General features: G+C 59.8%; 57 protein-coding genes (1 of these 57 cut by a window edge). 39 read left to right on the top strand and 18 right to left on the bottom strand.

The features are described 5' to 3' along the window. Positions 1-277 carry the 3' portion of a hypothetical protein gene (locus BFQ04_RS10960; RefSeq protein WP_065950833.1) on the top strand. The gene continues 68 nt to the left of window position 1, outside the view, so only the last 277 of its 345 coding nucleotides appear in the window; its start codon lies off the left edge, out of view; its stop codon occupies positions 275-277. Between the two features lie 22 nt (positions 278-299). On the opposite strand, the gene BFQ04_RS10955 is transcribed toward BFQ04_RS10960, so the two are convergent. Beyond that, the gene (locus tag BFQ04_RS10955; protein WP_139111917.1) at positions 300-548 is read right to left on the bottom strand and encodes a hypothetical protein; all 249 of its coding nucleotides are present in this window, start codon (positions 546-548) and stop codon (positions 300-302) included. A gap of 153 nt (positions 549-701) precedes the next feature. Between BFQ04_RS10955 and BFQ04_RS10950 the strand changes: the two genes are divergently transcribed. The 28 genes from BFQ04_RS10950 to BFQ04_RS30220 all read left to right on the top strand — a co-directional run bounded on the left by BFQ04_RS10950 (position 702) and on the right by BFQ04_RS30220 (position 25,190). Next, positions 702-1,136, top strand: a complete 435-nt coding sequence (locus BFQ04_RS10950) for a proteasome subunit beta (RefSeq protein WP_065950831.1) — start codon at positions 702-704, stop codon at positions 1,134-1,136. Between the two features lie 71 nt (positions 1,137-1,207). Then, positions 1,208-1,765 carry an HGGxSTG domain-containing protein gene (locus BFQ04_RS10945; RefSeq protein ID WP_065950830.1) on the top strand — a complete coding sequence of 186 codons (558 nt, stop codon included), beginning with the start codon at positions 1,208-1,210 and terminating at the stop codon, positions 1,763-1,765. Beyond that, on the top strand, positions 1,752-3,053 hold the full coding sequence (locus tag BFQ04_RS10940) for a terminase large subunit domain-containing protein (RefSeq protein WP_065950829.1): 1,302 nt from the start codon (positions 1,752-1,754) through the stop codon (positions 3,051-3,053). The genes BFQ04_RS10945 and BFQ04_RS10940 overlap by 14 nt, the downstream gene beginning before the upstream one ends. Continuing rightward, entirely contained in the window at positions 3,050-4,468 is a 1,419-nt protein-coding gene (locus BFQ04_RS10935; RefSeq protein WP_065950828.1) for a DUF4055 domain-containing protein, read from the top strand. Before BFQ04_RS10940 ends, BFQ04_RS10935 begins: the two co-directional genes overlap by 4 nt. Continuing rightward, complete coding sequence (locus tag BFQ04_RS10930) at positions 4,443-5,528, top strand: minor capsid protein (RefSeq protein WP_065950827.1); 1,086 nt, start codon at positions 4,443-4,445, stop codon at positions 5,526-5,528. Before BFQ04_RS10935 ends, BFQ04_RS10930 begins: the two co-directional genes overlap by 26 nt. Positions 5,529-5,609: 81 nt before the next feature. Further along, entirely contained in the window at positions 5,610-6,338 is a 729-nt protein-coding gene (locus BFQ04_RS10925; RefSeq protein ID WP_065950826.1) for a hypothetical protein, read from the top strand. 12 nt (positions 6,339-6,350) lie between these two features. Further along, entirely contained in the window at positions 6,351-7,313 is a 963-nt protein-coding gene (locus BFQ04_RS10920; RefSeq protein ID WP_065950825.1) for a major capsid protein, read from the top strand. A 46-nt stretch (positions 7,314-7,359) separates the two neighbouring features. After that, positions 7,360-7,809, top strand: a complete 450-nt coding sequence (locus BFQ04_RS10915) for a CTP synthase (protein ID WP_256544576.1) — start codon at positions 7,360-7,362, stop codon at positions 7,807-7,809. Further along, entirely contained in the window at positions 7,809-8,312 is a 504-nt protein-coding gene (locus tag BFQ04_RS10910) for a DnaT-like ssDNA-binding protein (protein ID WP_065950823.1), read from the top strand. Before BFQ04_RS10915 ends, BFQ04_RS10910 begins: the two co-directional genes overlap by 1 nt. 17 nt (positions 8,313-8,329) lie before the next feature. Further along, positions 8,330-8,701: a hypothetical protein gene (locus tag BFQ04_RS10905; protein WP_065950822.1), complete on the top strand. Its 372-nt coding sequence runs from the start codon at positions 8,330-8,332 to the stop codon at positions 8,699-8,701. Beyond that, positions 8,698-9,294 (top strand): hypothetical protein, encoded by a 597-nt coding sequence (locus BFQ04_RS10900; protein ID WP_065950821.1) that lies wholly within the window; start codon positions 8,698-8,700, stop codon positions 9,292-9,294. The genes BFQ04_RS10905 and BFQ04_RS10900 overlap by 4 nt, the downstream gene beginning before the upstream one ends. Further along, complete coding sequence (locus BFQ04_RS10895) at positions 9,291-9,707, top strand: phage tail terminator-like protein (protein ID WP_065950820.1); 417 nt, start codon at positions 9,291-9,293, stop codon at positions 9,705-9,707. The genes BFQ04_RS10900 and BFQ04_RS10895 overlap by 4 nt, the downstream gene beginning before the upstream one ends. A 72-nt stretch (positions 9,708-9,779) precedes the next feature. Further along, a complete protein-coding gene (locus tag BFQ04_RS10890; protein ID WP_065950819.1) occupies positions 9,780-10,436 on the top strand; it encodes a phage tail protein in 657 nt (218 codons plus the stop codon). 3 nt (positions 10,437-10,439) lie between these two features. Then, on the top strand, positions 10,440-10,820 hold the full coding sequence (locus tag BFQ04_RS10885; RefSeq protein ID WP_065950818.1) for a phage tail assembly chaperone: 381 nt from the start codon (positions 10,440-10,442) through the stop codon (positions 10,818-10,820). Positions 10,821-10,837: 17 nt separating this feature from the next. Next, positions 10,838-11,140: a DUF1799 domain-containing protein gene (locus tag BFQ04_RS10880; RefSeq protein ID WP_012724063.1), complete on the top strand. Its 303-nt coding sequence runs from the start codon at positions 10,838-10,840 to the stop codon at positions 11,138-11,140. A 27-nt stretch (positions 11,141-11,167) separates the two neighbouring features. Further along, complete coding sequence (locus BFQ04_RS10875) at positions 11,168-14,242, top strand: phage tail tape measure protein (RefSeq protein WP_065950817.1); 3,075 nt, start codon at positions 11,168-11,170, stop codon at positions 14,240-14,242. After that, positions 14,242-14,580, top strand: a complete 339-nt coding sequence (locus BFQ04_RS10870) for a phage tail protein (RefSeq protein WP_065950816.1) — start codon at positions 14,242-14,244, stop codon at positions 14,578-14,580. Before BFQ04_RS10875 ends, BFQ04_RS10870 begins: the two co-directional genes overlap by 1 nt. Before the next feature lie 11 nt (positions 14,581-14,591). Next, positions 14,592-15,344 (top strand): phage minor tail protein L, encoded by a 753-nt coding sequence (locus tag BFQ04_RS10865; RefSeq protein WP_065950815.1) that lies wholly within the window; start codon positions 14,592-14,594, stop codon positions 15,342-15,344. Between the two features lie 2 nt (positions 15,345-15,346). Then, the gene (locus BFQ04_RS10860; protein ID WP_065950814.1) at positions 15,347-16,120 is read left to right on the top strand and encodes a C40 family peptidase; all 774 of its coding nucleotides are present in this window, start codon (positions 15,347-15,349) and stop codon (positions 16,118-16,120) included. 348 nt (positions 16,121-16,468) lie between these two features. Further along, positions 16,469-16,636 carry a hypothetical protein gene (locus BFQ04_RS29650; RefSeq protein ID WP_175413276.1) on the top strand — a complete coding sequence of 56 codons (168 nt, stop codon included), beginning with the start codon at positions 16,469-16,471 and terminating at the stop codon, positions 16,634-16,636. A 194-nt stretch (positions 16,637-16,830) separates the two neighbouring features. Further along, positions 16,831-17,187: a VOC family protein gene (locus BFQ04_RS10850; RefSeq protein WP_065950812.1), complete on the top strand. Its 357-nt coding sequence runs from the start codon at positions 16,831-16,833 to the stop codon at positions 17,185-17,187. A 106-nt stretch (positions 17,188-17,293) separates the two neighbouring features. Continuing rightward, the gene (locus BFQ04_RS10845) at positions 17,294-17,635 is read left to right on the top strand and encodes a hypothetical protein (protein WP_256544575.1); all 342 of its coding nucleotides are present in this window, start codon (positions 17,294-17,296) and stop codon (positions 17,633-17,635) included. A gap of 64 nt (positions 17,636-17,699) precedes the next feature. Then, on the top strand, positions 17,700-18,122 hold the full coding sequence (locus BFQ04_RS10840) for a hypothetical protein (RefSeq protein WP_065950811.1): 423 nt from the start codon (positions 17,700-17,702) through the stop codon (positions 18,120-18,122). Positions 18,123-18,177: 55 nt separating this feature from the next. Further along, positions 18,178-18,771, top strand: coding sequence for a tail assembly protein (locus BFQ04_RS10835; protein WP_065950810.1), 594 nt, complete (start codon positions 18,178-18,180; stop codon positions 18,769-18,771). A gap of 59 nt (positions 18,772-18,830) precedes the next feature. After that, positions 18,831-22,793 (top strand): phage tail protein, encoded by a 3,963-nt coding sequence (locus tag BFQ04_RS10830; RefSeq protein WP_065950809.1) that lies wholly within the window; start codon positions 18,831-18,833, stop codon positions 22,791-22,793. A gap of 340 nt (positions 22,794-23,133) precedes the next feature. After that, positions 23,134-23,814 carry a hypothetical protein gene (locus BFQ04_RS10820; RefSeq protein WP_065950807.1) on the top strand — a complete coding sequence of 227 codons (681 nt, stop codon included), beginning with the start codon at positions 23,134-23,136 and terminating at the stop codon, positions 23,812-23,814. Between the two features lie 48 nt (positions 23,815-23,862). Further along, a complete protein-coding gene (locus BFQ04_RS29645; protein WP_175413275.1) occupies positions 23,863-24,636 on the top strand; it encodes a hypothetical protein in 774 nt (257 codons plus the stop codon). A 2-nt stretch (positions 24,637-24,638) separates the two neighbouring features. Further along, positions 24,639-25,190, top strand: coding sequence for a tail fiber assembly protein (locus BFQ04_RS30220; RefSeq protein ID WP_065950806.1), 552 nt, complete (start codon positions 24,639-24,641; stop codon positions 25,188-25,190). A 66-nt stretch (positions 25,191-25,256) separates the two neighbouring features. On the opposite strand, the gene BFQ04_RS29245 is transcribed toward BFQ04_RS30220, so the two are convergent. Further along, on the bottom strand, positions 25,257-25,454 hold the full coding sequence (locus BFQ04_RS29245) for a hypothetical protein (protein WP_139111915.1): 198 nt from the start codon (positions 25,452-25,454) through the stop codon (positions 25,257-25,259). A gap of 69 nt (positions 25,455-25,523) precedes the next feature. Between BFQ04_RS29245 and BFQ04_RS10805 the strand changes: the two genes are divergently transcribed. Next, the gene (locus tag BFQ04_RS10805; RefSeq protein WP_065950805.1) at positions 25,524-26,057 is read left to right on the top strand and encodes a glycoside hydrolase family 19 protein; all 534 of its coding nucleotides are present in this window, start codon (positions 25,524-25,526) and stop codon (positions 26,055-26,057) included. After that, positions 26,054-26,584, top strand: a complete 531-nt coding sequence (locus BFQ04_RS10800) for a lysis system i-spanin subunit Rz (protein WP_065950804.1) — start codon at positions 26,054-26,056, stop codon at positions 26,582-26,584. The genes BFQ04_RS10805 and BFQ04_RS10800 overlap by 4 nt, the downstream gene beginning before the upstream one ends. A 153-nt stretch (positions 26,585-26,737) precedes the next feature. On the opposite strand, the gene BFQ04_RS10795 is transcribed toward BFQ04_RS10800, so the two are convergent. Continuing rightward, the gene (locus BFQ04_RS10795) at positions 26,738-27,418 is read right to left on the bottom strand and encodes an SOS response-associated peptidase family protein (RefSeq protein WP_065950803.1); all 681 of its coding nucleotides are present in this window, start codon (positions 27,416-27,418) and stop codon (positions 26,738-26,740) included. 101 nt (positions 27,419-27,519) lie between these two features. Between BFQ04_RS10795 and BFQ04_RS10790 the strand changes: the two genes are divergently transcribed. Both BFQ04_RS10790 and umuC read left to right on the top strand, forming a co-directional pair. After that, positions 27,520-27,945: a LexA family protein gene (locus BFQ04_RS10790; RefSeq protein ID WP_065936683.1), complete on the top strand. Its 426-nt coding sequence runs from the start codon at positions 27,520-27,522 to the stop codon at positions 27,943-27,945. Next, positions 27,938-29,212, top strand: a complete 1,275-nt coding sequence (gene umuC, locus BFQ04_RS10785) for a translesion error-prone DNA polymerase V subunit UmuC (RefSeq protein WP_065950802.1) — start codon at positions 27,938-27,940, stop codon at positions 29,210-29,212. The genes BFQ04_RS10790 and umuC overlap by 8 nt, the downstream gene beginning before the upstream one ends. A gap of 3 nt (positions 29,213-29,215) precedes the next feature. On the opposite strand, the gene BFQ04_RS10780 is transcribed toward umuC, so the two are convergent. From BFQ04_RS10780 to BFQ04_RS10770, 3 genes are all read right to left on the bottom strand, one after another. Next, positions 29,216-29,425, bottom strand: coding sequence for a hypothetical protein (locus BFQ04_RS10780; RefSeq protein ID WP_065887146.1), 210 nt, complete (start codon positions 29,423-29,425; stop codon positions 29,216-29,218). 401 nt (positions 29,426-29,826) lie between these two features. Next, positions 29,827-31,065 (bottom strand): MFS transporter, encoded by a 1,239-nt coding sequence (locus BFQ04_RS10775; protein ID WP_065950801.1) that lies wholly within the window; start codon positions 31,063-31,065, stop codon positions 29,827-29,829. Between the two features lie 221 nt (positions 31,066-31,286). Continuing rightward, positions 31,287-31,673 carry a TIGR03067 domain-containing protein gene (locus BFQ04_RS10770; RefSeq protein WP_065950800.1) on the bottom strand — a complete coding sequence of 129 codons (387 nt, stop codon included), beginning with the start codon at positions 31,671-31,673 and terminating at the stop codon, positions 31,287-31,289. Positions 31,674-32,056: 383 nt separating this feature from the next. Here BFQ04_RS10770 and BFQ04_RS10765 point away from each other — a divergent pair, with 383 nt between their 5' ends. Then, complete coding sequence (locus tag BFQ04_RS10765) at positions 32,057-33,349, top strand: Wzz/FepE/Etk N-terminal domain-containing protein (protein ID WP_101220470.1); 1,293 nt, start codon at positions 32,057-32,059, stop codon at positions 33,347-33,349. 265 nt (positions 33,350-33,614) lie between these two features. Continuing rightward, positions 33,615-34,514, top strand: a complete 900-nt coding sequence (lpxO, locus tag BFQ04_RS10760) for a lipid A hydroxylase LpxO (protein WP_065950798.1) — start codon at positions 33,615-33,617, stop codon at positions 34,512-34,514. A 16-nt stretch (positions 34,515-34,530) separates the two neighbouring features. Here the strand turns inward: lpxO and ligD are convergent, their stop codons facing one another. Continuing rightward, positions 34,531-37,056, bottom strand: a complete 2,526-nt coding sequence (ligD, locus tag BFQ04_RS10755; RefSeq protein WP_065950797.1) for a DNA ligase D — start codon at positions 37,054-37,056, stop codon at positions 34,531-34,533. A 24-nt stretch (positions 37,057-37,080) separates the two neighbouring features. After that, a complete protein-coding gene (locus BFQ04_RS10750) occupies positions 37,081-37,920 on the bottom strand; it encodes a non-homologous end joining protein Ku (protein ID WP_065950796.1) in 840 nt (279 codons plus the stop codon). 204 nt (positions 37,921-38,124) lie between these two features. Between BFQ04_RS10750 and BFQ04_RS10745 the strand changes: the two genes are divergently transcribed. Together BFQ04_RS10745 and BFQ04_RS10740 are read left to right on the top strand one after the other, a co-directional pair. Then, on the top strand, positions 38,125-38,439 hold the full coding sequence (locus BFQ04_RS10745; protein ID WP_065950795.1) for a hypothetical protein: 315 nt from the start codon (positions 38,125-38,127) through the stop codon (positions 38,437-38,439). An 11-nt stretch (positions 38,440-38,450) separates the two neighbouring features. Continuing rightward, entirely contained in the window at positions 38,451-39,608 is a 1,158-nt protein-coding gene (locus BFQ04_RS10740; protein ID WP_065950794.1) for a PQQ-dependent sugar dehydrogenase, read from the top strand. A 135-nt stretch (positions 39,609-39,743) separates the two neighbouring features. Here the strand turns inward: BFQ04_RS10740 and BFQ04_RS10735 are convergent, their stop codons facing one another. Continuing rightward, positions 39,744-40,223 carry a nuclear transport factor 2 family protein gene (locus BFQ04_RS10735; RefSeq protein ID WP_065950793.1) on the bottom strand — a complete coding sequence of 160 codons (480 nt, stop codon included), beginning with the start codon at positions 40,221-40,223 and terminating at the stop codon, positions 39,744-39,746. Between the two features lie 54 nt (positions 40,224-40,277). Next, positions 40,278-40,841 carry a TetR/AcrR family transcriptional regulator gene (locus tag BFQ04_RS10730; RefSeq protein WP_065950792.1) on the bottom strand — a complete coding sequence of 188 codons (564 nt, stop codon included), beginning with the start codon at positions 40,839-40,841 and terminating at the stop codon, positions 40,278-40,280. A 124-nt stretch (positions 40,842-40,965) separates the two neighbouring features. On the opposite strand from BFQ04_RS10730, the gene pssA reads away from it, so the two are divergent. Further along, positions 40,966-42,309 (top strand): CDP-diacylglycerol--serine O-phosphatidyltransferase, encoded by a 1,344-nt coding sequence (pssA, locus tag BFQ04_RS10725; protein WP_065950791.1) that lies wholly within the window; start codon positions 40,966-40,968, stop codon positions 42,307-42,309. 82 nt (positions 42,310-42,391) lie between these two features. Here the strand turns inward: pssA and efeO (BFQ04_RS10720) are convergent, their stop codons facing one another. From efeO (BFQ04_RS10720) to efeU, 4 genes are read right to left on the bottom strand one after another with little or no spacing between them, the layout of a single operon-like run. Beyond that, the gene (gene efeO / locus BFQ04_RS10720; protein ID WP_065950790.1) at positions 42,392-43,210 is read right to left on the bottom strand and encodes an iron uptake system protein EfeO; all 819 of its coding nucleotides are present in this window, start codon (positions 43,208-43,210) and stop codon (positions 42,392-42,394) included. A 26-nt stretch (positions 43,211-43,236) separates the two neighbouring features. After that, positions 43,237-44,541 (bottom strand): iron uptake transporter deferrochelatase/peroxidase subunit, encoded by a 1,305-nt coding sequence (gene efeB / locus BFQ04_RS10715; protein WP_065950789.1) that lies wholly within the window; start codon positions 44,539-44,541, stop codon positions 43,237-43,239. 13 nt (positions 44,542-44,554) lie between these two features. After that, positions 44,555-45,757, bottom strand: a complete 1,203-nt coding sequence (efeO, locus tag BFQ04_RS10710) for an iron uptake system protein EfeO (protein ID WP_065950788.1) — start codon at positions 45,755-45,757, stop codon at positions 44,555-44,557. A 10-nt stretch (positions 45,758-45,767) separates the two neighbouring features. Beyond that, positions 45,768-46,613 carry an iron uptake transporter permease EfeU gene (gene efeU, locus BFQ04_RS10705; protein WP_065950787.1) on the bottom strand — a complete coding sequence of 282 codons (846 nt, stop codon included), beginning with the start codon at positions 46,611-46,613 and terminating at the stop codon, positions 45,768-45,770. 168 nt (positions 46,614-46,781) lie between these two features. On the opposite strand from efeU, the gene BFQ04_RS10700 reads away from it, so the two are divergent. Next, positions 46,782-47,795: an AraC family transcriptional regulator gene (locus BFQ04_RS10700; protein ID WP_065950786.1), complete on the top strand. Its 1,014-nt coding sequence runs from the start codon at positions 46,782-46,784 to the stop codon at positions 47,793-47,795. A gap of 81 nt (positions 47,796-47,876) precedes the next feature. On the opposite strand, the gene BFQ04_RS10695 is transcribed toward BFQ04_RS10700, so the two are convergent. From BFQ04_RS10695 to BFQ04_RS28515, 4 genes are all read right to left on the bottom strand, one after another. Next, positions 47,877-49,292, bottom strand: a complete 1,416-nt coding sequence (locus BFQ04_RS10695; protein WP_065950785.1) for an efflux transporter outer membrane subunit — start codon at positions 49,290-49,292, stop codon at positions 47,877-47,879. Further along, the gene (locus tag BFQ04_RS10690) at positions 49,289-52,468 is read right to left on the bottom strand and encodes an efflux RND transporter permease subunit (protein ID WP_065950784.1); all 3,180 of its coding nucleotides are present in this window, start codon (positions 52,466-52,468) and stop codon (positions 49,289-49,291) included. The genes BFQ04_RS10695 and BFQ04_RS10690 overlap by 4 nt, the downstream gene beginning before the upstream one ends. Before the next feature lie 15 nt (positions 52,469-52,483). After that, complete coding sequence (gene mexE, locus BFQ04_RS10685; protein WP_065950882.1) at positions 52,484-53,725, bottom strand: multidrug efflux RND transporter periplasmic adaptor subunit MexE; 1,242 nt, start codon at positions 53,723-53,725, stop codon at positions 52,484-52,486. Positions 53,726-53,989: 264 nt separating this feature from the next. After that, a protein-coding gene (locus BFQ04_RS28515; RefSeq protein ID WP_371914492.1) for an IS3 family transposase occupies positions 53,990-55,209 on the bottom strand; the annotation gives its coding sequence in 2 pieces (ribosomal slippage) (positions 53,990-54,864 and positions 54,864-55,209; 1,221 coding nt in all). Positions 55,210-55,279: the final 70 nt, after the last annotated feature.

Genomic DNA, 55,279 nt, shown 5'->3' with positions numbered 1-55,279 from the left:
GAGCGGTAAGGTGAGAGACGGAATCCTCGGGAAGCTGATCTATTCGGCCATCGCCATCAGCGGCTTCGTAGTAATGACCCGCAGCCAGAACATCTTCTTCGGGCCGACCACTGCTGGCCTGACATTCCACTTTGCTCTCTGCATGGCCGGGGTGCGCCACATGTTCATGGTCATGTACTGGAGGACGGTGAAGGCCTGGCTGTGCCGGACGTTGAACTGCGAGCACTGCTTGCACTGTGACAAGGCGCCCCGTGATGTTGAGCGCCGGAGCAAATAGTCCTTTTCAAGGTTCGTTCAGGCTATCGCTTTACCAATTTGAGTGCTGGCCGCGTGCGTATCTGGTCAGAATTGGTCTTCCTAGACAAGTTGTTGAGCAAGCCAATTTGTTTGCTGAGCGCTTTCATAGCATTGGATAGACCTTCAAGCTCAGCTGTTACGGCTGGGTGTTCAGCTAAAACAGAATTTTTCAGGGTCAAGAATACATTCGCCAGCTTGATGAAGTGTTCAGATGCTTGGAGTAGCTCTTTTTTGATTTGTTGCGTATGCACTTTTGGTCCCTGCGCTTCTGTAGTTAGTACAAGAGTGTCGGCGAACATCCTCGCAAGATTAGCCCCAGCGACGAACGGTCATAAATTAAATGACCGATCCTCGCCACGTTTTCGAATGCGCCAAATCGTGGCGCGCAATCACGAGGGATGCAGATGACGACCATCGCCTACAAAGACGGCATGATCGCCTATGACTCCCAGATCACTTGTGGCAGCACTGTCACCTATGACGACTACGAAAAGTGCCACGAGGTGAAAGGCGTCAAGTTTTTCATGTGCGGCAAGACCTGTGATTACACGGCGTTGCAGGACGCCTTCTTTGGCGCAGCCGTTACCAGGGAAGTCGATGCCTCTGCAATCGTCGCTGATGGAGAGGGCCTTTGGTGCGTGGGTGCCGGAGTTGAGGATGGTTTCTGGAAGAGTCCAATCCCGGCTAGCGCGATTTACGCAATCGGCTCAGGTGCAGATCACGCGATCACCGCCATGGATATGGGCGCCACTGCGTACCAGGCGGTTCAGATGGCGGCCAAGCGCGATACCGGCACCGGCGGGATGATCCGAACCGCGAGCATCAAGACTATCGAATAACCATTGAATGACGTTCGAACGACGTTGAATGACCATTCATTCGCGAAACACCCCATGAATGAGGCTTAGCCATGGCCCTATGCGGCGCAAAGAAGCGCAGCAACGGGGAACCATGCAAGCGACATGCTGTTCCGGGTTCCTCTCGCTGCAAGCTACACGGCGGGGCTGCCACCAAGGCCAACAAAGGCAATCAGCACGCCCGCAAGCACGGAATCTATTCGGACACTCTGACCGCTGATGAGCATGGCCTCTGGGATGACATCGGCATCGGGACGCTCGACGACGACATCAAGATCGCCAAGCTCCAGTTGCGTCGGGCGCTGATGGCCCAAGCCAAGGCTGAAGCGGGTGACGGGCTTGTTCTGGATATGGAGAGCATCCACACCCAGGCGACCGAACCGGTTGAAGAGGGCCAAGAGCCGAAAGAGCCAGGCCGTCCATCAATGACAACGCAGCGTCGACGCCAGGGCTATGAGGACATCATCAACCGCCTGCTGGGCCGTATTGGTGACCTTGAGTCCAAGCGCGCCGACATGATCAAGAAACTCGACCCTGAAGACGAAGGGCCATTGCCTCAGCGCATCGAAGTAGTGGTGACTGACGCGAGACGCCCGAATGCCGAGCCTTAACGTACCTCAAGCCCAGTTCCTGGCGCTGCCTCACAAGTTCCGCGCCTTCGTGGCCGGGTTTGGCTCTGGCAAGACCTGGGTAGGTTGCTCGGCGCTTGGGAAACACTTTTGGGAGTGGCCGCGCATCAATGCCGGCTACTTCGCTCCGACATACGCCCAGATCCGCGACATCTTCTACCCGACAATGGAGGAAGTTGCGCACGACTGGGGGCTTCGAACTGAGATCAATCAGTCGAACCATGAGGTGCACGTCTACAGTGGCCGGCAATACCGCGGCACCGTGATATGCCGATCCATGGAGAAGCCTCAGACAATCGTCGGTTTCAAGATTGGTCACGCGCTGGTCGATGAGCTCGACGTGATGAGCTTGGTCAAGGCGCAGCAGGCCTGGCGAAAGATCATCGCCCGGATGCGCTACAACGCCCCAGGCTTGCGCAACGGCGTGGACGTAACGACGACGCCTGAGGGCTACAAGTTCGTCTATCAGCAATTCCTGAAGCAGGTGCGCGACAAGCCTTCTCTTGGTGATATGTATGGCCTGGTGCAGGCCAGCACGTTCGACAACGAATTGAACCTGCCACCTGACTACATCCAGTCGCTGATGGAGTCGTACCCGCCGCAGTTGATCCTGGCCTATCTCAACGGCCAGTTCGTCAACCTGACGTCCGGTTCGATTTATCACTCGTACGACCGCAAGAACAATCAGTGCTTCGACACTGTGCAGCCTGGCGAGCCCCTGTTTATCGGCATGGACTTCAACGTTGGCAAGATGGCAGCGATAACCCACGTCAAACGCGACCAGGGCTTGCCCAGGGCCGTGGATGAATTGATCGACGGCTACGACACGCCCGACATGATCCGCCGCATCAAAGAGCGGTACTGGCAGCACGACGGCAACGACTTCAAAAAGACCTGCGAAATCAGGATTTACCCTGACGCCTCGGGTGACTCACGCAAGTCCGTGAACGCCAGCATCACCGACCTCGCCATGCTCAAGCAGGCCGGGTTCACGGTCATCGCCCCAGCGGCTAACCCGCCGGTGAAGGACCGTATCAACGCAATGAACGCCGTCTTCTGCAATGCGCAGGGCGAGCGCCGCTACCTGGTCAACCCATTCACCTGCCCAACCTATGCCGATGGCCTGGAGCAGCAGGTGTGGGGCGCGAACGGGGAGCCAGATAAAACCGCCGGCATCGATCACGCGAACGACGCCGGCGGCTACTTCATCCACCGCGAGTACCCGATCATCAAACCGGTCACCGCTATCAAAATGGGATACGCCCGATGAGCAACGACGTCTCCTTCAAGCGAGCGGAATACACGGCAGTGCTGGACCGCTGGGCGACCGTTCGCGACGTCTGCGCGGGCCAGCACCGGGTTGTCGATCGGCTCCCGTACATCAACGCGCACGACAAGTCGCCGGAGAACGAAGACCGGAACCGGGCTTACCGCGAGCGGGCGGTGTTCAAGAACGCCACCGGGCACACTCGAAACGGGCTGCTAGGCCTGGCCTTCCACAAGGATCCGACGCTGACGGTCCCTAAAAAGCTGGAATACCTGCAGGACAATGCCAACGGCTCCGGGGTGAGCATTTACCAGCATTCACAAGGCACGCTTGAGAAGGTGCTTGAGGCTGGCCGCCACGGCCTGTACGTCGACTATCACCAAGACGAGGGCATCGGCGGGCACTCGGTGATCCTGTCGTACTGCGCCGAGGACATCATCAATTGGCGTACGGGTATGGTGAACGGCCATAGCGTGTTGACGCTGGTGGTGCTGCGCGAGTCGCCGGAGATCCCGGAAGGGTTCGGCTACAAGACAGCTGAGCAGTACCGGGAACTTGCGTTGGAGGACGATGGCTTTGTGTGCCGTGTTTGGCGCCGGTCCGGTCCGAAAGGCGGCGGGCCACTGGCAGTCATTGACGAGTTCAAGCCCGAAGGCGTAACCGGTCGCCTCAAGGAGATACCGTTCACCTTCGTCGGGGCGCAGAACAACGACCCAAGTATCGACGAGTCACCGCTATACGACATCGCGATGATCAACCTGGGCCATTACCGGAACAGTGCCGATTACGAAGATAGCGTCTTCTGGTGTGGCCAGGCTCAGCCGTGGATCTCTGGCTTGGACGAGCAGTGGCGCGACTGGATGGAGAAAAACGGCGTCTATGTCGGCTCCAGGGCGCCAATGATGCTGCCGGCCGGCGGCCAATTCGGTTACGCGCAGCCCTTGCCCAACACGCTGGTCAAAGAGGCGATGGCCGACAAGAACCAGATGATGATCGAACTGGGCGCCCGGATGGTGGTTGCATCTCTGTCGTCCAAGACGGCGACCGAGGCCCGCGGCGACCAATCGGCGTCCACTTCGGTGCTTGCCGGCTGCGTGGCGAACGTCAGCGAGGCATACACCCGGGCGATCATGTGGTGCTGCGCCTACGTGGGAATCGCTGACAAGAAGGTCGCCTACCAAGTGAATCAAGAGTTCGTCGAACTGACGGCTGATCCGCAGATGATCACGGCCTTGGTGGGCTTGTGGCAGAACGGAGGCTTCGCGAAAGCTGACCTTCGAGCATATCTGCGCAAGCTTGGGCTGATCGCACCAGAGCGTACCGACCAACAAATCGACGGCGAACTGGAAGAGCAGGGCGACGGTCTGGGCCTGGACGACGAGGAAAAACCAAATGGCGGTAAATCCGGCAGTACTTGATGCCACGATCCGGCACGCGGTCTTTCTCGAGAAGCTGAAGGCAGGGGAGGTCGGTAAGTTCGCCCCTTTCCTCAAGGAGATTGATCGATCGATCCGGGATCGGCTCACCCAGTCGGACCTGACCGAGTACAACGTCAAGCGCCTGGAAGCGCTGCTGAAGGAGGTGGATAGCCTACTGCTGGGCATCTTCGACCGCTACAGCGTGCAACTGAACCTGGACCTGGTGGACATCGCCAACTACGAGGCCGAATTTGAGGCGACCAACATTGCCAGGTCGGCGCCGGTTGGCGTGTCGCTCGATGTGGTAGCACCAACGGCTGCTGCGATCCGTTCGGCAGTGCTGACGAATCCGCTCAGTGTGCGCGGCACAGGCGGCGGGAAGCTGCTGAAGGCCTTCATCAAGGGTTGGACCGGTGCAGAGCGTGAACGGGTTACCGGCACCATCCGGCAGGGCTTCTTCGAAGGGCAGACGAACTTCCAGATCATCCGCAACATTCGCGGTACCAAGGCGGCAGGATACAAAGACGGCATCCTGGCCACCACCAACCGCAATGCCAGCACGGTCGTTCACACCGCCATTCAGCATGTGTCGTCCCAGGCGCGGATGGAGGTGGCCAAGGCCAACACGGATATCGTGGAAGAGATCCAGATGGTCGCCACGCTGGATAGCAAGACCAGCCAGCAGTGCCGCTCAATGGACAAGCGTAAGTTTCCAGTGGATTCCGGGCCAAGGCCTCCGTTTCACCCGAACTGCCGTACGACGTTCGTTTTGCTCACCAAAATCAGCGCCATGTTCGCCAAAGGAGCTACGCGGGCTTCAGTGGGTGCTGACGGCGGGCAGCAGGTAAGTGCTGATCTCGATTACTACCACTGGCTCCAGCAGCAGCCAGCCTCGTTCCAGGATGTCGCCATAGGTCCCGTGCGGGCAAAGCTGTTCCGGGAGGGCGGGCTGACCGTCGAGCGCTTCACTGAGCTGCAGCTTGATCGCAACTTTGCGCCGCTGACCCTGGTGCAGATGAAGGGGCTGGAGCCGCTGGCCTTCGAGCGAGCAGGGATCTAACCGAACAAATTCAATCAGCCGCCTCCGGGCGGTTTTTTATTGCCTGCAAAGCGGGCGAACAAACCCAAGGGGTGCATCAACGTGGCAGAAGAAAACGAAATCGACCTGGAAAACCCGGCAATCAAGGCCGCTATCGCGACTGCCGTTGAAGCATCTGTATCTGGTCTCAAAATCAAGAACTCGGAGCTTCTGGGCAAGCTGAAGGAAACCTCCGGCAAGCTGACCCAGTTCGAAACCCAGTTTGAAGGCATCGATATTGACGCCGTCAAAGGCCTGCTCAGCCGCGCCGGGCAGGATGAAGAAACCAAGCTGCTGACCGAGGGTAAGGTGGACGAGGTGTTCAATAAGCGCACCGAGCGTCTGCGTGGCGAGCACGACAAGCAACTGAAGACGCTCGCCGGTCGCGCTGAGAAGGCTGAAGCCTTCGCCGCGAAGTTCCAGGGCAAAGTCTTGGGCGACTCGGTACGCAGTGCAGCACTGAAAGCCGGCGCATTGCCGGAAGCAACCGACGACATCATCTTGCGCGCCAAAGGCGTGTTCTCACTGAACGAAGAGGGCGAAGCGGTTGCTGTTGACGAGAATGGCCAGACCATCCTCGGCAAAGACGGCAAGACCCCTCTGACCCCGCTCGAATGGGCGGAATCCCTGCGTGAAAGCGCACCTCACCTGTGGCCAAGGGCTTCAGGGACACAAGCCCCGGGCGGGGGTGGCGGCCAGGCTGCATTCAAGCGCTCCGAAATGACCTCCGAGCAAAAGCGCGACTACCAGCGCAAGCACGGCCAAACCGCATATCTGCAATTGCCCAAGTAAGGGGAAACACCCATGGCGACAACCGTCAACAGCGACCTGATCATCTACAACGATGAGGCGCAAACCGCATACCTGGAGCGCGTCCAGGACAACCTGGATGTGTTCAACGCATCCTCCAACGGCGCCATCGTCCTCGACAACGAAATGATCGAAGGCGATTTCCGCAAGCGCGCTTTCTACAAACTCGGCGGCGGCCTGGATCACCGCGACGTCAACTCCGAAGCCAAAGTGGTTTCGAAGAAGATCGGCGCCGGCGAAGCTGTAGGTGTGAAGGCACCGTGGAAATACGGCCCATACCAGACCACCGAAGAAGCGTTCAAGCGTCGCGGCCGCCCGGTAGATGAGTTCTCCCAGATCATCGGCGTTGATGTGGCTGACGCTACCCTGGAAGGCTTCATCCACTACGCCACCGCAGCTCTGCGTGCCGCGATCGGCTCCAACGCTGGCATGGTTGTCTCGGCCAACATCGAAACCGACGGCAAGAAGACCCTGACCCGCGGCATGCGCAAATTTGGCGACAAGTTCGGCCGCATTGCCCTGTGGGTCATGCACTCGTCGGCCTATTTCGACATCGTGGACGAGGCGATCGCGAACAAGGTCTACGAGGAAGCCGGCGTAGTCATCTACGGCGGTCTGCCTGGCACGCTGGGCAAGCCAGTGCTGGTGACCGACACCGCACCGGCTGACGTGATTTTCGGCCTGCTGCCGAATGCCGTTGTGATCACCGAGTCGCAGGCGCCAGGCTTCCGGTCCTACGAGGTGAACGATGAAGAGAACCTCGGCATCGGCTACCGCGCAGAAGGCACCGTAAACATCGACGTGCTGGGCTACAGCTGGAAGGAAACCACTGGCGGTGCCAACCCAACCCTGGCCGCTGTTGGTTCGGCCGCCAACTGGGTCAAGCACTCGGACAGCAACAAGGTCACTGCTGGCGTGATGATCACCCTGACCACCACGCCGCCTGCCGCCGGCTGATACCTACCACAAGACGCGGCCAGCAATGGCCGCCATGGAGAGAATCATGGAACTCGTTTATAGCAACCAGCTGGGTGACTTCGACCCGAACAAGCGCTACCGCAATCCCGATCTATTCCGCGCGGTGGAGCGTGGCGTGACCAAGGTCGTTATCGTGGGCGATTACCCTGAGATCAAGGCCGCCTACGATGCCGCCGAGATCGAGGTGGAGGTACAGACCCGCAAAACTCCGGTTACCTCCGCTGCTGGCAAGGCAAGGACTGCCAAGGACAAGGTACCTGCCGGGAAAGAGAGGACGGGCAACAAAGTGCTGACCGGTAGCACCAACGGCACCATCAAGGACGGCACCGAAGACGAGCCGGTCTATATTCCGAAGCTGGAATCGAACGACCAGTGGATCATCATCACCCGCGACGGTGTACGATTCGGCGAGTTCGTCGGCACTGCCGATGAAGCGAAGGCCGAGGCTGATCGCCTGAACGAAGTCAAGGAGTAATCATGCTCATCATCGAGGACGGCACTGGCAAGCCTGACGCCGAAAGCTATGCGAGCGCCGAGGATCTGGCCCTGTATGCCGTGAAATTCGGCGCGGTCATCCCTGCGGGCGCTCCGGCGCAAGAGGCGTTGCTTCGCCGGGCCGCCTTGGTGATGGATGGCATGACCTGGAAGGGCCGCAAGTCGAATAGCGAGCAGGCTTTATCCTGGCCGCGCCGGGAAATACTGCTGGATCACGAGATCAAGCCGAACAACTACCTCCCGGCGCGCATCCAGTACGGCCAGATGGCCCTGGCTGCCGAGATCCATCAGGACGACATCGACCCGGTGGAGAAGCGCAAGGGCGCTGTGCTGCTGGATCGTGTTGAGGGCGCGGTGACGCGGCAATATGCGGCTATCCCGTCCACCAGCAACCGGCTGTTGCCGGCGGCACCTGATCGGCCGAGCGCAACGCAGTTCGCCGACTACCTACAAAAGCGCGGGCTGTTCGCAATCCGCGCATAGCAGCAACGGAGACCACCATGGCCACCTTCTACGACGAAATGGCCGTGATGGCTCTGGAGATGATCACAGAGTTCGGCCAGCCCGTGACCATCAGCAAGACGGAGCCGGGCGAGTATGACCCAGAGACGGGCGGGCAAGCGCCGGGGGCACCAGTCGAGCAAACCGCCCAGGGCATCCTGCTCGACTTCACCGGCCTCGAATTCCAGAACAACAGCCTCATCAGGCAGGGCGACAAGAAGCTCAAGATCGCCGCGCAGGGTTTGACCTGGGTGCCGGGTCTGCTCGACAGGGTGGTCGCCCAGGGCCGAAACTGGTTAATCGTGCCGCCGCTGAAAGAGATTAACCCGGCCGGCACGCCGATCTTGTATGAGCTGCAGGTGCGATCGTGAGCCGGGCAGGTGCCGGACAATCTGGCAGCTTCGCCCTGAGCCTGGCTGAGTTCGCCGCGCAGACCAGTGAAGCCATCGACGCCAGTGTGCGCGAGATCATCATCGAGGTCGGCAGCAGCCTGATCCGCATGTCTCCCGTGGGTAACCCGGAGATTTGGGCGGTGAACGCAGTGGCGACCCAGTACAACAAGGCCGTCGACGACCACAACAGCGCGCTGCGCAGTGACCCGGACAACCTCACGAAGGGTGGCAGGCTCAAGAAGGGCCGCAAGCTCAATGACGGCATGGACATCAAGGCGCCCGAAGGCTACGTCGGCGGCCGGTTCCGTGCGAACTGGCACATCTCGCTCGGCGTGGTCGAGAATGTCACCTTTGACGATGTAGACCCGAGCGGCGCCGAAACCACTGCAGCGCTGGTGGCCGCAATGAGCGACTTCACCGCCGGCCAGATGGCCTACATCATCAACAACTTGCCCTACGCGATCCCGCTGGAGTTTGGCCATTCCACCCAGGCCCCCGGCGGCATGGTCCGGGTAACCGTGGCTCGCTTTCAGCAAATCGTGCTGGAGGCCATCAGGAACAACCAGGTATGAGTCACGCAATCATCACCTCGATCTACGAGGCCAAGCTGATCGCTTGGAGCGCTGGCAGGGCGGACAAGCTCAAGATCGTGTTCGAGAACACGGCCTACGCGCCGGCAGACGGCGAGACCTACCTACGAGCCTTCACCATTCCCGGGGATACCGCCAGTAACACGCTCGGCGGAGATCACCGGCTGTTCAAGGGAGTGTTCCAGGTGAGCATCATCGCGCCGGCCGGCACCGGCAAGACCAAGACGAATCCAATCGCAGCAGAACTGACCGACCTGTTTCCTATTTACGCGCGGGACACGAAGGGTGCGGTCACCGTGGTGACCATGTCGCCAGTTGACCCGGGGCCAGGCATCACCGGCGATTCGACCTACACCGTCCCGGTCTCGTTCTTGTACCGGGCCGACACCAACTGATCCCGCCCATTGGGCAAACCCTAAGACCCGCCATCGAGCGGGTTTTTTCACATCTGCAAAGAGGAAATACCCATGGGCTACAAAATTCCCGACGGCGGCACCTTTCAGCACGGTGCCACTTATGGCCCTGATATCCCGTTTTCGGCGCTGAGCAATGCGGCAGAAGCCGTGGCTACAGTCACAGGCGGCACCCTGTCGGCTGGCGACATCGTGATTGTCACCTCCGGGTGGACCCGCCTGGGGAATCGCGTTGTGCGCGTCAAAGCTGCGACAGCTACTGCAATCACACTCGAAGGTATCGACACCAACGACCTGCAGGTTTACCCGGCAGGCTCCGGCATCGGCTCGCTCAAGAAGGTGCTGACCTGGGTGCAAATTCCACAAATCACCGACGTCAATTTCGCTGGCGGAACCCAGAATTATCTCGATGTGGCGTTTCTGGAAGACAAGCAGGGACGCCAGATACCGACTGACAAGGCTGCCGCGAGCCTGGCGCTGACCATCGCGGATGACCCGGCCCAAGCATTCAACGCCATTCTGCGCGCAGCGGATGCCAGTCAGACCATTCAGGCTGCGCGCTTGAACCTGCCTGGCAACGACACGCTTTTCTACGGCGCTTTCACCTCGTTCTCCAACCAGCCGACCGTGTCCCGTAGCAACCTGCTGACCCGGACTGTGAACCTGGCGCTGCAGGGCGAGCCAACCCGTTACCTGACTTCGGTGGCTTAATCCATGGCAAAGATCAGAATTGCCCAGAACCCGACGTTCAAGACCCTCGTGTCGATCCCGATCGTAGGGGGTGAGCCCGAGAAAATCGAGTTCACCTTCAAGTACCGGGATCGAGCCGAGCTTGCCGCTCTTTTCGATGAATGGAACGACAAGCGCAAGAAGGCACAGGCTGCGCTGGGCGATAAGCCGTCATGGTCGGAAATTGTTGCTGTGGATACTGAGCAGCAAACTCAGCAGATCAAGGACTTGGTGGTTGGCTGGGGCTTCGATGACGAATACAACGACGACAACATCGTCGCATTCGTGAAGTCCTGCCAGGGCGCTGCCGAGGCTGTCGTCAAGGCTCACGAGGGTGCATACAGTCAGGCCCGCCTGGGAAACTGACCGACGCTGCCCGCGCCATGTACTCGCCAAGCGTGCCCGACGCAATTATCGGCATGTTCGGCCTTGCCCCTGGCGATCTGGTTGAAGAAGTGGAGGTCTGGCCATGCAACTGGCCGGCCTTCCTCCTGTTCAACCGCATGTCCACCCAGTGGCGAGCAGGCGCAGGCGGCGCGATCGGTCTCGACTACAGCTGCATCCGCGACGTGGCCGGTTTCCTCGGCATCAAGAAAAAGAAACTCGCTGAAATCTTCCCTGACCTTCAGGTTCTGGAAGGCGAAGCCCTGCGCGTTATGGCGGAGGAAAGGGAAAACAGCCCGTGACCACGGGCACTTATTCAAGGTGAGTCGATGAACATTGCAGAACTCGGCGTCAAGATCGACTCGGCCGATGCAATCCAGGCTAAAACGAGCCTGGATGAGATGGCGAAGGCCGGCGGCCGGGCCGAGCAGTCCGCCGTTTCGCTGATGAATGAAATGCAGGCGCTGGAAAAGTCGCTGTCCACCAGCGCCAAAACTACCCAGGACCTGGCAAAGCAGCGCGACGCGCTCGCCAAGCTGACCAAGACCGGCGCCTACGGCGAGGCCGAAGCGGCGAAGATATCCGCGCAGCTCGACAAGCAGCAGGTGGCGCTGGCCAAGTCCGCTATGGACGAGCAGAAGGCGCTGAACAGCCTGCTGGGAGCCATTGACCCGGCCCGCGCGGCGCTGGCAAAGCTGGACAACCAAGTCGAGCAGTTGGGCAAGCACCTCGACGAGGGCCGGATCAGCCAGGACCAGTACAACAGCGCCCTGAGCAAGATCGACAAGGATTACGGAAAGCTCGAAAAGACCGCCACCGGTTTCGACAAACTTCGTCTAGGCACCCGCCAGGCGCAGGAAAACGTCGTGCAGTTGGGTAACGCGCTGTCGTCGGGCGACTGGGGTAGCGGCGTTCGCGCCGTCGCTCAGTTGGGCGCCGGTGCTGGCGCTGGTGCGGCCGGTCTGCTCGCCATCCTGGCCCCGCTGGCGTTGGCCACCGCTGCTGTGGGCGGCCTTGCATATGCCTATTACAGGGGCAGCGAGGAACAAGACAGTTACAACAAATCGCTGATCCTCACCGGCAATTATGCTGGTACGACATCCTCGGCCCTTGGGGCAATGGCAAGGCAAGTTGGCGACACCGTTGGTACCACTGGCGCGGCAGCCGAAGTTCTTGCGCAGTTGGCGGGATCCGGCAAGATCGTAAGCAGCAGCTTCGAGCAAATAGCGGTTGCAGCCCTGTCGTTCGAGAAGGCTACCGGCAAAGCGGCGTCTGAAACCGTCAGTGAGTTCGTGAAGTTGGCGGATGACCCGGTAAAGGCAGTCGTTGCGCTCAATGACAAGTACAACTTCCTCACGGCCGCCGTGTACACCCAGATTCGGGCCTTGCAAGAGCAAGGTGACACCCTTGGTGCTCAGCAGTTGGCAGAGAGTTCCTACGCCGATGCTCTGATTCAGCGCGCCGACACCATCACCAGCAACTTGGGCACAGTAGAAAGCGCTTGGAACGCAGTTAAGGGGGCTGCCAAGGGAGCCTGGGACGCAGTGCTCGATATCGGGCGCGAGGATACATTTGACCAGAAGTTTGAAAAGCTCGCTGACCGACTGAACACGCTACGCAACGCCAAATCGAACCCCATGGTCCTGGGTGACAACCCTGACATGATGATGCTCAGTGGCGGCGAGTCGGGCGCCCAAGGCGACATAACATCCTTCCTGCAGAAGGAAGTGGATGATCAGGCAGAAGCACGCCGGAAAATGTTCCAGGACCAGGATATCCAAGCGGGTACGAAGGCCTATGAAACACTGCAAAACAACCTCGACGCCACCGCCTCAAAGTCAACGAAACTGACCAAGGCACTCGAGGAAAATCAAAGGCGTATCGCTTCCGCGCGACAGGCAGGCTACACGTTCACTCCTGCTGAGGAAGCGGCTCTAGAAAAACAGACTCGCGAAAAGTTCAAAGATCCAAAAACCGCCAGCACCCAGGTCGATCTGACCGCATTCAATAGCGCCAAAAACAACCTGGCCGACATCGTAAACGACTACAAAAACGCCCAGAAAGAACTGGAGGCGGCACAGAAGTCCGGGCTGGTATCGCAGGGCGACTACGCCACGCGCAGCGCAGCGCTGATCAAGCAGGAAAGCGTGGACGTGGCGGCCGCCTACAGTGCCGAGATCAGCGCCCTGGAGGCCACCAAGGCCAAGAAGTCCACGACCGCCGCCCAGAGCATCCAGATCGATCAATGGATCGCCGACGCCAGACAGGCAATGGTCAAGGCGCAGAAGGATGCCGACAGCCAGCTTGAGGTGTTGGCGACCAACGAGACCGGCCGCCTTGCCAAGCAGGAGCGTTCGATCAGCACATACGTGCAAGCGCTGGGGCAGCAGCAGCGGGCCTTGGAGCTGGCAGGCCAGCGCGCAGTGCTTGGCGTGGGCCGTGGCGACCGGCAAAACGCTCTCAGCGGCGAACTGAACAGCCAGCAAGATCGGTTTGCTCAGCAGACGCTGGAGCTTGCGAACCAAAAGTCCGATCCGTCGCGCAAAATGTCGGAGGGAGAGTTCAAGCGGAAGTCTCAGGCGCTCGCCGACGCGAACAAGGCCGCCACTGACCAGATCCGGCAGAACTACGTGGATGTGGAGAGTGCGCAGGGTGATTGGACCAAGGGCGCTACGGCTGCCTGGGAAAACTACTTGGACTCGGCAAAGGACATTGCAGGCCAGACGAAGAGCCTGTTCGGCAACGCTTTCAGCTCCATGGAGGATTCGATCGTCAACTTCGCCATGACCGGTAAAGCGTCGTTCTCGGACTTCGCCAAATCGATCCTGGCCGATATGGCGCGCATCGCCACCCGTCAAGCGGCGTCGGGATTGCTCGGCTCTCTTGTAGGGCTTGGCGTTTCGGCAGCGGGCGCGTATTTCGGCGGCGGCGCTGCACCAACTTCTGCCGGCTCAACTGCAGCAGGCTACAGCCCTGAAGTGCTGGCAGGCTGGTCCGGAGTCACCCAGGCCAAAGGTGGCGCATGGACGAGCGGCGTCCAAATGTTCGCCGACGGCGGTGCCTTCACCAATTCAGTTGTCAGCAAGCCCACGGCATTCGGCATGGCCGGAGGCAAAACAGGCGTCATGGGCGAGGCGGGGGCAGAGGCGATTATGCCTCTGACCCGTACGTCGAGCGGCAAGCTTGGCGTTATGGCTATGGGCGGTGGTGGGTCTGGCGCAACGCAGATCAATGTAGAAGTGCACATCGATGGTGACGGTAACGCGTCGTCTACTGCTGACGCACCAGGCTACGACCTGTTTGGCAAAGAGCTGGCGACCTTCGTAGAGCAGAAGTATCAAGAGCTGCGCTCGAAGGACATGCGCCAAGGCGGCGTCATCAACAAAGCAATCAAGGGGCGCTGATGGCAATCGAACGATTCACCTGGGCAACGGAGAAGGGCGCGGAGGGCGATATTGCCCAGCGCGTCCGATCCAAGCAGTTCGGCGATGGCTACGAGCAGTCGGTCGAGGATGGCGTGAACAATCGATCGCAGTCCTGGCCCGTCACCTTTACCGGTCTGAAACCGCGAATCAAGGAAATCATGGCATTCCTCGACCGGCACAAGGGTGCGAAGGGCTTCCTGTGGGAGCCGCCCCTTGGCGAGCTTGGCCTCTACAAGTGCAACGGCTACAAGCCGATTCACCGCGGCGGCCAGGTCTACGCCATCACCGCCACCTTCCAGCAAACCTTTCATCCCTGAGATAAATGCCCATGGCACTGATCACGGACATCCAGAAACTGGAGCCCGGCGGCGAGATTCGCCTGTTCGAAATTGACGGTACCGAATACGGCGCGGATTACCTGCGCTTCCACGGTCACGCTATCCCGCACACGGCGGAGGAGCTGCTGGCCTACGAGCATTCTGAGCACGACTTGCCCGCCAAGTCGATTATCTGGCAGGGCGAAGAGTACGCGGCCTGGCCGGTGCAGATTGAGGGTATTTCCTCGAGCAGCGACGGTACCGCCTCCCGACCGACGTTCGCCGCCGGCAACGTCAATGGGCGCGTCACGGCGTTGTGCTTGGCTTTCGAGGACATGCTGAAGTTCAAGCTGACGGTTCGCGAGACCCTGGCCCAGTACCTGGATGCGGCCAACTTCCCCGATGGCAACCCGACTGCTGACCCGACACAAGAAGCGCTGGAAATTTGGTATATCGACCAAAAAACCAGCGAGGACGGCGAGGCTGTGGTCTGGGAGTTGTCTTCACCGGGCGAGATCGATAACCACGGTCTTCCCGGACGGCAGATGACGACGTTCTGCCACTGGGCCATGACCAACGGTTACCGGGGGCCGGACTGTGGCTATACCGGCGCGGCCATGTTCGACGACGAGGATAACCCGACAGACGATCCGGCCAAGGATCAGTGCAAGGGCTGCCTGTCGTCCTGCAAGTTGCGCTTCGGCGAAAACAACGAACTGTCCTTCGGTGGATTCCCCGCCGTTTCCCTGATTGCCCGGAGCTGACCATGCGCAAGCACATCATTGCGGCGGTCCAGGCGCATGCGGCAGCTGAGTATCCGCGCGAATGCTGCGGCCTGTTGCTGGCCGTCGGCCGCGCGCAGAAGTACTTTCCGTGCCGGAACATCGCCACGGATCCGAACGAAGAGTTTCGGCTTGATCCTGAGGATTATGCTGCGGCTGAAGACTTGGGTGAAGTGATCGGCATCGTTCACTCCCACCCGGACGCCACCAGCAGGCCGTCACCGCATGACCTGGCCATGTGCGAGGCCACAGCGCTGCCCTGGCACATTTTGTCGTGGCCCGAGGGCGATATGCGCACGATCACTCCAACGGGCAGCACGCCGCTGCTCAAGCGGCCATTCGTGCATGGTGCATGGGATTGCTGGCAGGTCTGCGCTGACTGGTACCAGCGTGAATGGGGGCTTGAGTTCGAAGCCTTCCAGCGCACCGACGGCTGGTGGGAGAGTGCTGAGAACGCGAGCCTGTACGAGCAACATTACGACGCGGCCGGCTTTGTGCGAGTCGACCGGCCGCAGCGCGGCGATCTGATCGTCATGCACGTAGGGCGGACGGTTCACCCGAACCACGCCGGGATTTACCTGGGCACCGACCCGACTTTACCAGGTGAAGAATCAGGCGCCTTTGGGCCCGGCCCATTCCTACTGCACCACCTGTACGGCAGGCCGTCCGAGATCATCGTTTTCGGCGGCCCGTGGCATGACAGAACGCGCCTGATCCTCAGGCATAACGAAGCTCAGTCCAAGCTGCCCAGCGAATAGATCGAAAATCCGTCTTTCGTTAGATGAGTGACCTCGGTCGTGCCACCAATGTAAACGCGATCCCTGGGCTTTTGGTCCTCCTGTCGCGACTGTGCACGCATGATTTCGGGCGCACACGCAGGGAACGAATTCCAGTCTATTCCCGCCATGCCTATAAGCTCTGGCTTTACGCCAAGCCCATAATCTAAACGCTCGGATTTGAAATCCGACACAGAACGGTAAGCGAATCCATGGATTTTTCCAGAATCGTCGGAAATCCCGAAGTGATAGATCGTTGCAGTTTGGTCTTGGAGGGCGGGGACATGGCGATTCCAGTTCTCTCCAGAGGGCCTGAAGCTCCTGGGGGGCATGAGCATCGACCGCATCTACATCGAGGGCAAAACCTTGGTTATTCACAAGGCCGATCCATCGACTGAAAAGCAGGGCCGATCCGGTAGCGGCAATGATCATGCGCATATGAGGGATCGAGATGGCTTTGCTGGCGAATCCTGGGGGCGTGTCGACGGAATAATGTAAAAGCGTATCCGTGGCCACAATTGCTTCCTTTTCATCCGTGTAGAACAGGAGCGACGACATGGGGCCTCCTGGCCATTTTTTGAGAGCCAGAGGCTACTATCGCAGACGGTTCCGCAGTTACTGGCATTCCATCCACGCTGGATGCCTGGCCAGGATCCGGTCATGATGACGCTTCCACAACAAGGAGGTGAGTCATGGGTGTTCGAGGAAAAGATCATCAGATCGACAATATCGAGTTCAACGTTAGCGATATTGCGCGTAGCAAAGAGTTCTATGGTGCTGCGTTTGGCTGGACCTTCGTAGACTACGGGCCCAGCTATACCGAATTCAGCGATGGTAGGCTCGCCGGAGGATTCACAACGGGAGAGCCTGTCAAGCCGGGTGGCCCGCTAGTCATTCTTTACGGGGATGATCTCGAGGAAACTCAGCGCAGACTCGTTGCAGCGGGCGCCACGATTAGTCGGAAGATTTTCTCTTTTCCTGGCGGCAAAAGGTTTCACTTCATTGACCCGGATGGTTATGAACTGGCGGTCTGGAGTGCGGAAGCATAAACGTTTGCTGGTCCAGCCCCTCGCTGGGCTTTTTGCATCAGCGCCTCAGTGAAGTGGATGCCTGGCCAGGTACGCGGTACATTCCTCTCTTACATGGAGGATATTGATGAAAATTTGGCTGATGGTTTTGTTCGCTGCGGCACTCGCGGGATGCGCAGACAGCGGACCGATCAAGGTGGGTCCCGACACCTACACGATTTCTACCCGCGTTCCATTCGGCGGGCCCGCCTCTGCGAAAGGGCAGGCACTCAAAGAAGCAAACGTGTTCTGCGAGTCCCAAGGCCGGGAGATCCTGCTTGATCACATGCAGGCTAGCGAGTGCGCGCTTCACGGCGGATGCGGAGAGGCTGAGATATATTTCTTCTGCATGGCGAAAGGGGATCCGCAGCTGAAACGCCAGAGGTATAGCCCTGATCCCACGCAGAAGATTGAAATCGATCAGCGATAATTCGTGGCTCCAAAGCGGCGCACTGGGCAGTATTGCAGCCCCGCCAAACCAAAGAGGGAACGACATGCGAATTTTGATAACGGCGTTAGCGGTGGCGATGCTGGCGGGGTGCGCCTCATCGGCGATCTCGGTACGGGATGCGAAGCCGGTCCCTTCGGACGAGGTGTATGCCTTCCAGACTAAACCAGCTGGCGAGAGCGGAAAAATCACCGTGGTGCGCGACTCCGGAGCGGTCGGTTCTGGCTGCGACATTGTTGTTTATGTCGACGGCCGCAGGGCTGCAAAAATCGGGACTGGTCAGCGGGTGACGTTCTACCTTCCGCCTGGGGCGCCCAATCTCGGCGCAGGCCTGGCAGGCTCTGGCTTGTGCGCAGGCGCTGCAATTCGAACCATCGCAGCAACGGTGCAGCCAGGCAAGGAAAGCCTGTACCGTATCAGCGGCGACATGGCTGGGTTCTACATAGGGCCTTACGTCGATTACAACTGAATCAAGAAAACCTCGAAGCCGCCTCCGGGCGGTTTTTTATTGCCCGGAGAAAGTGATGCAGGCATCAGCGATCAACTACCAACCCATGACGACGATTCGCCTGCACGGGCAGCTCAGACAGTTCGGAAAGTCCTTCAGGCTCGCGGTGAAAACGCCGGCGGAGGCGATTAAAGCACTATGCGTGCAGATCCCTGAATTCGAGCGGTTTCTTTCGAATGCCAAGTCGCGCGGCCTTGAGTTCGCGGTGTTTCGCGATAAGTGCAATATCGGTGAGAAAGAACTGGCCTACCAAGGCGCCGGGGATATCCGCATCGCCCCAGTGGTGGTAGGCAGCAAGCGTGGCGGCATTCTTCAGACGATTGTCGGCGCGATCCTGATTGTGGTCGGGGTGATCTTTTCGGCCACGCCATTCGGCACTCCTCTTATTGGCGCAGGCATCGGGCTCGTTGCTGGAGGTGTTATCCAGATGCTGAGCCCTCAAGCCAGCGGCCTCAAGACCAGTGCCGCACCCGAGAACACGCCTGGCTATGCGTTCGGCAGCGCCAAGAACACCACCGCATCGGGCAACCCGGTACCGCTTTGCGCAGGCGAAAGGGACTGGGGAGGCGCGATCGCTAGCGCTGGGATTTACGCCGAAGACCAGATGTAAGAACCAACCGCAACACAGCAGCCGGCTATGAGCCGGTTTTTTATTGCCTGGAGAAAAGCATGGGCGCAGCACAGAAGCTCGACATCTACGGCGCCAAGGGCGGCTCCGATAAGCCAAAAACGCCGACGGAAGCTCCTGACAGTCTGCGCTCGATCGCGCTCGCGAAGATGCTTATAGCTGTTGGTGAGGGTGACTTTGAGGGCATACCTACCGCCAGTGATATTCGCGTTGACGGCACGCCCTTGCAAGATCCTCAAGGCAATATGAACTTTCCCAACGTGAAGTGGGAATGGCGGACAGGCTCAGTCGATCAACCCTATATCCAGGGCATCCCGTCTATCGAGAATGAAATCACCATTGGCGTCGAGCTTCGTAGCACCTCGCCGTGGGTTCGAGCGATCACCAATACTCAGTTATCGGCTGTGCGTGTGCGCCTTGCGTGGCCTGCACTCCAGTCAGTAGATACCAGCGGCAACATCAACGGGTACCGGATTGAGTACAAGGTCGAGCTGGCAACGGACGGCGGCGCATATCAGCAGGTTCTGAGTGAGGCTGTCGACGGCAAAACTACGACCATATATGAGCGCACGCGTCGTATTGACTTGCCAAAGGCAAACAGCGGTTGGTTGATTCGCGTCACGCGGCTGACTATCAACCAGAACAACAATAAAATTTCCGACACCATGCAGATCGCCGGCTTTACCGAGGTGATCGACGCCAAGATTCGATACCCGAATACCGCGCTGCTCTATATTGAGTTTTCGGCAGAGCAGTTTCGCAGCATCCCGGCCGTCACGATCCGCTGTAAGGGCCGTAAATGGCAGGTGCCGAGCAACTACGATTCGGCCTCCCGCACCTATAGCGGAATCTGGGATGGCACCTTCAAGGAAGCGTGGACCGATAACCCTGTCTGGCACACCTACGGCATAACCACGAACGACCGCTTCGGCCTTGGCCGCCGCATCAAGCCGTGGATGGTGGACAAGTGGGAGCTCTACCGCATCTCCCAGTATTGCGATCAGTTGGTGCCGGACGGGAAGGGCGGCCAGGAGCCTCGCTTCATCTGCAACCTGAACCTGCAGAGCAAGGCCGACGCATGGTCTCTGCTGCGTGACATCTCCACGATATACCGAGGCATGACTTACTGGGCCCAGGGCCAAGTCTTCACCCTGGCAGATATGCCGCGAGCTACCGACTTCGACTTCGCCTACACCCGGGCAAACGTCATCGATGGCAAGTTCACTTACTCCAGTGCGTCGGAACGCACCCGCTACACCCGGGCGCTGATCAGCTACGACAACCCGCTGAACAACTTCGACACCGACGTCACAGCTGTAACCGATGCCAAGCTGCAGCGGCGCTACGGCGACAACCCGCTGGAGATCAGCGCCATCGGCTGCACCCGCGAGTCGGAGGCGCAGCGCCGAGGCAAGTGGGCGCTGCTGACTAACTCCAAGGATCGCGCGGTTACCTTCAGGGTCGGCCTTGACGGGCGTATCCCGCTGCCTGGGTATGTGATCCCGATCGCTGACGAGCTTATTGCCGGCCGGCCAGTGGGTGGGCGCATCTCGGCAGTGAACGGCAAAGTCATCACTTTGGACCGCGATACCCAGGCCAAGCCCGGCGACAGGTTGATCCTCAACCTGCCTGACGGCAAGTGCGAGGGCCGCACGGTTCGGCTTGTCAGCGGACGGCAGGTCACCGTGACCGTCGCCTATTCCGTGCGGCCAGAGCCCGAACTGGTGTGGGCGCTGGATGCTGACGACCTGGCAATCCCGCTCTATCGCGTGGTGAGCGTGGCCCGGCCAGAACCCGGTGTGTTTGAGATATCGGCGGTTCAGTACGATCCGAGCAAGTTTGCTCACATCGACACCGGCGCGCGTCTGGAAGAGCGCCCGATCAGCGTGATTCCGATCACGGTGGTACCGGCACCGGCCAGCGTCACGTTGACGTCGAGCTACTCGGTTAATCAGGGCATCGCCATCAGCACCATGAACATCTCGTGGCCGGCCGTCACCGGCGCCGTCGCGTATGACGTGGAGTGGCGCAAGGATAGCGGAAACTGGATCAAGGTGCAGCGCACCGGCTCGACGAGCGTCGACGTAACCGGCATCTATTCGGGCGCATACCTGGCTCGGGTGCGCGCGGTGAGTGCCTTCGACATTTCGTCGGTTTGGAAAAACTCCATCCTGACCAACCTGGAAGGCAAAACCGGATTGCCGCCGGCGGTGTCGTTCCTGACCACCACCAGCCTGGTTTATGGCATCGGCATTCAATGGGGCTTTCCACCAGGTGCAGAGGACACCCAGCGGACGGAGATCTGGTACAGCCAGTCGGCCGACCTGACCACCGCGATCAAGCTGAGCGACTTCAGTTATCCGCAGGCGAAGCACGAGATGCACTCGCTGTTGCCTGGTGCGACCCTGTTCTTCTGGGCGCGCCTGGTGGATCGGACCGGCAACATCGGCCCGTTCTGGCCGGTACCAGGTGCAGTCAATGGCCAGGCCAGCACCAAGCAGAGCGACTATGAGGCGTATTACGCCGAAAAAATCGGCAAGGGCGCCCTATACCAGAGCCTGCGCGAAGAGATAGAGCTGATCACCGGTGACGGGCCTGGCTCTGTGAACGAACGCCTCGAGGAAGCCAAGCAGGAACTGGAGGACCTGATCAAGCAGGTGAACGACGCGCTCGCCTACGACCCTGCGAAGCCTTATCTGAAGGGCGACATTGTCCGGCTCGATCAGCATCTGTACCAAGCGAAAGGCCCTGTGCCGGTTGGGGCAGCACCGCCCGACGCTGCGTATTGGATCGATATCGGCACCATCCTTGAGACCACTGATGCACTGGTTTCTCAGGTTAAGATCATCGAAACCACTATCGAAGAAATCGACGGCAGGGTGTTGGCCACCGCAACCTCTGTGGAGGCGTTGCGCTCTGCTGCTCGAGGTGATGATGGCGCGGGCGATCTTGCTGACGCGGTCAAGGGATGGACGTCGACGGCAGATCTCGCCGTCGAGCGTAAAACGCGAGCCAGCGAGAATGAAGCGTCGGCCCAGCAGTTGCTCACCCTCGGCGCTCAGGTCGGCGACAACAAGTCGTCGTTGACCGTTCTGGAGCAGGTGGTGGCCAGCAACCGCGAGGCTTCAGCGGCGCAGATCAACCAGCTCAAGAGCGATCTGTCTGCTGTTGACGGGAGAGCGACCGGTAATGCCCAGGCGATAACGGGCCTCAACACCAAAGTCACAAACCTCGACGGGAAGATAACTTCCCAGGCTTCGAGCAACGAGGCGTTGCGCGCTTCCGTGCGCGGCGATGACGGGGCCGGGGAGCTGGCCGGGGCTTTGAAAACGTACGAGTCGGTCGCAAGCATCGCCCAGCAAATACGTGTCGAAGCATCCCGCGAATTAGCAACTGCTGAGCGTATCAACACCTTGCAAGCTGGGGTTGATAGCGCGAAGGGGCTTATCCAGCAGGAGGAGCTGGTCAGGGCCACTGCGATAGATGTTCTGTCCAAACGGACTGATACGGTCCAGTCGAGTCTCGGGCAGACAAACGCCTCGGTTCAGCAGGTGAGCCAGACTCTGGTTGGCCTGGACGGAAGGGTGTCCTCATCGGTCACCTTGAAGGCCCAGACAATCGCAGATGGGCGCAGGGTCACTACGGGCATGGCATTCGGATCGAATGGTGAGCAGTCAGAGTTTCTGATCATGGCTCAACGGTTTGCGGTCGTGAACGAGATCGATGGCAAGGTCATTCCGATGTTCGTTATCGAGAACGGCCAGGCCGTGTTCAATAACGCGATCATCAGCAAGGCGATCATTCAGGAAATCATCCTGGGCATGGTGCTTCGTTCGCCTGCGGTGGATTCGAAAGGGCGTCCATTGCTGGAAATCAACATTCCGGCAGGCACGCTCAATCTTCGTGGGGAGGGCACGGATGGCGCTAGCTTGCTCGATAACAGCGGTATCTCGGTGTTCGATGCGAACGAGAAACGCCGCGGCAAGTTCGGGAGACTTTCCTGATGGCTGAATACGGCTTGGCTACGTGGGACGAGAACGGGGTCCAGCAAATTGGCCCCACTTCTTTCACTCTGCGCACTGTTTTCTCAACGCTCGTTACGTTCTCCGGTGCAGCAACTGGCACAGGCGCATCACAGACGTTCTCTGTACCAGGGGTAAATCCACAAAACTGCACCGCTGTCGTCGTACCGATTGGCCCATACACAACCGACCAACACATCATGGTTCAATATGAGCCAGAAATACTAACGGATCAGATCAGGGTGTGGAGGGGGCATAGAACAGCTTTCGAAGGACAGTTCGGAACTGGCACTCAAAGGCTTATTGTTTCGAGGTTCAAATAATGAGTTGGGGATTTGAGTTTAAGAATAATGATGATGTGGTTATTCTCGATTCTGAGTACGCACGTCTTTCAATTTTGTCTAAAGGTCGCTTTGTCCCTACGCAAGAATCTGGCCTAGGGTCTGCGACGAATTTTGAGAGGGTCATAACTACTCAAGAACCGCCGCTGGTGTTTGTTAAACCTGACAATGTCGGAATCGTTGCCGGGCTTTGTAGGGTTCTTATCCTTGGATCGCCCGGCAATTGGACGGGGTTCTACGTTCGAGCGTATGACGTGAGAACCGCCCAGCCCCGAGGAAGTTACTTTGCCGCCGCATACGTTGCTAGCCCTACAGCTCTGTGGGGCGGTCGGCTCTACGATCAGAATGAGTCGCTGATCTTCGACACAGGCACACCCAGCGCGGTATTTAGCCGTTCGTTGCCATCTTGGAACTACGTTACATCGGGGCGGGACTCTCAAGGATTAACTATCGTTTATTTCAGCGTGCCCTTTGTTTTCTCCAGCGACGAATACATGCTAATAAATAACTTTGGTATGGACGTCGCCGGGAGTTCACGGCGCGCCGCCTCCATATATTGCTGGTGGGATTTTCCCGGCAATAGGTTGTGGGCTCTTACAGCAGGCGCAACGCCTCAGAACACGTTTTACATACCGGCAGTTTTCGCAAAAATGCAGGCTTGATTCCCTGAGTCAAGTAGTGATGCACATACATTTAGACTGGAGATAGACATGCCATCTTGGTTTTCAGAAGGGACGGTCACCGTTACTAATGGAAGTACCGTTGTAACAGGTGCAGGTACGAAGTTTTCAAATTGCCGATCTGGCGATATGTTTGTCGGGCCGGACAACGGTATATACCAAATCATCAATCCGGCGAACGACACGTCGGTATCGATCTCGCCCGCGTACCGGGGTCCCACTTCAGCAGGCGCTGGTTATGGAATCGTTCCGGTGAACGGATACCCCAAGGCGCTCGCTGACGCCGTCAACTTGTTGGTGCAGCAGTGGGGGGCGACTCTCGCGGGTCTGGGTTCGGTATCTGTTGAGAACATTGTGCCGGTTACTAAGGGCGGTACCGGAAGCTCTACTCCAGCTGCTGCCCGCACCGCTCTGGGTTTGGGCAATGCTGCCACGGCCACCATCGGCCTCAACCCTGGCAACGTTATGGGAGTCGGCGCATTCGGGAACGGCGTCGACTACCTCACCGGGCTGAGCTTGTGCACGGACATCAGCGGTAGTCAGGTATCGAAAACCGGCATTTACCGTTATTCGTCCACTACTGCCGGCAAGCCTGATTTCGGCTCCGGATTTGGAGCGCTCCAGCAATTCTCGGCCTCATACGATGGAACCTACAACTATGGGGCGCAGTTGGCGATTGACTATGCGTCGACAGAATTGATGATGCGCCGGCTCACCGGTGCTTCAGGCTGGTCTGCCTGGGCGAAGTTCTATAACACCATCAATACTACACGTGCCCAAGACGGCACATTAAAGGCGATCTGATCATGGCAAGAGCAGCGATTAACATTATTGGCGCCACTGGAAAGATGTACGACCTTGTTTCGCTGGGTGGACGCGATGTAGATAGCTACCGCAAAGATGTGGGCGTGTACTGCGTCACTGGGACGCAAGGCATGGTGCCATATCCGCCGATTGACCTCGGCTGGGGGTACTCGCTTCACCCATCTGAAAATCAGGCTGAAGTAGAAACCGCATATGACGGAGATTTGCTAACTGTCACCGTGACAATGGGCGCCGAGCCCTACGATCTGAAGACCATGATCACACTGCATATCCTTGTCCCAGATCTTGAGCCCATCGTTATTCCTCCTGTTGCGGTAGACCCCAACACGGATGCGCAGGCGAGGATGGCGAGCTTGCGCGCGAAAGCTGACTACGAGATTGCACCGCTGCAGGATGCGGCGGATTTCGGCGAAGCAACCGAGTCTGAAGTGTCCGCCCTGAAAGCGTGGAAAAAGTACCGAGTATTGCTGAATCGTGTTACTGAACAGCCTGGCTACCCGTCGGTTATTGAGTGGCCAGTTGCGCCGGATTGAAAACTTGATGAGTTCCGATGCCCGCCTTGAGCGGTTTTTTTTCGCCTGGAGAAAGGATTTCCGAATTCAATCGGAATGGAAGCTTGCGCCGGAAAACCCATAAGTTGGTGCCTCCTGCCCATGTTCGCCTGCCCATTCAGCGATACGCTTTATGTTATCGCGAGTAATTTTATCGAGATTAACGGGCAGAGGTTCAAGGTCTGCAACCTTTAGCAGGTTCGTACCGGGAATAATCACAGCGTCTCGAATGTAAATATTCTGCATAAGCTCACCCTAATTGGATTTTCAGTATAGCCCGCCCTTAGGTGGGTTTTTTATTGCCTGGAGAAAAGTATGCCGATCACCGAGCAGCAGTTGCTGCAGATACTCCCGAACGCCGGCCGCAATGCCGGCGTTTTTGTTCCTGTGCTCAATTCGGCTATGGGCCGGCACGCGATCGTGACCCCGCTGCGCATCGCCGCATTCATCGCTCAGGTCGGGCATGAGTCGGGCCAGTTGCGATACGTGCGTGAGATCTGGGGACCAACCAAGCAGCAGGCCGGGTACGAAGGTCGGGCCGATCTGGGCAACACCGTGAAAGGGGACGGGCCCAAGTACCGCGGGCGCGGCCTGATCCAGGTCACCGGGCGAGCCAACTATGCCGCGTGCGGCGAAGCCCTGGGCCTGGACCTGATCAACAAGCCTGAGCTGCTGGAGATGCCGCAGCACGCCGCCATGTCAGCGGCTTGGTTCTGGTCGACCAAAGGACTGAACACGCTGGCGGATCAGCGGCAGTTCGAGAGGATCACCAAGCGCATCAATGGTGGGCTCACCGGACAGGCCGACCGCCAGGCGCTGTACGACAAAGCGCTGAAGGTGCTTGCATGACGCCGGTGCAGAAGCTGGCTGGCCTGGCTGCGCTGATCCTGCTGCTGATGGCCAGTGCCGCCGGCGTGACTTGGGAGGTTCAGGACTGGCGCCTGGGCAAGCAACTGTCTGAACAGCTATCCGCGCAGAGCGCCGCGCACCAGGGTCAGCTCGACGCCATCACCAACGAGGCCTGGCGTCAGCAGAAGGCCGAGCAGAACAAGCGCCTGGCCATCGAGCAGCAGATCTCGGTACAGGACCAACAACACGCTCAGGAACTATCCAATGCCCAACGTAACCAAGCTGCTCTGCGCGATCGCCTTGCCACTGCTGATGTCCGGCTGTCAGTCCTCCTCGACGCCACGGACACAGCCAGTCGCTGCGAGGTGCCTGCCGCCCCCGGCGGCGCCGGCGTGGTTCATGCAGCCCGTCGCGCCCAACTTGACCCAGCGCATGCGCAACGAATTGTTGCCATCACCGATGACGGGGACAACGCCATAATTGCTTTACGTGCGTGCCAGGCATATGTCAGGGCTATTGCGCGCTGATCGCGCTGAACTACTCTTTCACGGCACGTTAGTATTGCGATAATCGGGGGGTCGACAGGGCATCATGGATAAGCAGCTCGCAGGCCTTTCATTTCTGCTCACCCTTGGCTGGGTGATCTCCGTCATATCTGTGATTTGGTATTTCTCCTAAAGCTAGGCGATAGGCACTATCAGTTCGCGGCCTTTGTTTCTGACGTTACCAACGGCTGTGTCAACCTTGAACCACTCGAACACCTCAGTCGGCTCGCCCTGATACAACACCATCTGTTCGGCGCGCTCTTTAGGCGTGGCAGGATTCAGCCATTCCCGGGCGAGGTCAGCCGTCAGCACTACGGGCCGTCGGTCGTGAATGTCCACCATGCCCCCGGCGCTGTCCGCGGTGATGATCACAAAACCGTCATGCTCGCCTGGGCCTTCATCGGCATCCGGCAGTTGGCCGATGGCAGCACAGAATATTGGTGCACCATCCCGCCGGCGGATCAGGTAGGGCTGCTTCTTGGGTCCGCCTTCATCCACCCACTCAAACCAGTTGTCGATAGGCGTGATTGCTCGGTGCGGCCAGATCGCCCGAAAGAATGGACCGTGGGCGACCTTTTCCACACGCGCGTTGATCGGCGCGGCGCGGTCCTTGGCCCAATGCGGTCGCCACCCCCAGCGCACCGGGTCGGCGTGGAGCAAGTCGTCTTGCAGATGTAGCAGCGCAACTGCGGTCGTCGGCGCCACGTTGTATCGCTCTATCGGCTCGTCGCCCAAGGAGTTCGCCAGAGCATTGGGCATGCTTAGCGCCGCAACGAAGTCATGAATCCCGCTGTATTGTGAAAGCCTTCCGCACATAGGCGCCGCTCCGTCTGTCGAAATCCCCTACAGAAAAATTGACCACAAGCCTTCTGCAAAGTTAACTGTACATTCATACAGTTCGTGTAAAAGGCTGCATCATGAGCTTCACCATTTTAGGCCCTATATCCGAAGGCGGCACGAAGCTGCCTTTCTGCTCGTTTCGGGTGCCAGCTGGGTTTCCATCTCCAGCAGCCGACCATATCGAGCAGCACATCTCATTGGATGAGGTCCTAAATATCCGCGCGCCTCACGTTTACTTGATCGCCATTACCGGCGAAAGCATGCAAGGCGCTGGCATTTTCGAGGGCGACCTGGCTGTTGTGGACCGCTCTATTGAGCCCGCTCACGGGCATATAGTCGTGGCCCTGCTCAATAACGACCCGATGTGCAAGCGCCTGTGCAAGCGTGGGGCCGAGGTTATCCTGCTGTCAGAAAACCCTAAGTACCCAGCGCGCTACATCCTCGAAGGTGACGAGCTATCGATCTGGGGCGTGATCACCAGCACCGTGCGCAGTCATGTCTAACCCGCCGGTCTTTGCCCTTATCGATTGCAACAGCTTCTATGCAAGTTGCGAGCGGGTATTCCGGCCCGACCTGGCCAAAACCCCAATCGTCGTGCTGAGCAACAACGATGGCTGCGTGATCGCCAGGAGTTATGACGCCAAGCCATTTATCAAAATGGGCGAGCCGTACTTCCAAATCAAGCACAAGCTGAAGCAGCACGGCATCGTGCCTTTCTCGTCGAATTATGCGCTTTACGGCGATATGAGCGAGCGCGTGATGACGCTGATCGAGACCTTGGTGCCCGCGGTTGAGATTTACAGCATTGATGAAGCGTTCGCCGACCTCACGGGTATATCGGGGCTCGATGCCCTGGGGCGCCAGATCAGAACAAAGGTGCTGCGCGGCACCGGTATCCCCGTCGGCGTCGGCATTGCAAACACCAAGACCCTGGCCAAGCTGGCCAACCACACCGCAAAGCGCTTACAGGCGCAGACCGGCGGGGTCGTGAATATCACCGACCCGGTCAAGCGCGATTGGGTGCTGCGCAATACCGACGTCGCGGAAGTTTGGGGCGTCGGGCGGAAAATGAAACTGCACCTAGACGCAATGGGTATCAAGTCGGCAATGGATTTGGCCAAGGCTGATCCACGGACGCTCCGCAAGAAATTCAGCGTAGTGATCGAAAAGACGGCGCGGGAGCTGGCCGGCACATCGTGCCTGGAACTGGACGAGCCCGACCCACCCAAGCAAGAAATATGCTGCAGCCGAATGTTCGGAAGACGCCTGACCGAGCTGCAGCCGATCAAGGAGGCCGTGGCCACCTACATGATGAGGGCATCCGAAAAACTGCGCGCCCAGAACTCTCTCTGCAAGAAGGTCCGCGTCTGCATTCGCACCGGGATGTTCAATCCCGAGGAGGCGAAGTATGCCAACGGCGTTGTGGTCGATATGCCGTACCCTACCGATGACGTGCGCCTGCTCACGAAAGCCGCTGTCGATGCGCTCGACAGGATCTTCCGACCAGGCTTCAAATACAGCAAGGCCGAGGTAATGCTGCTCAACCTGTGCCAGCCGGGAGAGTACACGGACGATCTGTTCGCAATATCGCAGGCGGCCGAGGCAACCCGTGTAATGACTGTGCTTGATCAGATCAACGAGCGGTGGGGCAGAGGAACGCTTCGGTCTGCCAGCGTGCCGACCAATCCCGACTGGGGGATGCGTCGGGAGATGATGAGCCAGAGCTATACCACCAAACTGGACCAGCTCTGGACGGTGGCATGCAAGTAGAGCTCAGTCCTGCGTCATAAGGACGGCCAGAGACATTTTGATGAACTCTTCATTGTCGCCGATCGTGAAAAGGGCGCCGCGCACATTGTCTGCCACTTCAGCGGAGCCGCGCTGCTCCACCCAGTTGGACAGTTCCATGATTGAGGCTTCGAGGGCGAGTTGGTTCTCGTAGAGTTTGGATAATAGGGAAGGGATCAGGTCAGAATTTGGCATCGTTGTTCCTCCTTGGAGTGGACAGCGTAGCAGGCAAATTATGGAGTTGGGAGATCGTTTGGCAGGACGCCGGAGGAGGGGGGTATGCAGTTTCGGCATGAGCTTGAATTTACCCGTTGGGACCAGTCTTGGAACCAACGGGTGCATTTCGGTGCGTTATTGTTGCTTACTCATGACGACTTGGCCCAGTAAACACTGATCACCAGTAATCACCATTATGCGTTTCATACCGCATGGTGATGTTAGCTGTGGAGATCAATTACTGTACCTATCAATGGGTTGCGAGCGTGACGGCTGGTGCCTTCAGGCATGCGTCAACAGCGACATCAAGGCGCGAAACCCGGTCGCTGAGCGGAAAATTCGGGATGTGTGTTGGAATTTGGCGCGCCTTTTCGCATATGTCAGGCAACAGTTGTATGGCCAGCGAAGGTTGGTTTGGCCAATGTCTCCGGCATGGCCAGCCACAGCAGCAGCAATGCGGCGGCGGCCACCCCGGCCAGGGTCAGGAAGGCGGCGTTGTAGCCGGCCATTTGCACCACGAAGCCGGCCAGGCTGCTGCTCAGTGCCGCGCCCAGGCCGAATACAGTCGACAGTGCGCCAAGGCTGACGTTGAAGCGGCCGGTGCCTTGGGTCAGGTCCTTGACGATCACCGGGAACAACGCGCCGAAAATGCCTGCGCCGATGCCATCGAGCATCTGCACGGCAACCAGCCAATAGGGGTCGTTGGAGAAGGTGTAGAGCACGCCGCGCAACGGCAGAATCATGACCCCGGCCAGTAGCAGCGGCTTGCGTCCCCACACGTCGGCCTTGATCCCCACCAGCATCGCCGTTGGCACCATCACCAACTGCGCAGCGACGATGCAGGCCGAGGTCAACGGCGTGGCCATCTGCAGGTTGATCTGCGACAGCTTCTGACTGACCAACGGCAACATCGCAGCATTGGCCAAGTGAAACAGCGCGCAGCAAATGGCGAACAGCAGCAACGGGCGGTTGGCGAGCAGCACGCTCAGCCCCGAGGGCTGCTCATGGTCAGTGTGATGAGCCGGGTCGAAGCCACGGGCCACCTCGTGGTCGATGGCCTTGGCCGGGACGCAACTGACGGCGATGACACTGGCGACGGCCATAAACGCCATGAGGTAGAACACCACTACCGGCCCGAACAGATACGCCAGGCCGCCGGCCAGCAATGCCGCTGCGGCGTTGCCGGCGTGATTGAAGGTTTCGTTGCGCCCGGTACGCCGGGTAAACGCACGCGGCCCGGTGATGCCCAGGGAAATCGCGGAAATCGCCGGGGCGAACACCGAGGCGGCGATGGCGCTGGCGGCCTGGGTCAGCGCCACCCAGCCGAATGAACTGACGAAAGGCAGCATCAGGCAACTGAGCGTGACCAGCAGCGCGGCAATCGCAATCACCGCGCGTTTGCTGCGGGTACGGTCGATCAACGCACCCGCCGGGCCCTGGGTGAGCAACGCGGCGACCCCGGCAAGGGTCATGACCACGCCGATACTGGCCGGATCCCATTGGTGTACCGCCAGCAAGTAAATCGCTAGGTACGGACCCAGGCCGTCGCGCACATCCGCGAGAAAGAAATTCAGGCTGTCCAGGGACAAGGCAGTGCGCAGGTCTGAGTGATGGGCCACGATGCTATCTTCCAGAGCGCAGTCCGGGGCTGGACACGCGTTGGGGTAGTGACCTGCACGCCGGGTCATTAGTTCGCTGTTGCCTGGCAATTGCAGGCGCAAAAAAAGCCCGCAAGCAGAGGCGGGCCAAGGGATTCACTGGAGTAGGTAGGCTTCACCTTAGAGGTCGGAAAGTGAAGGCCTTGTGAAAATGCTGTGATCAAACCGGATAAGCAGGCCGTTCATGCCCGACGCACGAAGGTGCGCATGGTCTGCCCCGGGCCTGTGCTGAATACAGTGGGCCGGGGCATGCCTTCATCGGCGGCGATGAACACAAAATGATCGTCCTCGAGGCGGTAGCTGGCCGGTAGCGACTTGCCGGCGTCCGCGCCGATGGCGTCCACCCAGGTAATGCTCTTGGGCGTGGTGTCGGCGTCCAGTACAAAACGGCCTGACAGCAAGATTTCCCCCTCGACGGTGACGACTTCGAATGTATCCGCGCTGATAGTGGTAATGGCACCTGGCGCGCTGTGCGCGTCGGGAGGGTTGAGCACGCCATTGTCTTCCAGGGCGATTTGCTCCCAGGCACCTTGCAGGGCGCGATAGTCCGTGGCTGAAGGGGATGGCATGCAATTTCCTTGTGCTGGGGTGGGGAGGCGGACAGTGGTACTGGCAATGTAACAGCACTGCAGATAATGGGATTTTTTTCTTTATGGGACAGCCATTTGACAGCTTTTTCATGTTGTATTGACTACGCTTGTAGCGTGATTAGTCCCACATCGAAATATGTTTGTGACTACACGTCGACATGAAGCAGAAATAATCCTTAAAGCAGTGGGATTTTTCGTCAGCCTAAGTGGTCAGACTGCCATTGGTCGGCCGTGTTCAGGGCGTTGTCCCTGACTTGAAGCCGCTAGGGCTTCCGCTAAGTGATGGCCTTTTAGTATTAATTTAAGGTGTTCTTATTTTGAATCGAAGTTCCTCGCTTACGCCTGCTGTAGCGTCTGATGAAATGGATCTGTTTGAATTGTTTAATGCCATATGGCGGCAAAAGAAGCTGATCGTGGGGTGTACGGTTCTGGCGGGGATACTGGGTGCGGGATATGCCTTTCTCGCGCCCAAGACGTACGAGGTCAGCAGTGTGCTGCGACCTGCGGCAATCAATGAGTTGGACGCGCTGAACCGCTCGGAAGTGTATAAGTTGCCGCCCGCTGATGCGTTGCTCAAAGTGGGCGCGCAGTTGGACTCTTATGAGGCGCGTCTGGGCTTCTTCAAGGACCATGAGGAATTGTTCAAGGCGTTCAAGAAGCCAGGGCAGACCCTGGAGCAGAGTTTTGAAGACTTCAATCGCAATTCGGTCAATCTGATCCTGCCGGACCCGAAAAAATCCGACTCGCTGAGTAACTATATCCGCCTGGAATTGCAGTACCCGACCGATGTCGACGGGGTGAAGATTCTCAACGGGTTTGTCGACTACGCCATTGCCGCAGAGCGTCAGCAGGTGGGGGCCGACCTCAAAGTGATCGTGAACAACCGCCTCAATGAGCTCAAGGGCAAGATCGGCGCGGCCCGTGCCAACTACGACACCGACAAGGAATCTAAGATCGCCAAGCTGCTCGAAGCCGACCGGCTCAAGCGCGCCCAATTGGAGGATGAACTCAGCGCCCTGCGCTTGCAGATGAAAATGGAGCGGACCAACCGCCTGGCCGAATTGGCTGAAGCAATCGGCATCGCCCAGTCGATGGGGATCAGGACACCGACCACGCCATCCTCGATGGCCGACTCCACGCGAACCGGCTCAAGCCAGGTGATGCGCACTGAGGTCAACAATCAGAAGATTCCGCTGTACTTCATGGGTACCGAGGCGCTGGAGGCTGAGCGCGTCGCGCTGCAAAAGCGCACCAGCGATGACTTCACCAACCCGCGTATTGCTGAAATCGGCAAGGAACTGCGGTTATTGGACGCCAACCGGGAAGTTGAAGTGCTGCGCAAACGTGGCAATGAAGACATTTTCCTGCAGGACGTAGAGCCACTGCGCGCCGAAGTCGCCAGGCTGCGTGGTTTGAACATCGACATGAGCAACCTGAAGCTGGTGACGATCGACCGCCGCGCCCAAGAGCCACTGTCACCGATCAAACCGAAAAAAGCCCTGGTCATTGCATTGAGCCTGGTGGGCGGTCTGCTGCTGGGCCTGATGGTCGCGCTGGTCCGCCATCTGGTGCTGACTCGACGCGACGTCGTGCCTTTCTCGGCATTGGAAGACAGCAGTTTTTCCCGCCGTGAGCGTAAGGACGATCAACTGTAAGCCATGGCACTGCCCTCCAGTGGGCGGGTCTTGAGGCCCGCCTGCTCATCCCCCCAGCACACTCAGTAGACAGCTTTTCACAATTCTTAGTTAACCTTTGGTTACAAAGTATGGCTAAATAACCGCCAATGGTCACACATCGCATGGTCCTCCAGCCGGTCGTGTTACCTGTATGTGAATTGTGATTTCAGGTGCTGCTATCCATCCTCGGCCGTTGTGGGCACGCAGGAGCAGCCTGTTTTCTCCCAGACGTGTGACGAATCCCTTGAAACTCATCATTGTTGCTCTCTACGTTGCCTCCATCGCGTATGTACATCTGCGTGGCCGGGTGCGACACAAGCTGGGCCGCCAACTTAGCGACCATTCGACGTTCCTGGCGCCGATCAACTGCTTCCTGTACCTGTTTTCCAGGCAACCCAGCCGCCCCTTTCTGTCGCCCAGCGACTTTCCGGACCTGAGCCCGTTGCAGGAGCACTGGGAAGAGATCCGCCAGGAAGGCCAGAACCTGATGCGGGCAGGAGAAATCAAACGTTCGCAGCAGTACAACGATGTGGGGTTCAACTCGTTCTTCAAGTCCGGCTGGAAGCGCTTTTATCTGAAATGGTATGGCGACAGTCACCCTTCAGCGATGAAGCTGTGCCCGCGCACCACCGAACTGGTGCAAAGCATCGGCTCGATCAAGGCCGCGATGTTCGCCGAGCTGCCGCCGGGCTCCAGGCTCGTGCGTCACCGTGACCCTTACGCCGGTTCCTATCGTTATCACCTGGGGCTGGACACGCCGAACGATCCGGGCTGCTATATCAATGTGGACGGCGAAAGCTATTACTGGCGCGACGGCGAGCCGGTGATGTTTGACGAGACCTACATTCATTATGCGCAGAACACCACATCCCATAACCGCATCATTCTGTTCTGCGACATCGAACGACCGATGAAATACCGCTGGGCAGCCGCATTCAACCGTTGGTTCAGCCGCAATGTGATGGCCGCTGCGGGGTCGCCCAATGACGAGGGCGACAAGACCGGCGCCCTCAACCGCGCCTTTACCCGATTGTATAAAATCAGGTTGCGTGGCAAGGAACTCAAAAAGCGCAATCGCACGCGCTATTACCTGGAAAAATGGGCAATCTTCGCCGGGTTGGCACTGATCTTCATCCTTATCTGAGCTGCGCGGGCGCGAATCACTTCGGTGGCTTCGCGCCTAGCTTGTCCCACATCTGCTTGCTGATCTTCTGACGATTGGCATAGCCGGCCCAAGGGTCGGCCTTCAACTCCCGCAACCGTTCGTGCAGATTGGCCACCGTCCATTGCTGGGCGCCGCGCAAGCTACTCAGTTCATCCCGACTGATGGGCACCGACACCGGCAGGCCCGGCCGTGCCCGCACGGAGTAAGCCGCTACGGTGCTGGCGCCGCGGGCGTTGCGCAGATAATCGATGAAGATTTTGCCTACGCGGTTCTTCGGGCCGCTGGTGGCGGTAAAGCGCTCCGGCAGTTGTTGGGTCATGAATTGGGCGATGGCTTTGGCGAAGGCTTTGACGGTGTCCCAGTTATCCCGTCGCGCCAGCGGTACGATCAGGTGAAAGCCTTTGCCACCGCTGGTTTTGACGAAGGCCTGCAAACCTATTTCATCCAGTACCGACAGCGTCAACTGCGCAGCTTCCAGCATGGACTTCCAGGGCAGGGCGGGGTCCGGATCCAGGTCAAGGACGAACAGGTCGGGGGTTTCGATCTTGTCCGTGGTCGCGCCCCAGGTGTGCAGTTCAACCGTGCCCATTTGCACCGCGCCGATCAGGGCATCGGCGCTGTCTATTTCCATCAGGCGGGCGTGGCCGGGGTCAAGTGCCGGGTCCAACTGCTTGATGTGCGGGATGGTCATGCGTTCGGAATGCTTCTGGAAGAACTGTTCGCCTTCGATGCCCTCTGGCGCCCTGAGCAGCGAGACAGGCCGGTTGCGCAGAAAGGGCAGGATGGATGCACTGATATCGGCGTAGAACTGCGCCAATTCCTGCTTTTGCGTGCCGCTCTGCGTGTCGATGACACGATCAGGGTGGGTGATTTTCATGGCTTTCACGGTTTTCACCGCCTTCCCGGGTTTTTTCGTCTTTGGCGCCTTCACCGATTTGGCCGTACGCGGCTGTTCATGAATGATCTGCGCAGCCGGCTTGTCGGTGCGCATGCCCACAAATGCAGCCTGGCGCACCACGCCTTCTCGGGTCCACTCGGCAAACTGCACCTCACCGACCAGACTGGGCTCGACCCAGTGCACGCCGCGCGCCTGGGCACTGGTCAACGGCTTTTGCAGCGGCGAGTCCGTGCGCTCAAGCGCGGTGAGCCTGGCATAGATGGCTTTGAGCGACGCCTGGTCGAAACCGGTGCCCACACGCCCCGCATACACCAGCCCGGCGTCGTCGTTGACCGCCAGGAGCAGCGCACCAAACCCGGTGCGCGAGCCTTGGGGGCGGGTATAGCCGACAATCACGAATTCCTGGCGCAAACGGCATTTGAGCTTGATCCAGTCGGCACTGCGGCTGGACACATAAGGGCTGCCGGCACGCTTGCCGATGACACCCTCCAGGGCCAGGTCACAGGCGCTTTCGAAAATGTCGCGGTGGTCGGCGGCAAAGGCTTCAGAGAAGCGCAGCAGCTTGCTCTTGCTGGCAGACAGGGCGGATTTAAGTGCCGCGCGACGGCTTTCTACCGGCTCTTGGCGCTGATCGCGACCGTCAAGAAACGGCGCATCGAACAGGTAGTAAACGATGTCGAGGCTGCGGCCGATATCGAAGGCATTCTGCAAGGCCTGGAAATCCGGCAAGCCGTCGCTGTTGAGGCTGACCACTTCGCCATCCAGCCAGCTGTCCTTGAGCTTGAGCGCTTGCAAGGCTTTGGCCTGGCGCGGCAGGCGCTCGGTCCAGTCGTGGCCGTTGCGGGTGAACAGGCGGACTTCACCGTCACGGATGCGCGCGAGGATGCGGTAACCGTCGAATTTGATCTCGTAATGCCAGTCACCTTCGGGTGCCCGGTCGACCAGGGTTGCCAGCTGTGGGGAGAATGCTTCGGGGACGGCGGTTGCTCGCTTGCGCGTGCTCGCCTTGGGGGCTGTCTTGGCTGCCGCTGCAGTTTTGGCCTTGCCCTTGGCCTTACCCACCACCGCGTTGCTGAGCACGCTGGCGGGTTCGGCCTCGACGACATCGTATTGCGCCGAGGGGCGCGCCTGTTGATCCTTTTCCTTGATCAGCAGCCATTGCTCCTTGTCACCGCTGCCTTTGAGCCGCGTGCGCACCAACGTCCAGTCCCCTGCGAGTTTTTCGCCGACGAGGCTGAATTTCAGTTTGCCGGCGGCGTAGGCCTTGTGCGGATCGTCATGGGGTTGCCAGATGCCGCGGTCCCACACGATCACATCCCCGGCGCCATATTGCCCGGCAGGAATACTGCCTTCGAAGCCGCCATAACTCAGGGGATGGTCCTCGACGTGCACCGCCAGGCGTTTCTGGCTCGGGTCCAGGCTCGGGCCCTTGGGCACGGCCCAGCTCAACAGCACGCCGTCCAGCTCCAGGCGAAAGTCGTAGTGCAGGTTGCGCGCAGCATGCTTGTGAATCACAAAACTCAGGGCCGAAGCGTTGCGCTTGCCGGCCGCTGACTTGCCGGCCGGCTCGGCGGTGATCTCGAAGTCGCGTTTGCGGTTGTACTCGCTCAGGGGCTTTGCCATGTCGTTCTCCAGCCTATGGCAGGCTCAAGAGGCCTTTTTATTGGATTTTTTTGCCGCTGGTTTTTTCGCCGCAGGTTTACCCGCCAGGCTGCGCTTGAGCAATTCGGTCAAGTCGATCACATCGGCGGATTTGCGCTCTTCGCTGCCTTCGCTCGATTCGACGTCCTCGATCTTGCCGGCCTTGGCCTTCTTCTCCACCAGCGCCATGATCTTTTCCTGAAAGCTGTCGCGGTATTCCTCGGGTTGCCAGTCTGCGCTCATGTCTTGCACCAGACGCTTGGCCATGTCCAGCTCACCCTTGGCCAGGGTCGGCTTGATCACGTCGCTGCCCAATTCCAGTTCATCCAGGCTGCGCACTTCGGCGGGCCAGCGCAGCATCACCAGCACCAGGGCCGACTCCAGCGGCATCAGTGCGGCCAGGTGTTGCTTGGTGTGCAACACCACGTTGGCAAGGGCAACCTTGCCGGTTTTTTTCAAGGTTTCGCGCAGCAGCGCGTACACCTTGCCGCCGCGTTTATCTGGCGCCAGGAAGTAGGGCGTGTCGATGTTCTGCAGGGGAATCTGGTCGCTGGCGACAAAGGCGATGATTTCGATGGTCTGGGTCGACTTCGGGTGGGCCGAGCGGATTTCTTCTTCGCTGAGCACCACGTAGCGGCCCTTCTCATACGCCACGCCCTTGACGATATTCTCTTTGTTGATCTCTTTCCCGGTCGCCTTGTTGATGCGCTTGTAGCCCACCGGGTCCATGCTGCGTTTATCCAGCCAGTCGAAATCAACGCCTTGGGAGGCTGTCGCCGACACCAGCGATACCGGGATGTGAACCAGACCGAAGCTGATGGCGCCTTTCCAGATTGCCCGGGGCATAGATACCTCTCCTTCAAAGAATAAGCCTGTGTTCTGGTGACTCATGGGCCCGGGCAAAAGTTTCGGCGGCTGGATGCTCGGACAGATCCTGTTACACGTGATGAGAAACAATTTGATGTCCCCAGCCGAACCCCTGGGGTAGCGTGTTATCGAAAGCACGAGCACTACTCGACATAGCACTACTCGACAGAGAGAGGCAGGGTCATGAACAGTTGTATGCGTTATCTGGCAGTGCTGGCATTGGGGCTCATCCTGGCCCCCGTAGCGCTGGCGCAAAACTTGCCGGGCCAATACGATTCCAACAACAGCCCCATTCATCGGGCCAACCCCAACAGCATGCAGGGCACCCAGCCCAATGCGCCGGCCGTTCGCGGTATCCAGACCGCCCCGAGCAACCCTCGGCCTACGGTGCAAAACGGCGGGATCGGCAATAGCTATCCCAAGCGCGACACCGCGCCCAGTCGCCCGACCACCGAGACCCAAGCGCCCACCTATGATGCCAACGGCAATCGCCGGTAAGGATCCGTCTTATGTTTCTACGCAAAACCCTGCTAGCCGCCCTGTGCGCAACTACGCTGCTGCCATTGGCCGCAGTCCATGCCGCCGAGGTCCGACAGTTTCCCAGTGAGCAAGGCAGCATCACGGCGACGCCGGTCGCCAAGGGCCTGCATCATCCCTGGGCGATCGCTTTCCTGCCGGACAGGCAAGGCTTCCTGGTGACCGAGCTTCCCGGCCAGCTGCGTTTTGTCAGCCAGGACGGCAAGCTTTCCGCGCCGTTGACGGGCGTGCCGCAGGTGTGGGCCAAGGGGCAGGGCGGTTTGCTTGACGTGGTGCTGTCGCCCGACTTCAAGCAAGACCGTCTGGTCTACCTGTCCTACGCCGAAGGGGGCGGTAAGGATGGCCAGGCCGGGACCGCCGTAGGGCGAGGGCGCCTGGCCGATGACTTGAGTGGCTTGAAGGACTTTACGGTGATCCTGCGCCAGGAGCCCAAGCTGTCCACCGGCAATCACTTTGGCTCGCGCCTGGCGTTTGACCGTGACGGCTACCTGTTCGTGACCCTGGGCGAAAACAACGACCGGCCCACCGCACAGGACCTGGACAAGCTGCAAGGTAAGGTCGTGCGCATCTACCCGGACGGTCGCGTGCCCGACGACAACCCGTTTGTCGGCCAGCCCGGGGTACGCCCCGAAATCTGGTCCTACGGCCAGCGCAACCCGCAGGGCCTGGCGCTGAATCCGTGGAGCGGGACGATCTGGGAAAACGAACACGGGCCACGTGGCGGGGATGAAATCAACATCATCGAGCGCGGCAAGAACTACGGTTGGCCGTTGGCCACGCATGGCATCAACTACTCCCTGACGCCGATTCCCGAGGCCAAGGGCAAGACCGTCGAAGGCACCGTGGCGCCGCACCATGTGTGGGAGAAATCGCCGGGGATCAGTGGCATGGCGTTCTACGACGCCGACCGCTTCAAGGCCTGGCAGCACAACCTGTTTATTGGCGCGTTGGCCAGCCAGGAGCTGATCCGGTTGCAGTTCGACGGTGACAAGGTTGTCCATGAGGAGCGTTTGCTGGGTGATTTGAAAGCGCGCATTCGCGATGTGCGGCAGGGGCCGGATGGGTATCTGTATGTGCTGACGGATGAAGATGATGGCGTGCTGTATCGCGTCGGGCTGGATCAGGACTAGGCAATCAGGACTAGGCAGATATAGCTGACGTTCCGAGATCCAAATGTGGGAGGGGGCTTGCCCCCGATGGCGGTGTATCAGTCACTGATGGACTCACTGACCGGTCCTCATCGGGGGCAAGCCCCCTCCCACAGGTTACAGGCCCAGCTCGGACAACCCCGGATGATCATCCGGACGCCGCCCCAACGGCCAGTGGAACTTGCGCTCGCTTTCCTTGATCGGCAGATCGTTGATGCATGCAAAACGGTTGGCCATCAGGCCGTTCTCATCGAATTCCCAATTCTCGTTACCGTATGAGCGAAACCAGTGGCCGGAGTCATCGTGCCATTCGTAGGCATAGCGCACGGCAATGCGATTGTCGGTAAACGCCCATAACTCCTTGATCAGTCGATAGTCCAGTTCCCTGGCCCATTTGCGCGTGAGAAAAGCCGTGGCTTCTTCGCGGTTGTGGGCGAATTCGGCGCGGTTGCGCCATTGGGTGTCCAGCGTATACGCCAGTGAAACCCGGTGCGGGTCGCGGGAATTCCAGCCGTCTTCGGCCAGGCGCACTTTTTCGATGGCCGATTCGCGGGTAAAGGGCGGCAATGGCGGGCGTACTTCTGCGTCAGTGGACATAGAGCAACTCCTGAAAACAGTAGAGCGGATCGAAAGTTGCCAAAAGCGTGCGGTTCAAAGTGCCAATAACGTTCGCGCCATATCCTGCGCATTATCGGCGGCCGTTGAATCGCCCATCACCAGGGCAACGGTAATGGCGCCATCGATCAGGATCAGCAGTTGCGCGGCCTGCCGCTCCGGGTCGGGGGTGCCATGTGCGTGACACAGCTTGAGTGCGTACTCGAACAGTTTTTGTTTGTGGGCCTTGGCCAGCAGGCGTACCGGGTCTTGCGCATTGCCGGTCTCGCCACTGGTATTGATAAAGGCGCAGCCGCGGAAATCCGCCGAGCCGAACCAGCTTTTCAGCGCGCTGAACAGCGCCAGCAGGCGCTCGCCACTGTCGTCGCTGCGCTCCACTTGCGTGCGCAACCAGTGCATCCAGCGTTCGTCGCGGCGCTGCAGGGCAGCAATCACCAGCTCATCCTTGTTGGCGAAATAGCGATAGATGCTTTTTCTCGAGACACCGGCAGTTTTCACCAGCAAGTCCACACCGGTGGCCGCGATGCCATGGCGATAAATCAGCTTCTCGGTAACGTCGAGAATGATATCGCGTGTTTCGTTAGAGGTCATATCGTTCATGGCTGGAACAGTAGAACGATCGTTCTTCTTGGTCAAGGGGCTTTTTCGGTTCGCGCTGACGAGACCTGAGCATCCTCATGGTGTAAGCTTTGGGCCTCTTCGGATTCGACCCTTTGCGAGCCTTATGCCGTCGTTCTTCAAACGCTCCCTGTTGCCTAAACTGCGCGGTTTCCCGGTGTCCATCGATGCCATCGAGGTGCTGTCCGGCGCCGATGCCTATCGGCGTTGCCTGCTGGAGAACATTGCGCAGGCCACCCGGCGCATCTACATCGTTGCGTTGTACTTGCAGCAGGATGAAGCGGGGCAGGAGATCTACGACGCACTGCACGCCGCGAAGGCGGCACGGCCGGAGCTGGACATCGTGGTGATGGTCGACTGGTTGCGCGCCCAGCGTGGGCTGATTGGCGCCGGCAAGCAGCCGGGCAACAGCGCCTGGTACCAGGCCATGACCCAGAGCCATGCCAGTGAAGTGCCGGTTTACGGCGTGCCGGTGCAAACCCGCGAATTGTTCGGCGTATTGCACCTCAAGGGCTTTGTGATCGATGACACGGTGTTGTACAGCGGCGCCAGCTTGAACAACGTGTACCTGCACAAGTTCGACAAGTACCGCTTCGACCGCTATCACCTGATCCACAGCCAGCCGCTGGCCGATTCCATGCAACATCTGGTGGAGCATGGCCTGGTGGCGTCCAAGGCGGTGCACCGCCTCGACTTGCCCAACCCGCCCACCACCCGCAGCCTGCGCAACGATATCGGTGACCTGCGCAGCCGGCTCAAGCATGCGACGTATGACACCAGTGCCGGGCAGTTGCCCAACGGGCACTTGCAGGTCAGCCCGCTGCTCGGTGTCGGCAAGAACAACCCGCTCAGCCGGGTGATCCTGGAACTGATCGCCAGCGCCCAGCAGCAGCTGACGATCTGCACGCCGTATTTCAACCTGCCGCTGCCGGTGACTCGGGAGATCAACCGGGCCCTGGCGCGCGGCGTGAAGATCGACATCATCGTCGGCGACAAGACCGCCAACGACTTCTACATTCCGCCCAGCGAACCTTTCAAGGTGATCGCAGCGCTGCCTTATCTGTATGAGATCAGCCTGCGTCGCTTTGCCAAGCGCCACCAGCCGATGATCGACAGCGGCCAGTTGAACCTGCACCTGTGGCGCGACGGTGACAACAGCTACCACCTCAAGGGCATGTGGGTCGACGAGCGCTACACCTTGCTGACCGGCAACAACCTCAACCCCAGGGCTTTCCGGCTCGACCTGGAAAACGCCTTGCTGATCGACGATCCCAAGGGTGAATGGCAAGCGCCGCGGTCGCAGGAATTGGCGCATATTTTCCAGCACGCCACGCGCATTGCCGGTTACCAGCAATTGCAGACGCTGGTGGATTATCCGGCGGCGGTGGGCAAGTTCCTGCGGCGGGTGAGCAGGGTGCGTATCGAGCGGTTGCTGTACCGGATTCTGTAACTCACCCGGCCCATAAAAAAACACCCAGGCTCCCGACGGGGCCTGGGTGTTTTTTTGCGCGGTCGGCTTGGCTCAGGCCCAATCAGTTCAGGCCCAACTTGCCGCGCAGCATCGACAGGTCCTCGGCCAGGGTGTTGACCGGGCCCACCAGGGCTTTGCGGTCGTTATCCTTGACCTTGTCGTAGGTCTCGAACCCGCCGTCCGGGGTCTTGTACTTGGCGAGGATTTTGTCCACGGTGGCAAAGTTCTTGTCGACCTTGGCCAGGAATGCCTTGTCTTGCTTGGCGATCTGGCCACGGAACAGGTCGACGATCTTCTTCGCACCGTCGATATTGCCCTGGAAGTCATACAGGTCGGTGTGGCTGTAGCGGTCTTCTTCGCCGGAAATCTTGGTGGCGGCCACTTCTTCAAGCAGCGCTGCCGCACCGCCGACGACTTTTTCCGGTGGGAAGGTCAGGCCGTCCACGCGGGTTTTCAGGTCCAGCACGTCGCTGTTGAGCTTGTCGGTGAGCGCGTCGAGGCCCTGGGTGGTGTTCTCGGAAAACAGGCTGTATTCGATGCGGTGAAAGCCGGTGAAGTCGTCGGCCTTCACGCCTTTTTCGTGGTCGTCGACACGTGAGTCGATGGAGGCGTCGAGGTCGCTGAACAGCTCGGCGATCGGCTCGATGGACTCGTAGTGCACCCGGGTCGGCGCATAGAGTTTCCTGGCGGTGGCCAGGTCGCCTTGTTTCACGGCGGCGGTGAAGGCCTGGGTCTGGGTGACCAGTTCACCGATCTCTTCGGTGACGTAGATCTTGTAGTCGGACACCGGCCCTACCAGGTCCAGTGGCGCCGTGGCGGCGAAGGCGGCCAGTGGCGAAAGGGTGATCAGCAATGACAACGCGAGGGTCGACTTTTTCATGGGACGGTATCCGCTCTGAGTTTGTTTCAGGTTTTGGCAGTAGTTTGAAGGGGCGTTGCCGCGAGCAGCGTGCGCCCGATGAAATCCTCAGCGCCCGTGACGCCCGGCAGGGTAAAGAAATAGCCGCCGCCGACCGGCTTGAGGTATTCCTCCAGGGGCTCACCATTGAGCCGGGTTTGCACGCTGATAAAGCCTTTCTCCAGGTCAGCCTGGTAGCAGATGAACAGCAGCCCCATGTCCAGCTGACCGTTTTTATTCACGCCGTTGGAATAGTTGAACGGCCGGCGCAGGATCAGGTTGGCCTGGGTCTCTGGGGTGCGCGGATTGGCCAGGCGGATGTGGGCATCGAGCTTGGTCACCTTGCCTTCCGGGTCCTTGCTGTAATCGGGCACCTGGGATTCCTTGGCGCCCCCCATCGGCGCGCCGGTGGGTTTGACCCGGCCAATGATGCTTTCCTGTTCCTGCAGCGGGGTACGGTCCCAGCGCTCGACGAAGTTGCGGATGATGCGCACCGCCTGGTAGCTGCCATGGGCGGCCCAGGCGGGTTCGTCACTGCCGGGCTGGACCCAGACGATGCGGTCCATGGCCTTGGCGTCGTTTGAGTCCGGGTTGGCCGAACCATCACGAAAACCCAGGAAATTGCGCGCACTTTGCGCAGGTTCACCGGCTTTGGCCGGCGCCTGGGGCGGTACGCTGCCTTCCTGTTTCCAGCGCACCAGCAACAGGTCCGGCAGGTTTTTCACGATGTCGCGCAGGGCGTGGATATTGGTGTCTGGCGTATTGGAGCTGAACTGCAGGCTCAGGTCGCCGTGGCACTGTGCCGGTTCCAGCGCATCGTTGGGAAAGCCGACCATGCGAGTCAGGCGCTTGGGTTTGGCTGCACCGAGGCCGAAGCGCTCATCGAACAACGACTCGCCGACCGAAACCGTGATGGTCAGGTTATCCGGCGTTACCACCGGGCCGAGGATGCCGGAGTCGGTGGGCGGCAGTTTGGGGTCGACCTGCGGCATGGTGCCGCCGCTCATCAGGAACGCGATGCGCTCGTTCAAGGTACGGAACAGACGTTCCAGGTCTTCCCGGTCGCTGGCCAGCACATCGAAGGCCACCACCATGCCGCAGGCCGGGCGCGGGGTGACGATACCGCTCTGATGCTGGCCAAAGAATGCGTGGTGGTCCTGGGTCTTGTCGCTGCGCGGCGCGGTGGTGACTTGTTCGGCGGCCGCAGCCATGGCCGGGCAGGTCAAGGTGCTGCCGGCGATGGCTGCGCCGGTGGCGGCCATGCCCAACAGGACTCGGCGACGCTGAAGGTTGAATTGTTGTGGATCACTCATGTCTGCGTTCGTCTCACTGCAGGCCGGAAAGGCCGAGGGCGGGGTCGATTCCATCGAGTGCGGCGGCCAGTGCCTTGGCCTTGTCGGCGATCTGCTTGCGCTGATCGGCCGTGACGCTGTCGTACGTGCTGTAGCGGCTGCCGACTTTGAAACCGGCAAGTTCGGCGTCCAATTGCGCCAGTGCGCTGTCGATGGTCGGCAGCAGATCCGCCGCCGACTGGGTCAACAGTGGGCGCATCAGGTCGACCACTTTGTGCGCCACCTGCAGGTTGGCGGCGAAACCGTTGAGGTCGATATGGCTGTAGCGTTCCTCTTCTCCGCTGGCGGCACGCACATCTGCCAGGCTGTTGAGGTTGCGCACCACAATGCTCACCAGTTGCTCCGGCGGCAGGGATTGTGCGAGCAGCTGTTGCTTGAGCGTGGTGACGTCGTTGACCAAACGCTGCGCAATGGGCGCCAGGCCATCGAGGCTGCGCTGCTGGAACAGGCTGTATTCCAGGCGGTGGAAGCCGCTGAAGGCCGGGTCCTGCTCGCGCTTTTCGAAGTAGTCGGCGCGGGCGTTGATCGCGTTGTCCAGCTCGGCCAGGCGTTGCGAGGCCGGCGCCAGGCGTTGGTAGGCTTCGCGGGCCGGTACGTACAAAGCCTGGGCCTGGGTGAGGTCGCCGGCATCGATTGCCTGCTGCAACGCCGTAACAGCCTTGACCAGCGCACTGCCCTGGCTGCTCAGGTACACGCGAAACTCCGACAGCGGCCCGATAAATGCCACCATCGACGGCTTGGCCCTGGCCTGGGCGTCGGACTCAGCGGTGGGCGTCACATGCAAGGTACCGCGTGGGTTACTCAGCAGGCCGCAGGTGATGGCGTAGTCGCCGGGCAGCAGGTTGGCGTTGATCACCTGGCTCAAGCCTGGGGCAATATTTTCCCGCTCTTCGACGACCAGCACGCCGTCGAGGATTTCCCATTCCACCGCGCGATCGGAGCGGTTGATGATGCGAAAGCTCGCACGCCCGGCCGGCACCGTCAGTGCGTTGGGCTCGCAGGCATGGCCGTGGATGGTCACCGCGATTTCATTGTGGTTGGCCTGGCGCTTGCCGGCGGCCAGCTGCGAGGCGTAATAAAACAGGCCACCGGCGGCGATCATCACGACCACCGAGCCGGCCAGGGCCCAGCGCAGCGCGCGGGATGGCGCAGCCGGTTGAGGGGTTGGGTTGGACAAGGGACGGTCCTTACTGGCTGGAGACGGAAGAAGGGTGGGTAACTGACTTGGCGGAAGGCGAGGGCAGGAAGAACATCACCAGGGCCACCACCAGGTAAATCAGATAGGCACCGAGCGTGCTGACCGTCGGTGCTTCCTGATACCCGAACATACCGGCCAGCACTGAGCCCAGCGGGCTGTCCATCGGCAGCGCGGCGCTGAAATCGAACAGCACGGTTTGCAGGTGATTCCACACGCCCGCTTCATGCAGGGCCTGCACCGAGTTGGCGAGAATGCCGGCCGCCACCACGAGAATGAACAGCCCGGTCCAGCGGAAAAACGCGCCGAGGTTCAGGCGCATGCTGCCGGAATAGATCAGAAAGCCCACGACAATCGCGAGGATCAGGCCGAGCAGGGCGCCCATCGGCGCGCCGGGGCCTTCGCTCTGCTGGAACACGGCGAGCAGAAAGAACACCGTTTCCAGGCCTTCGCGGGCCACGGCGAAAAACACCATGGCGATCAGCGCAAACACTTGATGCCTGGAACCGGCCAAGGCATGGTCAAGGGACTCATGCAGCGAATGTTTGATGGAGCGCGCCACCTTGCGCATCCAGAACACCATGGAACTGAGGATGCCCACCGCGACCAGTCCGACGATGCCCTCGAACAATTCCTGCTGTTTCTGCGGAAATTCGGCGCTGACCAGTTCCAGCCCACCGCCCACCAGCAAGGCCAGCGCAGCGGCGAGAAATACACCGATCCACACGGCGGGCATCCACTGGCCGCGCCCGGTCTGTTGCAGGTAACTGGCGATGATGCCAACGATCAACGCCGCCTCAATGCCTTCGCGCAGCATGATTAAAAAAGGAACGAGCATCGGGCACCACGGCGTAACTAGATAGGAAGCTAAGTTGTAACATAATGATACTCATTGCTAAACAAGAAATATTGACCTTTGCTGAACCTGGGCTGAACGGTGGTGGCGAAGCGCAACCGCCCTTATGATGCAGCCCACCTGGTTTGAAGTCGGATAACTCAACATCCCATGTCGGAAAAAGACACCATCTCCATCCACCTCGTGCGCGAAGCCTTGCTGCAAAGCTGTGCGCCTGGTGCGGCCACTGTCGAGGCATTGAGCAAAGTCGGGATTGATCCTGCGTTGCTTGAGCAGCCCAATGCTCGTGTCCCGGCCACGGCCTATGCGCGCCTTTGGCGTTTGCTGGCGCGGCGCAGGGATGACGAGTTTTTTGGCATGGACCCGCGCACACTCAAATCCGGTAGCCTGGCGTTTCTGTGTCGCGCCGCCATGGCGCAACCGAGCCTGGCGGCGGGCCTTGAAACCGGCCTGGGGTTTCTGTCGTTGATGCTGGAGCACATGCCGGCCCAGTTGGTTCGCCAACAGAGCCTGGCGGAAATCGTCCTGCTCGAACCCGATGAGCCCACGCGTGCGTTCACGTATTTCACTTATTGGATGATCGTCCACGGCGTTGCGTGCTGGCTGGCGGGGCGTCGCATCCCGATCCTGGCCATTGAGCTGCGTTGCGCACAGCCGGACTTCTGTGACGATTACCAGGTGATGTTTTCCGACAACCTGCGCTTTGATCGACCCCGTACCCGCATGATCTTTTCCGCCGAGTGCCTGGACCTGCCGATCAAGCGCAGCCCGCAGGAGCTCCAACGTTTTCTCGCCCATGCGCCGGCTAACATCCTGGTCAAATACCGCGATCCCGAAAGCCTCGCCACGCGCATCAAGCACGACCTTCGGCAGATGCCTCCCGATACCTGGCCGGAAACGGAGGGCCTTGCCGCCACGCTATGTATTTCCGCGTCCACCCTGCGCCGACGCCTGGCGGAAGAAGGGCAGACCTACCAGGGCCTCAAGGACAGCGTGCGCAAGGAACTGGCGATTGTATGGCTGGCAGAGCCGCAGATCAGCTTTGCCCAGATTGCCGAGCGGTTGGGGTTTGCCGATGCGAGTTCGTTTTATAAGGCGTTTCGTAAATGGAGCGGGTCGAATCCGGGGCATTACCGGAGTTTGATCCTGAATGATCAGAGCTGATAGGAAAAAAAAGCCCCGCGACCGAATGGATCGCAGGGCTAAAAATTGGCTGGATGCGACCAACCAAAGGAGCTCTTTACATCACTTGGCGGTAGCGACCACCGTATCCGGCTGCCAGCCACCCCCCAGCGCCTTGTAGATCGCGACTATCCCGCGATACAGGTCCACTTCGGCCTGGGCCTGGGCGTCTTCGGCGGCCAGGCGTTCGCGCTGGGCGTCGAGCAGTACCAGGAAGTCGACGGTGCCTTCGCGGTAGCGGATCGCTGCGAGGTCGGCGGCGGCGCGGCTGGATTCGCTTTGGCGGATCAGCGAGACCAGGCGTTGCTGGCGCTTGCCGTAGTCGCTGAAGGCGTTTTCGGATTCCTCCAGTGCCAGCAGCACTTGCTGTTCATAGGTTGCCAAGGCGCCATCGGCCTCGGCATTCGCACCGCGCAAGCGTGCGCGCACGCTGCCCAGGTCGAACGCGGCCCAGGTAATGCTTGGGCCCAGGGACCAGGCATTCGCTGCGGCCGAACCGATCTGCGAGCCGCGCCCGGCGGTAAAGCCGAGGAAGCCACTGAGGCTGACCCGTGGGAACAGGTCGGCCTTGGCCACGCCGATCCGCGCGGTGGCGGCGGCCAGTTTGCGTTCGGCGCTGAGGATGTCCGGGCGGCGTTGCAGCAGTTGCCCCGGATCGCCAATCGGTAATGCCTTGGCAATCGCCGGCAGGTTTTTGGGACTCAGGTCCACACTCAGTTTGTCCGGGCGCTGGCCGAGGAGGGTGGCGATGCGGTTACGCTCGCGCACTTGCTCGGCCTGCAGTTGCGGCACGCTGGCTTCTACCGCCGCCAGGCGCGCATCGGCACGTTCCACGTCAAGCTGATCACCCACACCGGCATCGCGCAGGCTCACGGTGATGCTGCGCGAGTCCTGCTGGTTCTTCAGGTTGTCCAGGGCGATGCGCTCACGCAGCTGTGCACCGCGCAGTTGGCCGTAGGCATCCACCAATTCGGCAATCATGGTGACTTGCAGTTGGTACAGGTCGGCTTCGGCCACTTGTTGGTCGGCGTCGCTGGCTTCCAGGTTACGGCGGATGCGCCCGAACAGGTCGACCTCCCAGGCCATGTCCAGGCCCAGGTCGTAGCGCTCGCTGTTGACACGCCTGGTGGTCTGGCCAGGAATCTGGCCTTTGCCCACGTCACTGCTGGCGCGGGAGGTGACCACCGGCATGATGTCGTTGGCCGCGTCATCACGAATCGCACGTGCCGCCCGCAGGCGGGCAAACGCTACGCGCAAATCACGGTTGCCGCTCAATGACTGGGTCACCAGCTGGTTAAGTGTCGGGTCTTCGAACTGCTGCCACCAGATACCTTCGTATTTGGCGTGGTCGTAGCTTTTGCTGTCGGCGGCGGCCGTGATATTGGCCGCCTCCAGCTGTTGGGTCTTGTAGTCCGGGCCTACGGCACAGGCGGCGAGCGCCAGTAACAGCAGGCTCGGCAGGAATATTTTCACACTCATTGCTGTGTCTCCAGCTTCAGGGCCTTGGCCGCTTTGCGCGCTTCCTGGCGCTCCACATAGCGCCGGATCAGTACGTAGAACACTGGCGTCAGCAACAGACCGAAGAAGGTCACCCCGATCATCCCGGAGAACACCGCCACGCCCATGGCATGCCGCATCTCGGCACCGGCACCGCTGGACAGCACCAGCGGCACCACGCCCATGATGAACGCGAACGAGGTCATCAGGATCGGCCGCAGACGCAGGCGGCAGGCTTCCAGTACCGCAGCCAGTGGGTCGAGGCCTTCCTGCTGTTTATCCTTGGCAAACTCGACGATCAGGATCGCGTTCTTGCAGGCCAGGCCCACCAGTACGATCAGGCCGATCTGGGTAAAGATGTTGTTGTCGCTGCCCGAGAGAATCACTCCGGTGATGGCCGACAGCAGCGTCATCGGTACGATCAGGATCACCGCCAGCGGCAGGCTCCAGCTTTCGTATTGGGCGGCCAGTACCAGGAACGCCAGCAGCACGCAGAGCGGGAACACGAACAGCGCGGTATTGCCCGAGAGGATTTGCTGATAGGTCAGGTCGGTCCACTCATAGGTCATGCCGTTGGGCAGTTCATCTTTCAACAGCTTTTCAATGGCTATCTGGGCCTGGCCGGAGCTGTAGCCCGGTGCGGCGTTGCCGTTGATTTCAGCGGTGATAAAGCCGTTGTAGTGCATCACTCGATCGGGACCTGAGGTGTCGCTGACCTTGATGAAGGTTGCCAGCGGGATCATCTCGCCTTTGTTGTTGCGCACTTTCAACTGGCCGATCTGGTCGGCGTCCTGGCGGAACTGCTGCTCGGCCTGCACGTTGACCTGATAGGTCCGTCCGAAGCGGTTGAAGTCGTTGGCATACAACGAGCCCAGGTAGACCTGCAGGGTGTCGAAGATGTCGCTGATCGCCACGCCATGGGTCTTGGCCTTTTCACGGTCGATGGCCGCGTCGACTTGCGGCACGTTCACCGTGTAGCTGGTGAACAGGCCGAACAGCTCGGGCACGTTGTGGCTCTTGGCGATGACGTTCTGCACTTCTTTGTACAGCTCGTCATAGCCGAGGTTGCCACGGTCTTCGATCTGCAGGCGGAACCCGCCGATGGTGCCCAGGCCTTGTACCGGTGGCGGCGGGAAGATCGCCATGTAGGCTTCTTCGATATTGGCGTATTGACCGTTCAGTGCACCGGCAATCGCACCGGCAGACATGCTCGCGTCCTTACGTTCGTCGAAAGGCTTCAAGGTCACGAACACGATGCCGCTGTTCGGGCTGTTGGTGAAGCCGTTGATCGACAGGCCGGGGAAGGCAATCGCGGCTTCCACGCCAGGTTGTTTCAGGGCGATCTCCGACATGCGCTTCATCACGCTTTCAGTGCGGTCCAGGCTCGCGGCGTCGGGCAGTTGGGCGAAGGCCACCAGGTATTGCTTGTCCTGGGCCGGTACGAAACCGGTCGGGGTGTGGGCAAACCCGAAGAACGTCAGCACCATCAGGCCGGCGTACACGAACAGGGCAATGCCGCTGCCGCGAATCACCCGGCGTACGGTCCCCACGTAGCCATGGCTGGCCTTTTCGAAGAAGCGGTTGAACGGACGGAACAACCAGCCGCCGAAGACCTTGTCGAGGAACCTGGAGAAACGGTCCTTCGGCGCGTCGTGGGCACGCAGCAGCACGGCAGCCAGGGCAGGGGACAGCGTCAGCGAGTTGAACGCCGAAATCACCGTCGAGATTGCAATGGTCAAGGCGAACTGTTTGTAGAACTGTCCGGTCAAGCCGCTGATGAAGGCGGCCGGGATGAACACCGCGCACAGCACCAGCGCCGTGGCGATGATCGGGCCGGTCACTTCGCTCATGGCCTTTTCAGTGGCCGGGAACGGCTCCAGGCCCAGTTCGATATTACGCTCGACGTTCTCCACCACCACGATGGCGTCGTCCACCACGATGCCGATGGCCAGTACCAGGCCGAACAAGGACAGCGCGTTGAGCGAGAAGCCGAACAGGTGCATCACCGCAAACGTACCGATCAAGGAGACCGGGACCGCCACCAGGGGAATGATCGAAGCGCGCCAGGTCTGCAGGAACAGGATCACCACCAGCACCACCAGAATCAGTGCTTCGAACAGGGTATGCACCACCGCTTCGATGGAGCCGCGCACAAAGATGGTCGGGTCATAGGCGATGCGGTAATCCATGCCCGCCGGGAAGCTCTTTTTCAGCTCGGCCATTTTTGCGCGTACATCGTTGGAGATGTCGATGGCGTTGGAGCCGGGACGCTGGAAAATCGGAATCGCCACGGCCGGCTGGTTATCGATCAGCGAGCGCAGCGCATATTGGCTGGAGCCCAACTCGACCCGGGCGATGTCCTTGAGCCGTGTGATTTCACCGTTGGCACCGGCGCGAATCACAATGTTCTCGAACTCTTCCTCGGTGACCAGGCGGCCTTGGGTGTTAACCGACAGTTGGAAGCTGGTATCACTCGGCGCAGGCTGGGCGCCCAGGGCACCGGCGGCCACCTGACGGTTCTGTTCGCGAATCGCCGTGACCACATCGGTCGCGGTCAGGTTGCGTGAGGCGGTCTTGTTCGGGTCGAGCCACACGCGCAGGGAATAGTCGCCCATGCCGAACAACTGCACGTCGCCGACGCCGCCCAGGCGGGCCAGCTCATCCTTGATATTGAGGATGGCGTAGTTGGACAGGTACAGCATGTCGTAACGCTGATCCGGGGAGGTCAAGTGCACCACCATGGTCAGGTCGGGGGAGGCCTTGTCCACGGTGATGCCGATGCGTGTCACTTCCTCAGGCAGTTTTGGTTGAGTGCGCGTCACCCGGTTTTGCACCTGCACCTGCGCATTGTCCAGGTCGGTGCCCAGGGCGAAGGTGATGGTCAGGGTCAGCTTGCCGTCGGCGGTCGACTGCGAGGACATGTACAGCATGTTCTCGACGCCTGTAATGGCTTGCTCCAGCGGAGCCGCCACGGTTTCGCCGATGACTTTGGGGTTCGCACCCGGGAAGTTGGCGCGTACCACGACGGTCGGCGGCACCACTTCCGGGTATTCACTGATCGGCAGCTGGAACAGCGAGATTGCGCCTGCGATCAGGATCAACAGTGACAGCACCGCTGCGAAGATCGGCCGCGAAATGAAGAACTTGGAAAAATTCATCTTGAGTCGTATCCCTTAACCGCGTGGAGTCGCGCTGCTGGCAAGCTTGGGCGCGGTTTTGTCCGGCGCCACTTGCTCCAGGTTGCTGGCTTCAAGCGCTTGTCGTTGTTGGGCCAGGGCGGCGAGGGTTTCCTGGCTGGCCATCGGAATGGTTTCCGGCGCCACCGGTGAGCCCGGGCGCACGCGCTGCAGGCCCTTGACGATAATGGTGTCGTCCTTGTTCAAGCCGCTGCGCACGATGCGCAAGCCTTCGATCTTCGGGCCCAGTTCCACGGCGCGATAGGCCGGCTTGTCGCCTTCCATCACCAGTACGAACTTCTTGCCCAGGTCGGTGCCCACGGCTTCGTCGTTGATCAGCACGGCGGAGTAGGTGCCGCTGCCCACCAGCTTCAGGCGCGCATACAGGCCAGGGGTGTATTCGCCCTTGCTGTTATCGAACACTGCACGTCCGCGGATGGTGCCGGTGGCCGGGTTGACCTGGTTGTCGACGAAGTTCATCTGGCCCAGGTGCGGGTTGCCGGTTTCATTCGACAGGCCCAGGTACACCGGCGTGGTCGCGCCGCGACGGCCTTGGCGGGCCAGCTCGGTGTACTTGAGGAACACACGCTCATCGGCATCGAAGTAGGCGTAGACCTTGTCGGTGGAGACCACACTGGTCAGCGCGGTGGTGTCGGCGGTGACCAGGTTACCGGCGGTGATCTCGGCACGGCTGACGCGGCCGCTGATGGGCGAGGTGACGCGGGTAAAGCTCAGGTTCAACTTGGCCAGGTCCAACTGCGCCTGGATCCCGGCCATCGCGGCGCGGGCTTCCTGGGCCGCAGTGGCGCGCGAGTCGGCGAGTTCGGCGGAGATCGCATTGCTCTGGCGCAGGCGTTCACCGCGTTGTGCTTCGTTTTCACTGCGGGTGGCCGCGGCCTTGGTCTGCGCAAGCTGAGCTTCAAGGCGGCGCACTTCGGCCTGGAACGGGCGCGGATCGATCTGGAACAGCAGGTCGCCTTTCTTGACCAAAGCGCCTTCGGTGAAAGCGACTTGGTCAATCTGGCCAGAAACCCGCGGACGAATCTGTACGGTTTCCGGAGCTTCCAGGCGCCCGGTGAATTCATCCCACTCGTTGACCGGCTGTTCCAGCACCTTGGCCACGCTGACTTTGGCAGCAGGCATGGCGGCCGCTTGTTCCGGGGTCTTGCCGCACGCGCTCATCACCACCACGGCCAATATCGCCAGGGGCAAGCGCAAATGTTTGAGTGACTGTTCCATGAGGTGCATCCGCCAATGTATTTGAGATGGGCGGATCATGCGCGGGGAGGCGGTATGTCACGAATCGAATGAAGCAAAGGTAACTATCATTCGGAATGATATAAGCGCCGGGGACAGCCCCCTAGTGTGCAGTTTTAGTTAGGGAGCTATCAATGTGATTGATGGCAAATACTGTTGTTGCTGGCGTGTTTGAACTCACCGGTATTGTCCCAGCCTCGCAGGCCGGGTGGATTAGCCCCTACAAAACCGGACACCAACTCCCCGTTAAATTGATGCTGCCGCCAAGCGCCTGAACTCCCTCGGTGAGCGATATTTCAAGGCGCTGTGTGGATGCTGCTCGTTGTAATGCTCGAAGGCAATTGCCAGGTTACGCAGCGCCGTTTCTCTATCTGGTTTGGGCATATGCGCCACGTAGTCACGCTTGATAGTCTTTACGAAGCTCTCGGCCATGCCGTTGCTTTGCGGGCTACGCACCGGTGTCGTTACCGGTTGCAAACCGATCTGCCGGGCAAATGCGCGCGTCTGTTCAGCGGTGTATGCCGAACCGTTGTCGCTTAACCACTGCACTGGCGTAGTCGGCAGTTGGTCACCAAAACGCTTCTCTACGCTTTCCAGCATCAAGTCGCGGATATCATCGCCACTGTACCCGGTCGGGCTCGCGACCCAGCCGATGGCTTCACGGTCACAGCAGTCCAGGGCGAAGGTCACGCTCAGTTTGGCGCCATCCTCGCATCGGAACTCAAAGCCGTCCGAGCACCAACGCGTATCGCTGGTTTTCACGGCAATACGGCCTTCGTGCCGACGCGGCACGCCGGGCTGTTTGATCCGGCGCTCAAGCAGCAGGTTGTGATCACGCATGACCCGGTAAACCCGCTTTACATTGATCGCAGGGAGTCGTTGCTTTTCTCGTGCACGGCGCAGTAATCCCCAGACGCGACGGTAGCCATAGCTGGGCAGCTCGCTGACCTGTTGCTGAATTTCGACTACCAACTCAGCGTCATTCACAGGCCTGCTTCGCCGTACTCTGGGCGATAGCGATTGCTTGATCCGAACCGTTAATTGCGAGCGCGCCACACCGAGACATTTGCTGACCAGCTTCACTGGTCGTCCCCCGGCAACAAGGGTGAGTGCGCAATCCATTTTCGCGACCGGGCGATCTCTACGGCCTCTTTTAGAACTTCGGCTTCCATCGTCTTCTTGCCCAGCATCCGCTGCAATTCGCGGATCTGCTTGAGCGCATCGGTCAGTTCCGACGCCGGTACAACGGCTTCGCCAGCACTGACCGCCGACAAGCTTCCGTCCTGGTAAAGCTTGCGCCACAGGAACAGCTGGTTGGCGTTGATGCCGTTGCGTCGGGCCACTACGGACACGCTTTGTCCCGGTTCAAGGCTCTCGCGAACCATTGCCAGTTTCTGGTCGGTGCTCCAGCGACGCCGGCGCTCCTGGCCGAGCAATTCGCCACCCTTATTATTGCTGTTAGTCATAAACATACCCGTTTGCCTATCCCTTATCTTAAGGGGGGAACGGTGTCCTGTCTTTCATGGGGCTCGTTCA

The organism is Pseudomonas sp. 37 R 15 (genome assembly GCF_900004865.1).
Classification (GTDB): Bacteria; Pseudomonadota; Gammaproteobacteria; order Pseudomonadales; family Pseudomonadaceae; genus Aquipseudomonas; species Aquipseudomonas fluorescens_AM.
Note: the sequence above shows the minus strand (reverse complement) of the source record. Positions and strands in the feature narration are given on the sequence as shown.

Bases quoted from the DNA above. Each gene is read 5' to 3' on its own strand.
- BFQ04_RS10950 (WP_065950831.1), top strand. From the start codon at position 702: ATGACGACCATCGCCTACAAAGACGGCATGATCGCCTATGACTCCCAG.
- BFQ04_RS10945 (WP_065950830.1), top strand. From the start codon at position 1,208: ATGGCCCTATGCGGCGCAAAGAAGCGCAGCAACGGGGAACCATGCAAG.
- BFQ04_RS10940 (WP_065950829.1), top strand. From the start codon at position 1,752: ATGCCGAGCCTTAACGTACCTCAAGCCCAGTTCCTGGCGCTGCCTCAC.
- BFQ04_RS10935 (WP_065950828.1), top strand. From the start codon at position 3,050: ATGAGCAACGACGTCTCCTTCAAGCGAGCGGAATACACGGCAGTGCTG.
- BFQ04_RS10930 (WP_065950827.1), top strand. From the start codon at position 4,443: ATGGCGGTAAATCCGGCAGTACTTGATGCCACGATCCGGCACGCGGTC.
- BFQ04_RS10920 (WP_065950825.1), top strand. From the start codon at position 6,351: ATGGCGACAACCGTCAACAGCGACCTGATCATCTACAACGATGAGGCG.
- BFQ04_RS10915 (WP_256544576.1), top strand. From the start codon at position 7,360: ATGGAACTCGTTTATAGCAACCAGCTGGGTGACTTCGACCCGAACAAG.
- BFQ04_RS10905 (WP_065950822.1), top strand. From the start codon at position 8,330: ATGGCCACCTTCTACGACGAAATGGCCGTGATGGCTCTGGAGATGATC.
- BFQ04_RS10895 (WP_065950820.1), top strand. From the start codon at position 9,291: ATGAGTCACGCAATCATCACCTCGATCTACGAGGCCAAGCTGATCGCT.
- BFQ04_RS10890 (WP_065950819.1), top strand. From the start codon at position 9,780: ATGGGCTACAAAATTCCCGACGGCGGCACCTTTCAGCACGGTGCCACT.
- BFQ04_RS10885 (WP_065950818.1), top strand. From the start codon at position 10,440: ATGGCAAAGATCAGAATTGCCCAGAACCCGACGTTCAAGACCCTCGTG.
- BFQ04_RS10880 (WP_012724063.1), top strand. From the start codon at position 10,838: ATGTACTCGCCAAGCGTGCCCGACGCAATTATCGGCATGTTCGGCCTT.
- BFQ04_RS10875 (WP_065950817.1), top strand. From the start codon at position 11,168: ATGAACATTGCAGAACTCGGCGTCAAGATCGACTCGGCCGATGCAATC.
- BFQ04_RS10870 (WP_065950816.1), top strand. From the start codon at position 14,242: ATGGCAATCGAACGATTCACCTGGGCAACGGAGAAGGGCGCGGAGGGC.
- BFQ04_RS10865 (WP_065950815.1), top strand. From the start codon at position 14,592: ATGGCACTGATCACGGACATCCAGAAACTGGAGCCCGGCGGCGAGATT.
- BFQ04_RS10860 (WP_065950814.1), top strand. From the start codon at position 15,347: ATGCGCAAGCACATCATTGCGGCGGTCCAGGCGCATGCGGCAGCTGAG.
- BFQ04_RS29650 (WP_175413276.1), top strand. From the start codon at position 16,469: ATGAGCATCGACCGCATCTACATCGAGGGCAAAACCTTGGTTATTCAC.
- BFQ04_RS10850 (WP_065950812.1), top strand. From the start codon at position 16,831: ATGGGTGTTCGAGGAAAAGATCATCAGATCGACAATATCGAGTTCAAC.
- BFQ04_RS10845 (WP_256544575.1), top strand. From the start codon at position 17,294: ATGAAAATTTGGCTGATGGTTTTGTTCGCTGCGGCACTCGCGGGATGC.
- BFQ04_RS10840 (WP_065950811.1), top strand. From the start codon at position 17,700: ATGCGAATTTTGATAACGGCGTTAGCGGTGGCGATGCTGGCGGGGTGC.
- BFQ04_RS10835 (WP_065950810.1), top strand. From the start codon at position 18,178: ATGCAGGCATCAGCGATCAACTACCAACCCATGACGACGATTCGCCTG.
- BFQ04_RS10830 (WP_065950809.1), top strand. From the start codon at position 18,831: ATGGGCGCAGCACAGAAGCTCGACATCTACGGCGCCAAGGGCGGCTCC.
- BFQ04_RS10820 (WP_065950807.1), top strand. From the start codon at position 23,134: ATGAGTTGGGGATTTGAGTTTAAGAATAATGATGATGTGGTTATTCTC.
- BFQ04_RS29645 (WP_175413275.1), top strand. From the start codon at position 23,863: ATGCCATCTTGGTTTTCAGAAGGGACGGTCACCGTTACTAATGGAAGT.
- BFQ04_RS30220 (WP_065950806.1), top strand. From the start codon at position 24,639: ATGGCAAGAGCAGCGATTAACATTATTGGCGCCACTGGAAAGATGTAC.
- BFQ04_RS29245 (WP_139111915.1), bottom strand. From the start codon at position 25,454: ATGCAGAATATTTACATTCGAGACGCTGTGATTATTCCCGGTACGAAC.
- BFQ04_RS10805 (WP_065950805.1), top strand. From the start codon at position 25,524: ATGCCGATCACCGAGCAGCAGTTGCTGCAGATACTCCCGAACGCCGGC.
- BFQ04_RS10800 (WP_065950804.1), top strand. From the start codon at position 26,054: ATGACGCCGGTGCAGAAGCTGGCTGGCCTGGCTGCGCTGATCCTGCTG.
- BFQ04_RS10795 (WP_065950803.1), bottom strand. From the start codon at position 27,418: ATGTGCGGAAGGCTTTCACAATACAGCGGGATTCATGACTTCGTTGCG.
- BFQ04_RS10790 (WP_065936683.1), top strand. From the start codon at position 27,520: ATGAGCTTCACCATTTTAGGCCCTATATCCGAAGGCGGCACGAAGCTG.
- umuC (WP_065950802.1), top strand. From the start codon at position 27,938: ATGTCTAACCCGCCGGTCTTTGCCCTTATCGATTGCAACAGCTTCTAT.
- BFQ04_RS10780 (WP_065887146.1), bottom strand. From the start codon at position 29,425: ATGCCAAATTCTGACCTGATCCCTTCCCTATTATCCAAACTCTACGAG.
- BFQ04_RS10770 (WP_065950800.1), bottom strand. From the start codon at position 31,673: ATGCCATCCCCTTCAGCCACGGACTATCGCGCCCTGCAAGGTGCCTGG.
- BFQ04_RS10765 (WP_101220470.1), top strand. From the start codon at position 32,057: ATGGATCTGTTTGAATTGTTTAATGCCATATGGCGGCAAAAGAAGCTG.
- ligD (WP_065950797.1), bottom strand. From the start codon at position 37,056: ATGGCAAAGCCCCTGAGCGAGTACAACCGCAAACGCGACTTCGAGATC.
- BFQ04_RS10750 (WP_065950796.1), bottom strand. From the start codon at position 37,920: ATGCCCCGGGCAATCTGGAAAGGCGCCATCAGCTTCGGTCTGGTTCAC.
- BFQ04_RS10745 (WP_065950795.1), top strand. From the start codon at position 38,125: ATGAACAGTTGTATGCGTTATCTGGCAGTGCTGGCATTGGGGCTCATC.
- BFQ04_RS10740 (WP_065950794.1), top strand. From the start codon at position 38,451: ATGTTTCTACGCAAAACCCTGCTAGCCGCCCTGTGCGCAACTACGCTG.
- BFQ04_RS10735 (WP_065950793.1), bottom strand. From the start codon at position 40,223: ATGTCCACTGACGCAGAAGTACGCCCGCCATTGCCGCCCTTTACCCGC.
- BFQ04_RS10730 (WP_065950792.1), bottom strand. From the start codon at position 40,841: ATGAACGATATGACCTCTAACGAAACACGCGATATCATTCTCGACGTT.
- pssA (WP_065950791.1), top strand. From the start codon at position 40,966: ATGCCGTCGTTCTTCAAACGCTCCCTGTTGCCTAAACTGCGCGGTTTC.
- efeO (WP_065950790.1), bottom strand. From the start codon at position 43,210: ATGAAAAAGTCGACCCTCGCGTTGTCATTGCTGATCACCCTTTCGCCA.
- efeB (WP_065950789.1), bottom strand. From the start codon at position 44,541: ATGAGTGATCCACAACAATTCAACCTTCAGCGTCGCCGAGTCCTGTTG.
- efeU (WP_065950787.1), bottom strand. From the start codon at position 46,613: ATGCTCGTTCCTTTTTTAATCATGCTGCGCGAAGGCATTGAGGCGGCG.
- BFQ04_RS10700 (WP_065950786.1), top strand. From the start codon at position 46,782: ATGTCGGAAAAAGACACCATCTCCATCCACCTCGTGCGCGAAGCCTTG.
- BFQ04_RS10695 (WP_065950785.1), bottom strand. From the start codon at position 49,292: ATGAGTGTGAAAATATTCCTGCCGAGCCTGCTGTTACTGGCGCTCGCC.
- BFQ04_RS10690 (WP_065950784.1), bottom strand. From the start codon at position 52,468: ATGAATTTTTCCAAGTTCTTCATTTCGCGGCCGATCTTCGCAGCGGTG.
- mexE (WP_065950882.1), bottom strand. From the start codon at position 53,725: ATGGAACAGTCACTCAAACATTTGCGCTTGCCCCTGGCGATATTGGCC.